The sequence below is a fragment of the Paenibacillus sp. JCM 10914 genome (assembly GCF_001315105.1).
Taxonomy (GTDB): Bacteria; Bacillota; Bacilli; order Paenibacillales; family Paenibacillaceae; genus Paenibacillus_AQ.
The window spans coordinates 57,672-115,342 of sequence record NZ_BAZR01000014.1; the positions used below are offsets into that span (position 1 = coordinate 57,672).

Annotated in this window: 42 protein-coding genes, 1 tRNA gene, 12 pseudogenes and 2 other annotated features (2 of these 57 cut by a window edge); of the genes and pseudogenes, 52 read left to right on the forward strand and 3 right to left on the reverse strand. The window is 49.9% G+C overall.

The features are described 5' to 3' along the window. Both JCM10914_RS16235 and JCM10914_RS16240 read right to left on the reverse strand, forming a co-directional pair. On the reverse strand, nucleotides 1–582 hold the start of the coding sequence (locus JCM10914_RS16235) for an arginine--tRNA ligase (RefSeq protein ID WP_023962914.1). The gene continues 1,287 nt to the left of window position 1, outside the view; only the first 582 of its 1,869 coding nucleotides appear in the window; its start codon is at nucleotides 580–582; its stop codon lies beyond the left edge, outside the window. A gap of 63 nt (nucleotides 583–645) precedes the next feature. Continuing rightward, nucleotides 646–863 (reverse strand) — a binding site (T-box leader). A 55-nt stretch (nucleotides 864–918) separates the two neighbouring features. Then, on the reverse strand, nucleotides 919–1,683 hold the full coding sequence (locus JCM10914_RS16240; protein ID WP_023962916.1) for a trans-aconitate 2-methyltransferase: 765 nt from the start codon (nucleotides 1,681–1,683) through the stop codon (nucleotides 919–921). Between the two features lie 231 nt (nucleotides 1,684–1,914). Here JCM10914_RS16240 and JCM10914_RS16245 point away from each other — a divergent pair, with 231 nt between their 5' ends. Then, the gene (locus JCM10914_RS16245) at nucleotides 1,915–4,656 is read left to right on the forward strand and encodes a DEAD/DEAH box helicase family protein (RefSeq protein ID WP_036718585.1); all 2,742 of its coding nucleotides are present in this window, start codon (nucleotides 1,915–1,917) and stop codon (nucleotides 4,654–4,656) included. A gap of 150 nt (nucleotides 4,657–4,806) precedes the next feature. On the opposite strand, the gene JCM10914_RS16250 is transcribed toward JCM10914_RS16245, so the two are convergent. After that, a tRNA-Arg gene (locus tag JCM10914_RS16250) sits at nucleotides 4,807–4,880 on the reverse strand. 352 nt (nucleotides 4,881–5,232) lie between these two features. On the opposite strand from JCM10914_RS16250, the gene JCM10914_RS16255 reads away from it, so the two are divergent. The 51 genes and pseudogenes from JCM10914_RS16255 to JCM10914_RS16500 form a co-directional block, all read left to right on the forward strand. Further along, nucleotides 5,233–6,075, forward strand: coding sequence for a hypothetical protein (locus JCM10914_RS16255; protein ID WP_036718617.1), 843 nt, complete (start codon nucleotides 5,233–5,235; stop codon nucleotides 6,073–6,075). Between the two features lie 150 nt (nucleotides 6,076–6,225). Beyond that, entirely contained in the window at nucleotides 6,226–7,557 is a 1,332-nt protein-coding gene (tig, locus tag JCM10914_RS16260; protein WP_023962921.1) for a trigger factor, read from the forward strand. 276 nt (nucleotides 7,558–7,833) lie between these two features. Continuing rightward, complete coding sequence (gene clpP / locus JCM10914_RS16265) at nucleotides 7,834–8,424, forward strand: ATP-dependent Clp endopeptidase proteolytic subunit ClpP (protein WP_036718588.1); 591 nt, start codon at nucleotides 7,834–7,836, stop codon at nucleotides 8,422–8,424. A gap of 14 nt (nucleotides 8,425–8,438) precedes the next feature. Further along, on the forward strand, nucleotides 8,439–9,704 hold the full coding sequence (gene clpX, locus JCM10914_RS16270; protein WP_023962923.1) for an ATP-dependent protease ATP-binding subunit ClpX: 1,266 nt from the start codon (nucleotides 8,439–8,441) through the stop codon (nucleotides 9,702–9,704). 112 nt (nucleotides 9,705–9,816) lie between these two features. Further along, a complete protein-coding gene (ispG, locus tag JCM10914_RS16275) occupies nucleotides 9,817–10,926 on the forward strand; it encodes a flavodoxin-dependent (E)-4-hydroxy-3-methylbut-2-enyl-diphosphate synthase (RefSeq protein WP_023962925.1) in 1,110 nt (369 codons plus the stop codon). 489 nt (nucleotides 10,927–11,415) lie between these two features. Beyond that, entirely contained in the window at nucleotides 11,416–13,146 is a 1,731-nt protein-coding gene (gene lonB, locus JCM10914_RS16280) for an ATP-dependent protease LonB (RefSeq protein ID WP_023962928.1), read from the forward strand. 84 nt (nucleotides 13,147–13,230) lie between these two features. Continuing rightward, nucleotides 13,231–15,567 carry an endopeptidase La gene (lon, locus tag JCM10914_RS16285; RefSeq protein WP_023962929.1) on the forward strand — a complete coding sequence of 779 codons (2,337 nt, stop codon included), beginning with the start codon at nucleotides 13,231–13,233 and terminating at the stop codon, nucleotides 15,565–15,567. Nucleotides 15,568–15,583: 16 nt separating this feature from the next. Then, nucleotides 15,584–16,213, forward strand: coding sequence for a ribosome biogenesis GTP-binding protein YihA/YsxC (gene yihA / locus JCM10914_RS16290; RefSeq protein WP_023962931.1), 630 nt, complete (start codon nucleotides 15,584–15,586; stop codon nucleotides 16,211–16,213). A gap of 225 nt (nucleotides 16,214–16,438) precedes the next feature. Further along, on the forward strand, nucleotides 16,439–17,029 hold the full coding sequence (locus tag JCM10914_RS16295) for a hypothetical protein (protein WP_023962933.1): 591 nt from the start codon (nucleotides 16,439–16,441) through the stop codon (nucleotides 17,027–17,029). A gap of 353 nt (nucleotides 17,030–17,382) precedes the next feature. After that, nucleotides 17,383–17,781: an adenosylmethionine decarboxylase gene (speD, locus tag JCM10914_RS16300; protein WP_023962935.1), complete on the forward strand. Its 399-nt coding sequence runs from the start codon at nucleotides 17,383–17,385 to the stop codon at nucleotides 17,779–17,781. Nucleotides 17,782–18,130: 349 nt separating this feature from the next. Then, on the forward strand, nucleotides 18,131–19,546 hold the full coding sequence (gene hemA, locus JCM10914_RS16305; RefSeq protein WP_023962939.1) for a glutamyl-tRNA reductase: 1,416 nt from the start codon (nucleotides 18,131–18,133) through the stop codon (nucleotides 19,544–19,546). A 17-nt stretch (nucleotides 19,547–19,563) separates the two neighbouring features. Next, entirely contained in the window at nucleotides 19,564–20,394 is an 831-nt protein-coding gene (gene ccsA / locus JCM10914_RS16310) for a cytochrome c biogenesis protein CcsA (RefSeq protein WP_036718592.1), read from the forward strand. Between the two features lie 6 nt (nucleotides 20,395–20,400). Beyond that, nucleotides 20,401–21,057 (forward strand): bifunctional precorrin-2 dehydrogenase/sirohydrochlorin ferrochelatase, encoded by a 657-nt coding sequence (locus JCM10914_RS16315; RefSeq protein ID WP_023962943.1) that lies wholly within the window; start codon nucleotides 20,401–20,403, stop codon nucleotides 21,055–21,057. A gap of 6 nt (nucleotides 21,058–21,063) precedes the next feature. Beyond that, on the forward strand, nucleotides 21,064–22,020 hold the full coding sequence (gene hemC / locus JCM10914_RS16320) for a hydroxymethylbilane synthase (RefSeq protein ID WP_023962945.1): 957 nt from the start codon (nucleotides 21,064–21,066) through the stop codon (nucleotides 22,018–22,020). Nucleotides 22,021–22,024: 4 nt separating this feature from the next. Next, nucleotides 22,025–23,580 (forward strand): annotated as a pseudogene (gene cobA / locus JCM10914_RS16325) (uroporphyrinogen-III C-methyltransferase). A gap of 51 nt (nucleotides 23,581–23,631) precedes the next feature. Next, nucleotides 23,632–24,629, forward strand: a pseudogene (gene hemB, locus JCM10914_RS16330) (porphobilinogen synthase). A 45-nt stretch (nucleotides 24,630–24,674) separates the two neighbouring features. Continuing rightward, a pseudogene (gene hemL, locus JCM10914_RS16335) lies at nucleotides 24,675–25,966 on the forward strand (glutamate-1-semialdehyde 2,1-aminomutase). Next, nucleotides 25,963–26,873, forward strand: a pseudogene (locus tag JCM10914_RS16340) (RluA family pseudouridine synthase). Before hemL ends, JCM10914_RS16340 begins: the two co-directional pseudogenes overlap by 4 nt. 164 nt (nucleotides 26,874–27,037) lie before the next feature. Then, entirely contained in the window at nucleotides 27,038–28,372 is a 1,335-nt protein-coding gene (locus JCM10914_RS16345; RefSeq protein WP_023962963.1) for a LysM peptidoglycan-binding domain-containing protein, read from the forward strand. Between the two features lie 173 nt (nucleotides 28,373–28,545). Beyond that, nucleotides 28,546–28,840, forward strand: a binding site (T-box leader). Nucleotides 28,841–28,953: 113 nt separating this feature from the next. Beyond that, nucleotides 28,954–31,628, forward strand: a pseudogene (locus JCM10914_RS16350) (valine--tRNA ligase). 33 nt (nucleotides 31,629–31,661) lie between these two features. After that, a complete protein-coding gene (locus JCM10914_RS16355; RefSeq protein WP_023962968.1) occupies nucleotides 31,662–33,038 on the forward strand; it encodes a folylpolyglutamate synthase/dihydrofolate synthase family protein in 1,377 nt (458 codons plus the stop codon). 6 nt (nucleotides 33,039–33,044) lie between these two features. Further along, a complete protein-coding gene (murC, locus tag JCM10914_RS16360) occupies nucleotides 33,045–34,421 on the forward strand; it encodes a UDP-N-acetylmuramate--L-alanine ligase (RefSeq protein ID WP_023962970.1) in 1,377 nt (458 codons plus the stop codon). A 141-nt stretch (nucleotides 34,422–34,562) separates the two neighbouring features. Continuing rightward, nucleotides 34,563–35,684: an SPOR domain-containing protein gene (locus JCM10914_RS16365; RefSeq protein ID WP_023962972.1), complete on the forward strand. Its 1,122-nt coding sequence runs from the start codon at nucleotides 34,563–34,565 to the stop codon at nucleotides 35,682–35,684. Nucleotides 35,685–35,810: 126 nt separating this feature from the next. Next, nucleotides 35,811–36,053 (forward strand): DUF4321 domain-containing protein, encoded by a 243-nt coding sequence (locus JCM10914_RS16370; RefSeq protein WP_023962974.1) that lies wholly within the window; start codon nucleotides 35,811–35,813, stop codon nucleotides 36,051–36,053. Between the two features lie 3 nt (nucleotides 36,054–36,056). Next, nucleotides 36,057–36,688 (forward strand): annotated as a pseudogene (locus JCM10914_RS16375) (nucleoside triphosphate pyrophosphatase). Nucleotides 36,689–36,715: 27 nt separating this feature from the next. Further along, nucleotides 36,716–37,405, forward strand: coding sequence for a DNA repair protein RadC (radC, locus tag JCM10914_RS16380; RefSeq protein WP_023962980.1), 690 nt, complete (start codon nucleotides 36,716–36,718; stop codon nucleotides 37,403–37,405). Nucleotides 37,406–37,443: 38 nt separating this feature from the next. Next, a pseudogene (locus JCM10914_RS16385) lies at nucleotides 37,444–38,477 on the forward strand (rod shape-determining protein). 60 nt (nucleotides 38,478–38,537) lie between these two features. Further along, nucleotides 38,538–39,411 (forward strand): annotated as a pseudogene (gene mreC, locus JCM10914_RS16390) (rod shape-determining protein MreC). Then, the gene (gene mreD, locus JCM10914_RS16395) at nucleotides 39,412–39,936 is read left to right on the forward strand and encodes a rod shape-determining protein MreD (RefSeq protein WP_023962990.1); all 525 of its coding nucleotides are present in this window, start codon (nucleotides 39,412–39,414) and stop codon (nucleotides 39,934–39,936) included. Nucleotides 39,937–40,021: 85 nt separating this feature from the next. Further along, nucleotides 40,022–40,687 carry a septum site-determining protein MinC gene (locus JCM10914_RS16400; RefSeq protein ID WP_023962992.1) on the forward strand — a complete coding sequence of 222 codons (666 nt, stop codon included), beginning with the start codon at nucleotides 40,022–40,024 and terminating at the stop codon, nucleotides 40,685–40,687. A 3-nt stretch (nucleotides 40,688–40,690) separates the two neighbouring features. Then, on the forward strand, nucleotides 40,691–41,485 hold the full coding sequence (gene minD, locus JCM10914_RS16405; protein WP_023962994.1) for a septum site-determining protein MinD: 795 nt from the start codon (nucleotides 40,691–40,693) through the stop codon (nucleotides 41,483–41,485). 206 nt (nucleotides 41,486–41,691) lie between these two features. Next, nucleotides 41,692–42,606 carry a M23 family metallopeptidase gene (locus tag JCM10914_RS16410; protein ID WP_023962996.1) on the forward strand — a complete coding sequence of 305 codons (915 nt, stop codon included), beginning with the start codon at nucleotides 41,692–41,694 and terminating at the stop codon, nucleotides 42,604–42,606. Next, complete coding sequence (locus JCM10914_RS16415) at nucleotides 42,599–43,462, forward strand: M50 family metallopeptidase (RefSeq protein ID WP_036718598.1); 864 nt, start codon at nucleotides 42,599–42,601, stop codon at nucleotides 43,460–43,462. The genes JCM10914_RS16410 and JCM10914_RS16415 overlap by 8 nt, the downstream gene beginning before the upstream one ends. A 120-nt stretch (nucleotides 43,463–43,582) precedes the next feature. Then, nucleotides 43,583–44,815 carry an Rne/Rng family ribonuclease gene (locus JCM10914_RS16420; protein WP_036718602.1) on the forward strand — a complete coding sequence of 411 codons (1,233 nt, stop codon included), beginning with the start codon at nucleotides 43,583–43,585 and terminating at the stop codon, nucleotides 44,813–44,815. Nucleotides 44,816–44,975: 160 nt separating this feature from the next. Further along, the gene (gene rplU / locus JCM10914_RS16425) at nucleotides 44,976–45,287 is read left to right on the forward strand and encodes a 50S ribosomal protein L21 (protein WP_023963002.1); all 312 of its coding nucleotides are present in this window, start codon (nucleotides 44,976–44,978) and stop codon (nucleotides 45,285–45,287) included. Between the two features lie 13 nt (nucleotides 45,288–45,300). Continuing rightward, entirely contained in the window at nucleotides 45,301–45,633 is a 333-nt protein-coding gene (locus JCM10914_RS16430) for a ribosomal-processing cysteine protease Prp (RefSeq protein WP_023963004.1), read from the forward strand. Between the two features lie 17 nt (nucleotides 45,634–45,650). Beyond that, a complete protein-coding gene (gene rpmA, locus JCM10914_RS16435; protein WP_015734021.1) occupies nucleotides 45,651–45,962 on the forward strand; it encodes a 50S ribosomal protein L27 in 312 nt (103 codons plus the stop codon). 165 nt (nucleotides 45,963–46,127) lie between these two features. Further along, nucleotides 46,128–46,868, forward strand: a complete 741-nt coding sequence (locus tag JCM10914_RS30550; RefSeq protein WP_023963006.1) for a Spo0B domain-containing protein — start codon at nucleotides 46,128–46,130, stop codon at nucleotides 46,866–46,868. Nucleotides 46,869–46,881: 13 nt separating this feature from the next. After that, nucleotides 46,882–48,191, forward strand: a pseudogene (gene obgE, locus JCM10914_RS16445) (GTPase ObgE). Between the two features lie 184 nt (nucleotides 48,192–48,375). Then, nucleotides 48,376–49,602 carry an SPFH domain-containing protein gene (locus tag JCM10914_RS16450; protein WP_023963011.1) on the forward strand — a complete coding sequence of 409 codons (1,227 nt, stop codon included), beginning with the start codon at nucleotides 48,376–48,378 and terminating at the stop codon, nucleotides 49,600–49,602. After that, complete coding sequence (locus JCM10914_RS31900) at nucleotides 49,556–49,681, forward strand: zinc-ribbon domain-containing protein (protein WP_370570262.1); 126 nt, start codon at nucleotides 49,556–49,558, stop codon at nucleotides 49,679–49,681. Before JCM10914_RS16450 ends, JCM10914_RS31900 begins: the two co-directional genes overlap by 47 nt. Before the next feature lie 15 nt (nucleotides 49,682–49,696). Beyond that, entirely contained in the window at nucleotides 49,697–50,458 is a 762-nt protein-coding gene (locus JCM10914_RS16455) for a hypothetical protein (RefSeq protein ID WP_023963013.1), read from the forward strand. Between the two features lie 27 nt (nucleotides 50,459–50,485). Beyond that, on the forward strand, nucleotides 50,486–50,749 hold the full coding sequence (locus JCM10914_RS30555) for a hypothetical protein (protein WP_023963015.1): 264 nt from the start codon (nucleotides 50,486–50,488) through the stop codon (nucleotides 50,747–50,749). Between the two features lie 152 nt (nucleotides 50,750–50,901). Then, entirely contained in the window at nucleotides 50,902–51,222 is a 321-nt protein-coding gene (locus JCM10914_RS30560) for a hypothetical protein (protein ID WP_231638683.1), read from the forward strand. A gap of 435 nt (nucleotides 51,223–51,657) precedes the next feature. Continuing rightward, nucleotides 51,658–52,094: pseudogene (locus JCM10914_RS16470) on the forward strand (ACT domain-containing protein). Between the two features lie 56 nt (nucleotides 52,095–52,150). Beyond that, a pseudogene (locus JCM10914_RS16475) lies at nucleotides 52,151–53,436 on the forward strand (homoserine dehydrogenase). 43 nt (nucleotides 53,437–53,479) lie between these two features. Next, nucleotides 53,480–54,553 carry a threonine synthase gene (gene thrC / locus JCM10914_RS16480; RefSeq protein ID WP_023963027.1) on the forward strand — a complete coding sequence of 358 codons (1,074 nt, stop codon included), beginning with the start codon at nucleotides 53,480–53,482 and terminating at the stop codon, nucleotides 54,551–54,553. After that, the gene (gene thrB, locus JCM10914_RS16485) at nucleotides 54,550–55,518 is read left to right on the forward strand and encodes a homoserine kinase (RefSeq protein WP_023963029.1); all 969 of its coding nucleotides are present in this window, start codon (nucleotides 54,550–54,552) and stop codon (nucleotides 55,516–55,518) included. The genes thrC and thrB overlap by 4 nt, the downstream gene beginning before the upstream one ends. Then, nucleotides 55,515–56,400, forward strand: a pseudogene (gene pheA / locus JCM10914_RS16490) (prephenate dehydratase). Before thrB ends, pheA begins: the two are co-directional and overlap by 4 nt. Continuing rightward, complete coding sequence (ilvE, locus tag JCM10914_RS16495; RefSeq protein WP_023963036.1) at nucleotides 56,401–57,285, forward strand: branched-chain-amino-acid transaminase; 885 nt, start codon at nucleotides 56,401–56,403, stop codon at nucleotides 57,283–57,285. A 164-nt stretch (nucleotides 57,286–57,449) separates the two neighbouring features. Then, nucleotides 57,450–57,671 carry the start of a LysM domain-containing protein gene (locus JCM10914_RS16500; RefSeq protein ID WP_023963037.1) on the forward strand. The gene runs 1,326 nt beyond the window's last position, so the window shows 222 of its 1,548 coding nt (coding positions 1–222); it begins with the start codon at nucleotides 57,450–57,452; its stop codon lies beyond the right edge, outside the window.

Below are 57,671 nucleotides of genomic sequence, written 5' to 3' on the forward strand. Positions count from 1 at the left end.
ATATACATCCCAGCAGTAATCCCCGAAGCGACCATGTTCCGTGGTAGTGGGGGTGTGCAGCAAGCCAACGACCGTATCCGCCAATTGATTACCAAGATCATCGATGTAATTATGGACTTCAACCTCGTGACCCAGCGTTCTCATGAGTCTGACCAGCGTATCCCCAATGCAGGAGTTTCTCAAATGGCCGATATGGGCCGATTTGTTCGGGTTAATCGAGGTATGCTCGATGACTACCTTTTTTCCTGGGGCAGAGGGAAGTGTGAACGTGTGGGTTGCCCAAACGCTCCAGTTGATGCGCAGATTAATAAATCCAGGTGGGACAACCTCAATACTGGATATCAAGCTGACAAATGAAGCATCTTCCGCAAGTTGCCCCTTGATGAGCTCTGCAATCTGAAGGGGGGCTTTGCGAAGGATTTTGGCTAACTGCATGGCGATGTTCGTTGCATAGTCGCCATGTTCCAGACTGGCGGGCTGCTCGATCCGCACGGGAATGGAAGCAGGCAAAGTCGTGTCATAAGAAATACACACGCTATGCACAGCTTTTTCTAGATGATGAATGATCAATTGACTTAACACGGTAAATCCTCCCTTAATCTCTGTTTCATTTACAAAAAAGAATACAAAAAAGCCCCCATCTCATAAAGAGACGAGGACTTGAACTCGCGGTACCACTCTTGTTGCTGAAACTTTGGTTTCAGCCACCTTAACACGATAACGGTGTGAGCCGGGGCTTCCTACGCTGGATTTCGGAAGACCATCTCCTGGGTCCGTTTCACGGCCGACCTTGTACCGGTTCTCACTTGTTCCGGCTCGCTTGGACTAAGGTCTGCAGCTACTCTCCCATTCAAAGAAAATGAACATATCGGTTTTTAACCATTATAATCAACTCACTTAGAAAATCAACCTAAACTTCTAAAGCTTTTCCGCCACGATCCGCAGTCGTTTATAATCAGCGTAATAACTGTCCTCATTCCAGAGCGTGGATTTGGTGATATCGCTGATGCTATTGATGGCATCCTCTTTCTGTTGTTCAGTAAATCCATCGAAGAAATGATCGCCAAAATGCAGCAGCCAAATTCGAATGCCGTCCGCTCCTCCGGATAGCCGGGTCGGACGATCGAAATGATAGGCCATTCTCACTCGAAACCCGTGCGCTTCGAGCAGCGATGCATACTCGCCTATACTGGGATAGTACCATGGATTCCGGGTGGCAGCGTCGATACCATGCGAATCTAAGAGGACCAATCGAATAGCGTGGTAGATACCCTCTACATTTCCTTTACCACCGAATTCAGCAACCAATCGGCCGCCGGGCTTTAAGGCAGCGTGCACCGAGCGTATGACGCCTTCAGCATTCCGCATCCAGTGTAGGGCTGCGTTAGAGAAGACCGCATCATACTGCGTTGCCGTTGTGAAATTTTGTCCATCTTCGGGTATAAACGTTAGGGAGGGATATTTGGCTGCAGCACTTTCGATCATCTCATGGGATGCATCCATTCCGGTTACGCGTGCTCCGGAAGCTGAAATCTCATACGCCAAGTCGCCCGTTCCACATCCAAGGTCAAGTATATGTTCGCCGGGCTTGGGAGCCAGCCATTCGATGAGTCCTTTACCATAACCTGAAACGAAGGATAACTGCTGATCGTAAGCTTGCGGCTTCCATGTTTGTTCTGACAAGTCTGGGAGCACTCCTTTCATACAACAAATATTGGATTTAACGTATGGTTATTGTTACACGGCTTTCTTTATATGTAAAATATATAAATTCTATTAAATTAATAGGAATCACCAATAAGTTCATGCGGAAAACAGCTTCTGATTCCCTTATAATAGATAGTATCGTTACTTTTTTGATTGGGGATAGAAGCTCTACAAAGAAACGAGGTGTCATTCATTTTAGACAAGAAAATGAAATCTTTTCCTGACCATTTATCCTTCCGGTATACTTGGCGTTCTTATCAAAAAAGGATATTGGATGGACTGGACGAGCATTTAAAAAACCGCCATTTGCATCTGGTAGCACCACCAGGCTCCGGCAAAACCGTACTCGGACTTGAGGTCATGCTTCGCATAAACCGACCAACGATTATACTGGCGCCTACCTTGACGATTAAGCAGCAATGGGCGAGCCGGTTTGTAGAACTTTTTTTGCCAGACAGCGAGGATACCCCGGATTGGATTTCGACATCGCTCAAGCAGCCGGCGTTGGTGACGATCACTACGTATCGAGCCTTACATCGCTTGTTAAGCACCGCAGGGGAGAACAATCTGCCTGAAGATGGAGACGGTGCCGATCCCGAACCGACGGAGGAAGCAGGTCAGGGAGATGATTTGGAAGAGATCAACAGCCACACGGAAGCGCTGGAGACCATCCGGCAATGGACGGAAATCGGTGTGCATACCCTTATCTTTGATGAGGCGCATCATTTAAGGGTGTCTTGGTGGCAAAGCGCCATGCAGTTGTGCAGCATGCTCGACCAACCTACCAAAATCGCGCTTACCGCAACACCACCGTACGATGTGAGTCCAAGAGAGTGGCAGCGCTATATTGAACTTTGCGGCCCGATCGATGAAGAGATCAGCGTGCCTGAGTTAGTTCGCCACGGTGAGCTGTGTCCGCATCAGGATTATATAAGCCTCACCACACCGACATCCGATGAAGCGTCAAGAATACGCAAGTTTCGCACAGACGCAGCACAGTTGAAAGACGATATGGTGCAGAATGCGTTTTTGGCAAACTTGCTTGTTCATCATCCATGGATTGCACAGTCGAATACTTACATAGAAGATATCCTATCATCACCGGGGTACTACTCCAGCATGGTCATTTATCTACGTGCTGCCGATCAACCGGAATGGAAAGAAGCGGTGAAACTCCTGGGGATGAAGGAGAAGGAAGTACCTGATTTCACGGAGGAATGGCTCGAGGAGCTGCTGACTGGCGTTCTATATAGGGATCCTCACGTGGACCATGAACAGCCCGAGATCAAGGCTTGGCAGAAGCATATGAGTCGTATGGGTATGATTGAGCGGCGCAGGGTCTATCTCAGGTCGACGCCGGCCTTTGACAAGATGCTGGTACAGAGCGTCTCCAAGCTGCACAGCATCGGACGAATACTTGATTTTGAGCGCTCTGTCCTGGAGGAACGTCTGCGCATGGTTATTTTGACGGATTATATTCGCAAGGACGATCTGCCTAGACACGGAGATGATCTTAACCCGCTCACTCGGTTGGGCGTCGTTCCAATCTTCGAAATGATTCGCAGGCAGCTGCTTGAGGCTGGAAAGCTGAAGCTAGCCGACAGGCTGCCTATTGGCATATTAACAGGTTCTTTTGTTGTGTTACCGGCATCTGCCCTGCCGCTGGCCACGGAGGGTGCGAGTCGGCGCGGGGTTCAGCTGTCGACCAAGCCTTTGGTGCATGATGAGCGTTTCGTCACGGTAGATGTAAGAGATTCCAATCGTTCGACTATCGTAGCGATCGTGACCGAAGTATTTGCGCAAGGAGAGATTGAGATACTGGTGGGGACGGCTGCCTTGTTAGGCGAAGGATGGGATGCGCCGGGAATCAATTCCCTGATCATGGCTTCCTATGTCGGCTCCTTTATGTTATCGAACCAGATGAGAGGAAGGGCCATTCGGACTCAGCGCGGTAATCCGGACAAGACGGGGGCGATATGGCATTTAGCGTGCGTTGATACAAGCGGAATCGATGGTGGGGAGGACCTGGCTTCCTTAGCCCGAAGATTCAGGTCTTTGGTTGGCCTATCGGTTACGTATCAGAAGATTGAATCCGGAATGGATCGTATGGGCCTGGATGTAAGAAAAAGACAGACTGCGCGGAGCATCGATGCTTATAACCAAGATACTCTAAGAAGAGCTAAGGAGCGGCATCTTCTGAAGGAGCGTTGGGACGCCGCAATCGGTCTGCATTCCTCCATGACGGAGGAACTTACGGTTACGAAAGAGAGCATGCCCAGACCGTATATATTTTCCCATACCATCAAGGCTGTATTTATGTTTGGGATATTTTTGGCAATTGGCGCATGGGGGGAGGCGGTCCTCTCGCCGCGGCTGCTGAGTATGGATGCACCAACCTGGTTTAAGATGCTGATCCCGCTCGTTATAGCTCTCCTCGTCTCAAGTCCATGGATCTATAAAGCGATTAAAATGAAAGTGCGTCACCGGTCTCTGGATCGCAGTATCCGCCAGGTCGGACTCGCTGTTTATTCGACTCTTTACCGCATGGAGCTTATGGGGGAGGAGCCGAGCATTCATCGCATCAAGGCGGAAGAGGAAGGCGGTGCGGTTGTTTGCTGGCTTCGGGATGGCAGTACCCAAGAAAAAACGGTCTTTCTTCTTGCTCTGCAGCAGGTGCTGGATCCAATAGAGAACCCCCGTTATCTTCTATATCGTGAATCAAAGAGCTGGTTTGTCACGAAGCGTGACTATCACGCGGTTCCCGAAGAGATCGGACGGCGTAAAGAGAATGCCGAACGATTTGTGGAATCATGGCGCAAGCATGTAGGTCCAGCCGAGCTTGTCTACACGCGTACACCGGAAGGCCGAAAGATGCTGCTCACTGCCAGAACGAAGGCATTATCCTCGATGTTCGTTCATAAATCGGATCGAATTAGTGCGTGGAGATAGGGACGCAATAAAAAGTTCAAGTGGGATACGGCCCTGTCTGGCCGACTGCGAAGCATATCTACTGAAGATTATTCGCAGGCGGGCCCCTACTCGGGGTTCTCATCCCATGGGACGCAAAAAAACACCGTCAATTGACGGTGTTCTTTGTTACGTCCCAGAAGGGATTCGAACCCCTGACCGACGGCTTAGAAGGCCGTTGCTCTATCCAGCTGAGCTACTGGGACATGATTTTTTCAAGCAGGAATTATCTTATCACACGGGGAGGGGAAATTCAATCATAATTTTACCTGGTTCATTTTTTAGGGATTGCAGGATTATTCCGATACCATTCGGGGTTATATTGATAAGATACACGACTTGATCATTAGATCGTTATCGGATGACGGTGACCGTGCTGACGGTACGGAATCCTCGTTTTTTTATCTTGGCTATACATATGCTATAATCTACGATTATGACGAGCAGGATCAGAAAGGAGGTGTCCTTATCAAGGACTCTTACTTCCCAGAACAAGAGGATAAGAACATCATCCTGTTACCGAAGACGCTGGACTACTATCAGATTCAGCTTACGGTTATGCTTGAGAATGAACGGTACGGTGAAGCGATGGGGGTGCTGCGTTTCCTCCTCCAGTGCAGCGGACAGAACGAGCGCAATTACGAAGAGTGGCAATCGCTTCTTGAATGGCTCGAAGCCGCCTTTCCGGAAGCGGCTGTACCCGCCTCCGAAGGTGCTCCTTCCGAGCCTGAAGAGGATGACCCGGACGAAGCGGAAATGACGCGGCAGATGGTTAACCAAAAAGCCGCTCAAGACGCGGGTTATGCCGACAAATTGCTGGCGTCTGTCATGAACGGGCCACTAACGGAGCAGACGATACTGGCGCTTGAGCAGCTTGCCTATCTGGAACGCCCTGAAATTGACGCCGCTCTAACCGATTGGCTGCGTGAGACCCCACTGCATCCCTTGCTGCAATTCCGGGTTCTGCAAACCCTGCGCAGAAGGGGCATGGATGGGGTTGTCAGTCTCACACGCGGGCAGGAAACCGTAGAGATCGAGATTGATGCGGTGCCTTTGTCCCCAGAAGATTTTCCGCTGGCAATGAACAAGATTCTGGAGCGGGTGGCGGATCAAACCGAAATACACGAGCCCACCTTGTATTATTTTGCTCAGGAGCTATGGTCTCAGTTCATTATGGCTATCTACGGTACAACCGATTACTTCTCCATGCAGAACGAAGATGACTCCATGCTGGATATTTGGGCGGCAGCTCTACATGATGTCATTTCTGAGAGCCTGAAGGGATTTCGCAACGAGGAAGAGATTCGCAGATTGTACGGAATCACAGACACGATGCGATTCCGATACGAAGGGGCCTACCGTTCTCTTATGCAATTTGTTTCAGCAGGGGTGGAAGAATAGCAGACTGCTAGCTGGAAATCGTTTACGTTATCATCGCATCCGGGTTCACCCTTGAAAAAGGATTTAATGTTGTTTATACTATAGTGGTTATTCGGTACGTGATAGATTATTGCGCCGACCACGTGAATTATTTTGGAGGGGAAAGCATAAATGAAAGCAACTTGGGAAAAAATAGAGAAGAACCTTGGCGTTCTTGACGTTGAGGTTGATGCGGAGCGCGTTGCGTCCGCCCTCGACAAAGCTTTTAATAAAGTAGCTAAAAAAGCAAATGTACCAGGATTTCGTAAGGGCAAAGTACCTCGTCCGATCTTCGAAGCTCGCTACGGCGTAGAGAGTTTGTACCAGGATGCAATTGACATTCTGCTGCCTGAAGTGTACGGCGAGGCTGTAGAGCAAGCTGATATCTTCCCTGTGGATCGTCCAGAGGTTGATATCGAGCAATTCGCTAAAGGCGAAACTTTTAAATTCAAAGCAAAAGTAACCGTGAAACCTGAAGTTCAACTTGGTGATTACAAGGGAGTCGAAGTAGCAGCGGTTACAGCGGAAGTTTCTGATGAAGAGCTTGCGGAAGAGTTGGAGCGTCTGCAACAGCGCCACGCTGAGCTCAGCGTTATTGACGAAGGTACTGCACAATCCGGCGATACCGTTGTCATTGACTTCGACGGATCCGTTGACGGCGTACCGTTCGAAGGTGGACAAGCAGAGCGTTATTCCCTTGAGATTGGAAGCAACACCTTTATCCCTGGTTTCGAAGATCAAGTTATCGGACTGGGAACTGGCGATTTTAAGGATGTGGAAGTAACCTTCCCTGAGACCTACCATGCCGAGGAACTGGCTAGCAAACAAGCTATATTCAAAGTCAAATTGCACGAAATCAAGCGTAAGCAACTTCCTGAACTGGACGATGAGTTCGCTAAAGATGTAAGCGAATTTGATACACTTGACGAGTACAAAGAAGATTTGAAGAAGCAATTGCTGACTCGCAAAGAGCAAGAAGCTCAAGGCGTTCGTGAGAACGAAGTTGTTGAGAAAGCCGCAGCTAACGCTGAGATCGAAATTCCAGAAGCTATGATTCAATCCGAAGTTCAAAACATGATGCGCGATTTCGACAACCGTCTTCGCCAGCAAGGGATGAACCTTGAGATGTTCCTGAGCTTCTCCGGCCAATCCAACGAGGATCTGGAAGGACAAATGAAGGACGATGCTCAGAAGCGCGTTCGCAACAATCTGGTGCTTGAGCAAATCGCCAAAGAAGAAAAACTTGAGGTATCCGAAGAAGAAATCAACAAAGAGCTCGACAACATGGCAGATACGTACAAGCGCTCTGTTGATGAGATCCGCAGCATCCTGGGTGCTAACGGTTCGCTCGATAGCCTTCGTGAAGAGCTTCTGCTCCGCAAAACCATTGACTTCTTGCTGGAAAACAGCGTAGAGGGCGCACCGGTTGAGCCTAAAGTAGAAGAGCCTGCGACTGAAGAATAATTTAAATAGGCAGCTGCCGAAGCTGCTCTTACATTGGATAAGGCACGTACATTTCATGCGTGCCTTATTTTTACCTAAGAATAGCCAATTTGTTACTAAATATGACACGAATTGGTTGTTGGATTCGACATACATAATGAATGATGGTGGCAGGATATAATTCTTGGCAAGTTCATAGAATGTAAACATGGTTAAAAAATGACATCGTGCTGTGAACATGTTAGAATATCTTGTGTAACGCTGTAGTATATTTTCCAAGGAAAAGAGGTTGGTCGCATGAGTCTTGTACCTATGGTTGTGGAGCAAACCAGTAGAGGCGAAAGATCTTACGATATCTACTCAAGATTACTGAAGGATCGCATTATATTCCTCAGCAGTGCGATCGATGACGATGTCGCTAATCTTGTTATTGCCCAGCTGCTGTTTCTGGCTGCGGAAGATCCAGAAAAAGACATCTCTTTATACATCAATTCTCCTGGCGGTTCGGTTACAGCCGGGATGGGTATATATGATACGATGCAGTTGATTAAACCTGATGTATCAACCATTTGCGTCGGCATGGCCGCCAGCATGGGATCGCTGTTGCTTACGGCAGGAGCGCCAGGCAAACGCTATGCGCTGGAGAACAGTGAAGTCATGATCCATCAGCCGCTTGGCGGTATTCAAGGTCAGGCATCCGATATTCAAATTCATGCAGATTGGATCATCAAGACGAGACATAAATTGAACCAGATCTATGTGGAACGTACGGGTCAGCCCCTTGAAAAAATCGAACGCGATACGGACCGCGACTTTTTTATGAGCGCGGACGAAGCGAAGGCGTACGGTATTATTGATGATGTTCTGTCTTCACCGACCAAATCATAAGGGGGGGTAAACGCATGTTTAAATTTAACGATGACAAAGGGCAGTTGAAATGCTCCTTCTGCGGCAAATCGCAGGAGCAAGTCCGCAAGTTGGTTGCGGGGCCCGGTGTATATATATGTGATGAATGTATCGATCTGTGCTCTGAGATTGTAGAGGAAGAGCTCGGTCATGAGGAAGAGGTAGATCTGAAAGATATTCCGAAACCGCGTGAAATCCGGGATATTCTCGATCAGTACGTCATTGGACAGGACCAGGCGAAGAAGTCTCTTTCGGTTGCCGTATATAACCACTACAAACGAATTAACACGCAGAGCAAGATCGAGGACGTGGAGCTTCAGAAGAGTAATATCTTGATGCTCGGCCCTACAGGCTCCGGTAAGACATTGTTGGCGCAAACGATGGCGAAGATTCTTAATGTTCCGTTTGCCATTGCGGATGCAACTTCACTAACCGAAGCAGGCTATGTTGGTGAAGATGTGGAGAATATTCTCCTCAAGCTGATCCAGGCCGCTGATTACGACGTGGAGAAAGCAGAACGCGGAATCATCTATATTGACGAGATTGATAAAGTGGCTCGTAAATCCGAGAATCCATCCATCACGCGCGACGTGTCCGGTGAAGGCGTGCAGCAAGCCTTGCTGAAGATCCTGGAAGGCACCGTTGCTTCTGTTCCGCCACAAGGCGGGCGCAAGCATCCGCACCAGGAGTTCATCCAGATCGATACGACGAACATTCTGTTCATCTGCGGTGGTGCATTTGACGGGTTGGAGCAATACATTAAACGTCGGATCGGTAAGAAAGTAATCGGTTTTAATGCGTCCGGAGAAGGTCAGAAGGATCTGAAACCGGGTGAATACTTGACGATGGTATTGCCGGAGGATCTGCTTAAGTTCGGTTTGATTCCGGAATTCGTAGGTCGTCTGCCGGTAGTGTCCACACTGGAGCCGCTCGATGAGACTACGTTGGTTCGGATTCTCTCTGAGCCGAAGAACGCTTTGACGAAGCAGTATCAGAAGCTGCTTGAGTTTGATAATGTCAACCTCAAGTTTGAAGCTGGTGCGCTTGAAGCGATTGCTCGTGAGGCGATCAAACGCAATACGGGTGCGCGTGGATTGCGTTCTATCATTGAGGGAATCATGCTGGATGTCATGTATGAAGTGCCATCTCGTGACGACATCAAGGATTGTGTTATCACAGAGCAAGTTGTTAAGGATAAGGTCATTCCAGAATTGCAAAGCAAAGACAGTGAGGACGACAAGAAACAAGAAGAAAGCGCCTGATGCGTTTTAGCGCAACAGGCGTGGAATAAATCTACGCTATTCTCCACTTCCAGTTTTGGCCAGCGGCCGGAACTGAGGTGGAGCTTTGGCGTTGTATGGGAGAGATTGATCCATGTTTTTGAGACAAGACACACGGCCCGTTAAGGTGGGGAATCTCACGATTGGTGGGAAGAACGAAGTCATTATTCAAAGCATGTGTACAACCAAAACAGCGGATGTCGAAGCAACAGTTGCAGAGATTCTTCGCCTCGAAGAGGCCGGGTGCCAGGTTGTCCGGGTAACGGTGAACAACGAGGAAGCCGCTGCGGCCATTAAGGAAATCAAGAAACGCATTCATATTCCGCTCGTCGCGGATATACATTTTAACTATAAGCTTGCGCTGATCGCGATCGAGAACGGAATCGATAAAGTCCGGATTAACCCGGGCAATATCGGTAAGCGGGAAAAGGTCGAGGCTGTCGTCAAAGCATGTAAAGAGAAAGGTATCCCGATTCGAATCGGTGTTAATGCCGGTTCGCTGGAGAACCATCTTCTTGAGAAGTACGGCTATCCGACACCGGAGGCCATGGTGGAAAGCGCGCTGTATCATATCGGTATTTTGGAAGAGCTGGATTTCCATGATATTATCGTTTCGCTGAAAGCGTCTGACGTTCCGATGGCGATTGCAGCGTATTCGAAAGCTGCTGAAGTAATCCCTTATCCGCTTCATCTGGGAATTACCGAAGCTGGCACTCTGTTCTCAGGTACCGTGAAGAGTGCGGCTGGTTTAGGGGCACTTTTGTCCCTTGGTATCGGCAGTACGATGCGGATCTCTTTGAGCGCAGATCCCGTAGAGGAAATCAAAGTTGGGCGGGAGCTTCTCAAATCATTCGGTTTGATTTCGGACGCAGCAACCTTGGTATCTTGCCCGACCTGTGGACGACTGGATATTGATCTATTCTCCATTGCCAATGAAGTAGAGGAGTACATCTCGAAGATTAAAGTTCCGATTAAGGTTTCTGTTCTCGGCTGTGCCGTAAACGGACCTGGCGAGGCGAGAGAGGCCGACATCGGAATTGCTGGCGCACGGGGCGAGGGTCTGCTCTTCCGTTATGGAGAGATGATTCGCAAAGTTCCGGAAGCTACGATGGTTGAGGAACTGAAAAAGGAAATCGATAACATCGTGCGAGTGTATGAGGAGACGGGCGAAATTCCGGGCCGCAAGCACAAAACCACGGTTTAAGCTTGATAACTAACAACTGATTTACTCATATTAACGGCAGTCTCTTTGAAGAGACTGCCGTTTTGTTGCTGCTAATTATGAGTTTCTATTTATTAAGAAGCTCTGCTCTTCCCTCTCCCCGCCCCCATAATATGAGCAGGATGCCAACCGCTGAAGCAGCGAAGCGGACGAATCGATTCCGTAGAAACGCAAGTGGTCGCCTTTGTCCCCGAGTTTCTCCCACGGGAGAATCTTGACTGAAATTTGGGGACAACAGCGATCGAAGGAACGATACGTACACGGAGCGTCTCACCATAACCATACCATCAGCTCTCTTAAGAAGATCAATAATCTAATCTGTTAATATAGTTATCTTACCAGCATCCTGTTCATATCATCCCCTCAGAACAAATTGTTCTGCATATCGCGTTTTACCATGAAACTAATCGGTAATACTACCATGTATTAACGTTTCGATGAAGACATAAGCAGACACAGGAGGAATGACCTATGAATTTAAGTATTGTGATAATGCTGGTGCAGCTGTTCTTTGCAGTCATCATCGGCATTTATTTTTGGAACTTATTACGTGGCCAGAAGACAAGCAAGACGGCAGTGGACCGGGAATCGCGCAAAGAGCTTGATAAGCTGCGCAAGCTTCGCTCTGTATCTTTGACCAAGCCATTGGCTGAGAAGACAAGGCCACAGACGATGGATGATATCGTGGGGCAGAAGGATGGCCTGCGCGCCTTGAAGGCCGCACTGTGCAGTGCGAATCCGCAGCATGTCATCGTCTATGGACCTCCAGGGGTCGGCAAGACAGCAGCAGCGCGCGTAGTCATGGAGGAAGCAAAGAAAAATCCGCAATCACCATTTAAGCATGACGCCAAATTCACCGAAATCGATGCCACGACGGCACGGTTTGACGAACGCGGTATTGCTGATCCGCTGATTGGTTCGGTGCATGATCCGATTTATCAAGGTGCAGGCGCGATGGGAGTTGCCGGGATTCCACAACCGAAGCCAGGTGCGGTTACGAAGGCTCATGGCGGAATTCTGTTTATTGATGAAATTGGGGAATTGCATCCGATTCAGATGAATAAGCTGTTAAAAGTCCTGGAAGACCGCAAGGTACTTCTGGAGAGCGCATATTATAACTCGGAGGATGCGAATACGCCTGCTTATATTCACGATATCTTTCAAAATGGGCTTCCGGCAGACTTCCGTCTCGTCGGAGCAACAACACGTTCACCTGAGGAAGTTGCTCCTGCACTCCGCTCGCGCTGCATGGAGATTTTTTTCCGTCCGCTGCTTCCAGAAGAGATTGGACGAATTGCCGAGGATGCGATCCAAAAGATTGGACTTTCAGCTGCACCCGAAGCCGTAGATGTGGTGAAGCAGTATTGCTCTAACGGCCGGGAAGCCGTTAATATGATTCAATTGGCGGCAGGCCTGGCCTTAACGGAAAAGCGAGACTCGCTTCGCGCAGCCGACGTAGAGTGGGTAGCCAGCAGCAGCCAGCTTCAGCCTCGTCCGGATCGTAAAATACCGGAGAAGCCACAGGTAGGCGTGATCAACGGCTTGGCGGTATATGGTCCGAATATGGGAGCCTTGCTGGAGATCGAGGTATCCGCCGTCCCGGTTGAAAAAGGACGTGGAACCTACAATATCACAGGAGTTGTGGACGAAGAGGAATTTGGCGGTGGATCACGGAAGCTTCGTCGCAAGAGCATGGCGAAGGGTTCCATCGAGAACGTCATTACAGTGTTAGGGTCCATGGGTTTTGCTCCCAAGGACTATGACTTGCATATCAACTTTCCAGGCGGTACGCCGATTGATGGGCCTTCCGCAGGTATTGCGATGGCTACTGCGATTGTATCGGCGATTAAAGGCATCGAAGTCGATAACAAACTTGCTATGACTGGTGAAATGAGTATCCATGGCAAAGTGAAGCCGATTGGCGGCGTGATCGCCAAAGTTGAAGCGGCGTTTCAGGCAGGCGCGACCCGTGTTATTATACCCAAGGACAATTGGCAGACGTTATTTCAGGATTTGACGGGTGGACTGCGAGTGATCCCTGTGGAGTCATTAAGCGAAGTGTTCAGTCAAGTGTTCGGCGGATCGTTTGCACCGGAAGTGATCCAACTGCCTGGTAGCGAGGTTTTTCCGGCTTCGTCTGCTTCATTGCTGCAGGCCACGCCACCGCGAAATAGTAAGGTGACGGACGCCGGGAGCTGTTAAGTATCACATAGTTGGTTTTTTATACGCGGATTTGATAAAATAGGAATAGTGTCAACATTGAGAGCCATTGGAGGTGCGAAAGCGATGGGACCCAGTAAATCCAAAGGTCGTCGTTTTCCTTTACTGCCTTTAAGAGGTCTTCTTGTCTATCCAAGTATGGTGCTTCACTTGGACGTAGGCCGGGAGAAGTCGGTAAAGGCTTTAGAAAAGGCGATGGTTGAAGACAATTTGATTCTCCTATGTTCTCAATCGGAAGTGAACATTGAAGAACCAACGCAGGATGACATCTTTAAGATTGGCACAGTTGCCAATGTACGCCAAATGCTTAAACTTCCTAACGGTACCATACGTGTGCTTGTGGAGGGTATGGAACGTGCGGAAATTATTCAATATACGGATCAAGAAGAATACTACGAGGTCATGGCCCGCGAACTGCCGGAACAAGAAAATCATGACCCCGAAGTATCCGCGTTGATGCGCACCGTACTGTCTCAATTCGAGAACTACATTAACCTGTCGAAGAAGGTTACGCCTGAGACGCTGGCTGCCGTATCGGATATTGATGAGCCTGGCCGGCTGGCGGATGTAATTACAAGCCATTTGTCGCTCAAGATTAAAGATAAACAGGCGATTCTCGAGACGATTGATGTTCGTAAACGACTGGAATCCTTGCTCGATATCTTGAACAATGAGCGTGAGGTGCTGGAGCTTGAGCGCAAGATTAACCAACGGGTCAAGAAGCAGATGGAGAAGACCCAGAAGGAATATTATTTGCGCGAGCAGATGAAAGCCATCCAGAAAGAACTTGGTGATAAGGAAGGCCGTACATCCGAGGTGGAGGAACTGCGAGGTCAACTTCAGGAACTGGAGCTGCCTGAGCGGGTAGAGGAAAAGGTAGAGAAGGAAATTGATCGCCTTGAGAAGATGCCGGCAAGTTCCGCTGAAGGCGGAGTCATTCGCAATTATGTTGACTGGCTCCTAGCACTGCCGTGGTCCAAGAAGACCGAGGATGATCTGGACATCATCAAAGCCGAACAGGTGCTGGATGAGGATCATTACGGGCTGGAAAAACCGAAGGAACGCGTACTCGAATATCTGGCGGTTCAGAAGTTGGTGAAGAAGATGAAGGGGCCGATCCTTTGTCTTGTCGGACCTCCGGGTGTCGGCAAAACTTCGCTCGCTCGTTCCATCGCCCGTTCGCTTGAACGGAAATTCGTTCGCGTATCGCTCGGGGGCGTGCGGGACGAGGCCGAGATTCGCGGTCACAGACGTACGTATGTCGGTGCGATGCCGGGCCGGATCATTCAGGGAATGAAGACGGCCGGATCGATGAACCCGGTCTTCCTGCTGGATGAGATCGATAAGATGGCCTCCGATTTCCGCGGGGATCCGTCCTCAGCCTTGCTGGAAGTGTTAGATCCTGAGCAGAACAATACGTTCAGCGATCACTTCGTCGAAATTCCGTTTGACCTGTCCAACGTAATGTTTGTTACGACCGCCAATGTACTGCATAACATTCCGAGACCGCTGCTGGATCGTATGGAAATATTGAATATTCCGGGTTATACGGAGCTTGAGAAGCTCCAGATTGCCAAGCGCTACCTGCTGCCAAAGCAAAAAGCCGAGCACGGTCTGGAGCCGGAACAGCTTATTCTGGAAGAGGAAGCACTCATGAAGGTGATCCGGGAGTACACCCGGGAATCCGGTGTGCGGAATCTGGAGCAGCAAGTCGCGGCTTTGTGTCGTAAAGCAGCGAAACAGATCGTGACCCATGAATCGGCATCGATTGAAATTAAGGCAGATGATATCAAGGACTATCTTGGTATTGCCAAATTCCGATATGGTATGGCGGAGCTTGAAGATCAGATTGGAACGGTTACGGGATTGGCATGGACCGAAGTGGGCGGAGAGACGCTGACGATCGAGGTAACGGTGGTTCCTGGTACCGGTAAGCTGACCTTGACGGGTAAACTGGGGGATGTGATGAAGGAATCAGCTCAAGCCGCATTTAGTTTTACCCGCTCGAAGGCGGTGGAACTGGGGATAGAGCCTGACTTCCATGAGAAGCTTGACGTTCATATCCATATCCCGGAAGGAGCCATTCCGAAGGACGGACCTTCCGCTGGTATTACGATAGCCACGGCTCTTATATCATCATTAACGAAACGTCATGTAGCCCGCGACGTGGCCATGACTGGAGAAATCACACTTCGCGGACGTGTGCTGCCGATCGGTGGTTTAAAGGAGAAATCCTTGGCGGCCCATCGGGCAGGCTACAAAAAAATATTGCTCCCTAAGGATAACGAACGTGATTTGCGCGATATACCTGACAGCGTAAAGAATGACGTTGAATTCGTTCCAGTTTCACATATGGATCAAGTTCTCGAGCATGCGCTCGTAGAACAGGCGGGAGTGCATTAGAGAGGAATTCTGTCTTATGAAAGTGACGAAAGCCGAATTTATTATCAGTGCTGTCGTACCTGCCCAATATCCTGAAGACGCCTTGCCGGAGATTGCTCTGGCAGGGCGTTCGAATGTGGGCAAGTCATCATTGATCAATCGTTTAATATCTAGGAAAAACCTGGCCCGTACAAGTGCAACTCCGGGCAAGACTCAGCAGCTTAATTATTACAAGGTGAATGACGAGTTGTATCTCGTTGATTTTCCCGGATATGGGTACGCCAAGGTATCGAAGACCCAGCGTGCTGCATTCGGTGAAATGATTGAGAAGTATTTGTTGAGTCGCGATGAGTTGAAGCTGGTGCTTCTCGTCATCGATTTGCGACATCCGCCTTCGAAGGATGATATCAGCATGTATGAGTGGCTGCAATATTACAACAGGCCAGTGTGTGTGGTTGCAACCAAAGCGGACAAGATTCCGAAGACCAGACGCCATAAACATGTAAAGATCGTGAAGGATACGTTAAACTTCCAGCCACATCATTCTTTTGTAATGTTCTCCTCCGAGCTTGGACTAGGCAAGGACGAGTTGTGGGCCATTATGCAGTCTCATATGGGTACAATGGATCCCGAAGAACCGTTAGAAGAAGGTTTGCCAGCAGAGTAGGGGAACGGAAATCCCCTTCCTGGTTACAGTATTTTTTCGAGTGTAATATAGGGAAACGGTGCATTCTTAACAGGAAAGTGAGCATCTTGCGGGAAATGTCAGTCTGATTCCGGTTAATTCCGTTTTTTTATGAAATTTGCTGGATATTCTCATTTAGACGGCAGGAAAGACCGCTTGGGTCTGCTGTATAATGGTAGTAAGTTAAAAGAATTGAGGGAGATTTGTATGGCTCAGCGGTTAGCCACAGAATATGTTAATGCCACAATGCAAATGACGGATGTTCAAATGGATCAATTTCTGCAATATACCCAAGCTTTCCGGGTTACAAACCGGGTCAAAGTCATGGATAGCGGAGAGCAGGAGTTTGTGCTCGAAGATGAAAGCGGGGAAGAAGTTCATTTGCCCTTTGAACGCAAGAATGGCTTGTACGTCTGTGAGCTGTCGTGCCGATTGGTTACCCCACGCCTAACAAATGCCGTACGCAAATTGTTTGCGGCTTTTAAGGGAACCGGAAAAGTGAATCGGATTTATCGCGGTTTTACGATGAGCTACGACTATCACGTCGGAACGGTGCATAGAATTACGCAGATTGCCGGTAACGACAGCATTGTTATCTACGAATACAAGAATACCGCAGGCGAGCTGCAGCGCCTATTCAACAGCAATGAAGCAGAGCGGGAGATTGTATCCATTCAGCACCATATTAATATGCTTCTGGACCAACGAAATGCAGCAGGACATGACCATCATACGATACGTACGATAGATGAACGGCTGAGACGTTTTAATCAGAGGCTGTTTGTGCTTGAAGCTTAGAAGAGTCGCCCAGAGGGCGGCTTTTTTTGCGTTGAAGGGCCTTGTTATTTGCTGTGAAACGAGGCGAGTATGGCGGTCTGAACAGTCATATTTGTTATCAAGGCACTTCGGCACCATTCTGCTCAGGCTTACATATATTGAGCTGTAAATTATTTAGGGTTAATTTACAAAAAGGTGTTGCAATTGATCGTCATAGATGTTATTTTTAATCTCGTTGAAAAGAATATAGGAACCAGGATTCACTCAGGACATGTAATGTTGCGAGAGATTATTCCCTCGGGAAGTGAATGACGTAGGTCCTAGCGGATGAAATTTTTCAAACATTTTATTCCTAGGAAGGGGGAAACCGGAAGATGGAATACTCAACTTTCGGAAGACACGTTGCTGTTGATACTTGGGGAGTCGATTTTGAACGATTGAACAGTGCTGAATATTTACAGGCACAAATGGTGGAAGCCGCTGAAGCTTGTGGAGCAACGGTATTATCCGTCCAGTCCAAGCAGTTCGAACCACAAGGTGCGACTGTGCTTGTGTTGCTGTCGGAAAGCCATCTCTCGATTCATACGTACCCTGAGAGAGGTTTTGCTGCGATTGACTGTTACACCTGCGGTGATACGGTAGATCCGCAATTGGCAATTGACTATCTGGTATCCGCTTTGAAACCTGAAAAATGCTACGCTAAGAAACTCGTGCGCGGGCTCGGCGAAATGACCGTGGAGACGCCCGAGATGAAACAGGCTGAACTCGTTTAAGAAGGTCGTCTAAACCATATGCATATTGATAACCATGGGAATTTCCATGGTTATTTTATTTTGACCGCATGCGGCAAGTCGATGATCCTTCCCGATTTATGGACAAATGGTCTATCGATGAAATTCATACGTATATCTCTAGTGAATGATATCCACAATAGTAAGGTGTGGTCATTAGATGCAAATGTTTCATTTATGGAATGAATGAGTGCATGAAGAACGATGTGGATTTCATAAACATTTCATAAAATAGACAGGGCATCAAGGCATACTGTGATATAATGAACAAAGTCAAGGCAGGCCGTTACGACGGCAACACTACTCGTAGAAATAGGCAGGTGAACTTGCAATGCACATCGTCGTTGTTGGATTGAACTATCGCACGGCGCCTGTGGAAGTCAGAGAACGCTTTACCTTTGCGGAGAAAGACATGCCAGCGGCGTTGCAACAGCTAAATTCGACCAAGAGCGTATTGGAGGGCGTCATTGTTGCTACCTGCAACCGTACCGAGATTTATGTTGTGGTAGACCGTCTTCATATGTGCGGCTACTTTATCCGCAGTTTTATGGAACAGTGGTTCGGCATTAACAGGGAAGAGTTTACGCAGCATCTATATATATATGAAGACGAACAAGCGATTTCTCATTTGTTCAAAGTAACATGCGGTTTGGACTCGATGGTCATTGGGGAGACGCAGATACTGGGACAGGTTAAGAACGCTTTCCTGACATCCCAACAGCATCAAGCTACCGGCACGTGGTTCAATATGCTATTCAAACAAGCGGTGACACTCGGTAAACGTGCGCATTCGGAAACATCGATTGGCGAAAGTGCGGTATCCGTAAGTTACGCCGCCGTTGAATTAGGCAAACGGATCTTCGGCACGTTTCATAATAAAAAAGTCATGATTCTTGGTGCAGGCAAGATGAGCGAGCTTACCGTGAAGCATCTGTATGCCAACGGGGCGGCTGAGGTGATGGTCGCGAACCGTACCTTGGGCCGGGCGGAGGAACTGGCTCGTAAGTTCCAAGGCGCTCCATTCACGATCGATCAGGCGATGCAGCGAATTCAAGAGGTGGACATCATCATCAGCTCGACAGGATCGAACGAGTATGTGCTCAATGCGGATCGTGTGCTTGAGAGCATGAAGCGGCGTCAATCGCGTCCGCTGTTCATGATTGACATTGCCGTACCGCGGGATATTGATCCGGCCATCGGCGATTTATCGAATGTATTCTTGTACGATATCGATGATCTGGAGGGAATTGTGGAGACGAACATGGAGATGCGTCGCGCGGAAGCCGCCAAGATCGAAGTGATGATTCAAGAAGAAATGGATGCTTTTCATACCTGGTTGAAGACGCTTGGGATCAGACCAGCTATCCGGGCACTGCAGGAGAAATCGAATGCGATTCATGAAGAAACGCTGGAGAGCCTCTTCAACAAGCTGCCAGAACTGGATGAGCGTCAGCAGAAGGTCATCCGTCGCTTAACCAAGAGCATCGTGAATCAGATGATGCATGATCCGATTAACCGGATCAAAGAGATGACAGGTGATAAACAGGGCGGGGAAGCGCTGGATTATTTCACACAAATATTTGCGCTGGAAAGCCTGATTCAGGAGAACGAGCAGGAGAACCGCAGTCATAGTCATACCAAGAACGTCATAGCCAGCCCGCAATTTGAGCGGAAGACGATTGCTCCAGCAGAGGAGCTGGCTGAGGAGAAACCGCGCAAGGTATCCCTGGCTCCAGCCACCCTTTAAGAAGGGGAGTGGATCCCATGCTGTTAAACCTAATTTATATCACCGGCATTTGCACCTATGCCCTGAGCCTTCTGTTTTATATCTCGGATTGTATTTCACGCAATCCGGTGGCGAAGCGGATAGGCACAGGGCTTCTTGCTATTACTGCGTTGTTTCAATTCGCGGGCATCGGGATTCGAGCGATGGAAGGAGGGCATTTTCACCTTCCGGTATTCACATTATTTGATTTTTTATTTTTGCTTACCTTCTTTATAACGCTCACCTCAATCGTCCTTACGTATATTAAGCGTTCGGAATTCGTAGCCCTGCTGGTGAATTTGATCGGCTTTACGATTATGCTGGTCAACCGCCTGTGGTTTACGACAAGCGATAACGCTCTATACAGCTGGGAGACTGAGCATCGATTGCTGCTGGTTCATATTGCGCTTGCGAGCATAAGCTTCGCCGCCCTCACACTCGGGGCGGTTCTGGCAGCGATTTATATGTTTTTGCATTGGAAACTCAAAACGAAGCGATGGAATGATACGGTCAGGCGGCTGCCAAGCCTGGAGAAGCTGGACCTCTATTCATATAAAGCCTTGATCACAGGCACGTCGATTCTGGTCACTTCGCTCCTTATGGCAGGGTTGTCGGTTGCAGTCGCCGGACGTTGGTCGTTGTTTCTGGATATAAAGGTATTATCGACCTTGGTCGCTTTGGCGATGTATATCATCTACTTCGTGAAACGGCGAATCCGAAAGGGTACTGGACGAGAAGCGGCGGCGTGGGCGCTGATCGGATACGGATTTATCATCTTGAATTTTTTTCTGAATTCATGGTCGGCGTTTCATAGTTGGTCGGGAGTGTGATGACAGGTGGCATATGACAATAATATACCTATTCTGCTGAATTGCAGAAACCGCCGCTGTTTGATCATTGGCGGCGGCAGGGTCGCTGCACGTAAAGCATCAACTTTGCTGGATGTCGGGGCGAATGTACATATTGTAAGCCCGGTAATAAAAAGTGAAAGTTTGCAACAACAAGTGGATCGCGGCCAGCTCCGCTGGGATCAGAGGACGTATGGTGCTGATGTAATCCAGGGGGCTTTTCTGGTACATGCGGCAACGAACGATGCCAAGCTCAATCTGATTATTGCGGAGGATGCTGAACGCCTGGGCATCTTGGTGAACGTATCAAGTGATGGAGGACGCGGTTCTTTTACGAACCCAACCGTGATGAGACGCGGACGGCTGATACTTGCGGTGTCCACATCCGGCGCGGGGCCGATCGCCTCGATGCGCATTCGCGATCAGTTGGAAGAGCAGTTCGGCGAAGCGTATGAGTCATATTTGGATGTACTCTACCGAATTAGGGCTACCATTAAGAGCGTAGTAAGCGACGAGGAGATTCGGAGAAGATTGCTGGACCAAGCCTATCGTTTGGATATACTCGGAGAGATTGAACGCGGGAATGATGAGCCGTGGAGTACGGACAGAATCAAGCTATGGATTGAGAACAATCAGGAGGAATGAACAAGCATGCGCACAATTGTGGTTGGAAGCAGACAAAGTGCTTTGGCACTCACACAGACAGGACAAGTTATTGATGATCTACAGCGAATAGCGAGAGCGAATGGGTTGGATTTCAATTTCGAAGTCAAAAAAATCGTGACCAAGGGAGATCGCATACTTGATGTCACGTTATCAAAGGTCGGCGGTAAAGGTCTATTCGTCAAGGAGATTGAACAAGCCATGTTGGATGGGGAGATTGATATGGCTGTGCACAGCATGAAGGATATGCCGTCCGTTCTGCCAGATGGTCTCGTATCCGGTGCAGTGCCTGCGCGAAAGGACCCACGGGACTGTCTATTGTCCAAGGTGGGTACAACGCTTGACGATCTGCCGCAAGGTGCGAAGGTAGGGACAAGCAGCTTGCGCCGCTCCAGTCAGTTGAAGGCATACCGACCGGATCTTCAAATCGACTGGATTCGGGGGAATATCGATTCACGCATTCGCAAGATGGAGGATGGTGAATTCCATGCGATCATTCTAGCGACGGCAGGTATGCAGCGTATGGGCTGGGAGGATCGCATTACATCCCGCTTGCCGATTGACATTAGTCTACCTGCGGTGGGTCAAGGCGCACTCGGTATCGAATGCCGTGAGAATGACACTGAATTGCTAAATCTATTGTCTCTTTATAATGATGAACATACCGCACTTACTGTAGCGGCTGAGCGTAAATTCCTGAGCGAATTGAACGGTGGTTGCCAAGTTCCGATTGGCGCCCATGCGGTGCTAAAGAATATAGGCGCAGGTGATTCCCGCGGAGAACAAAACGTTATACAATTAACGGGTATGGTAGGCTCTCCGGACGGTGAAATCGTATTGAAGGAAAGCGCTGAGGGAACGAATCCAGAGGTGCTTGGAGTGGAAGTAGCCGAGAAGCTGAAAGCTAAAGGAGCGGAGAAGATTCTGGCACAAGTAAGGGGATGAAGGGATGGCAGGTAAGGTTTACCTCGTCGGTGCAGGTCCGGGCGATGCGCGGCTGATTACGATAAAGGGCAAGGAATGTATAGAGAAGGCAGATGCCGTCGTTTATGATCGTTTGGCTAGCCCTCGCCTGCTGCGGTGGATGAAGCCGGGGGCGAAGAAAGTCTATGTAGGCAAGCTTCCTGACCGTCATACCATGAAGCAGGATGAAATCAACCAGCTGCTGGTGGATTTGGCGCTTGAAGGCAAGGTTGTTGTTCGATTAAAGGGCGGTGACCCGACTATTTTCGGAAGAGTAGGCGAGGAAGCCGAGTTGCTGTATCGCAACGGGATTCCTTACGAAATCGTGCCGGGGATTACGTCAGCGATCAGCGTACCGGCATATGCCGGCATTCCGGTAACGCATCGGGAGCACGCATCTTCCTTGTCGATTATTACGGGACACGAGAGCCCGGAGAAGCTGGATCGCATGATTCAGTGGGACAAGGTTACCAATGCTACGGGGACACTAATATTTATGATGGGTGTCGCCAAGATTGGTTATATTAGCCGGCAACTGATCAAGCACGGCAGGCCACCAGAAACACCAGTTGCGCTTATACGATGGGGAACACGGGCTGAACAGGATACGCTGACAGCTACCCTTGCAGATATCGAAGAGAAGGTAAGGAAGGCGGATTTCCAGCCGCCCGCAGTTATCGTAGTTGGACAAGTAGTACTTCAGCGCGAACATCTGAAGTGGGCGGAGCGCCTGCCATTGTTCGGCACGCGTATCCTGGTTACGCGGGCTCGCAGCCAGGCGAGTACTTTGGTATCCCAGATTGAGGATCTTGGGGGAGAACCTTATGAATTTCCGGTGATCGATACGATCATGCCATCCTCAGAGCATTCGCGACTGGAAGTTCAGCAGGCGCTGGGTAAGCTGAATATCTATCACTGGGTGTTCTTTACCAGCGTGAACGGAGTGGAGTTCTTCTTCCGTCATTTGAAGGAGCAGGGCAAGGATATCCGTTCGTTGGCGTCAGCAGAGTAGTTGCCGTTGGTCCAGCTACAGCAGAAGCGCTAAGACACTATGGGATTGCCGCCGAAGTTCTCTCCGAACGGTTCCAGGCGGAAGGGCTTGTCGACAGATATAGCTCGGAGCTTGTCCCCGGTCAGAACGTACTGCTGCCGCGCGGCGATCTTGCCCGCAAGTGGCTACCTGAGCAGCTCACGGAGATGGGACTCCATGTAACGGATGTCACCACCTATGAGAATGTGCTCTGCGGAGAAGACGATGATGAGCTGTTGAAGCTGCTAGAGGAAGGTAAAATCCATGCCGTTACGTTTACGAGCTCATCAACCGTAAATAATCTGTTCAAGGTACTTAAGAACATGGGCGTAGACGAGCCAGCCCGGCTTCTGAAATCTGCCGCTATCGCTTGCATCGGACCGTTGACAGCCAAGACTGCTGAAGAAGCGGGATTAGAGGTGTCGATATTGGCCGAGGAAGCGACTGTCGATAGCCTGGTGCAAGCCCTGTGTCAGTGGAATGAGGATAATCCAAGACGCATGATGTCATAATCGATATTTCATATTTTTCATTTATAAAGATACAACTGGAGGTAGTTCGTCATGAGTTTTCCAATCGTACGTCATCGCCGGCTTCGTCAAAACGCCGGCATTCGCAGCATGGTGCGCGAGACTGTGCTGCAGCCGGAAGATCTCGTTCAGCCCATTTTTGTCGCCTTTGGCAGTGGCATTAAATCCGAAATTTCTTCGATGCCCGGCGTCTATCATTTTTCGCTCGATACGTTGAAAGAAGAAGTCGATGAGATCGTTGATCTGGGGATTCCAGCCGTACTATTATTTGGTATTCCCGAGACAAAGACAGTGTTGGATCATCGGGCTTTGCCGAGGACGGAATTGTGCAGGAAGCGACGCGATTGATCAAATCGTGGTATCCGGACCTGCTGGTTATCGCGGACACCTGTCTGTGCGAATTCACGGACCATGGCCATTGTGGCATGGTGCATACATTCGAGCGTGACGGCCACGTCTGCGGTGATGTTCTGAACGACCAATCACTGGAGCTCCTTGCACGTACCGCAGTGTCTCAAGCCAAGGCGGGGGCAGACATTATTGCACCTTCCAATATGATGGATGGTTTTGTGCAGGCGATTCGCAGCGGACTCGATGAAGCCGGATTTGAGCATGTTCCGATTATGTCATATTCGGTGAAATATGCATCCGCCTTTTATGGACCGTTCCGCGAAGCCGCGGATTCCGCGCCGCAATTCGGTGATCGCAAAACCTATCAGATGGACCCGGCGAACGTCAGGGAAGCGCTCCGTGAGGCAGAATCAGACGTGCTTGAAGGGGCTGACATGTTGATGGTGAAGCCGGCCATGGCTTATCTGGATGTGGTCCGGTTGCTTCGCGATCAATTCGACCTGCCGATTGTAGCTTACAACGTAAGCGGAGAATATTCGATGATCAAAGCAGCTGCCCAGCAGGGGTGGATCAATGAGCAGGCGATTGTTCTGGAGCTGTTAACCGCAATGAAACGCGCGGGTGCGGACATTATCATCACGTATTTTTCCAAGGATGCCGTGCGCTGGATGAGCAAGTAAACGATAATCGAAGCTACGTAATTACGTTTGTTAGGAGTGTGGATGATGAGTCAAGGTTTGCGAAAAGAGGGTCTTTCCCGTTCAGCCTTTGAAGAGGCAAAGCAGTATATTCCCGGAGGTTAACAGTCCGGTGCGCGCGTTCAAGTCCGTGGGACTGACACCGATCTATATGGAGCGTGGTGAAGGCAGCCGGGTATTTGATATCGATGGCAATACCTTTATCGATTATGTGGGCTCCTGGGGACCGCTGATTATGGGGCACGCTCATCCCGAGGTGGTAGAAGCGCTGCAGGAGACCGTGGTGAAAGGCACGAGCTTTGGGGCCAACGCTGCTCGAGACGGAAATGGCCAAACTGGTGTGCGAACGTGTACCGTCGATCGAGGTTGTAAGAATGGTTAACTCGGGCACGGAGGCGACGATGAGCGCGATCCGACTTGCTCGTGGATATACAGGTCGTAATAAAATCATTAAATTCGAGGGTTCTTACCACGGACATGCTGACAGCTTGTTGATCAAAGCAGGTTCGGGCATCGCTACACTCGGTCTGCCGGATAGCCCGGGCGTCCCGAAGAGTGTTGCCACCAATACGATTGCAGTCCCATACAATGATCTGGCGTCGGTTCAGCTCGCATTCGAACGGTTCGGCGAAGAGATTGCGGCTGTGATCGTTGAGCCGGTTGCAGGCAACATGGGCGTCGTTGCCCCGAATCCTGGGTTCCTGGAAGGTCTGCGCCAAGTAACCACGGAGTATGGTAGCGTGTTGATTTTTGATGAGGTGATGACCGGGTTCCGGGTTGATCTGAACTGTGCGCAAGGCCGTTACGGTGTTACGCCTGACTTGACTTGCCTCGGCAAGGTTATTGGCGGCGGTCTGCCGGTCGGGGCCTATGGTGGCAGACGAGAGCTTATGGATCAGATTGCACCGGCTGGCCCGATCTATCAGGCAGGGACGCTCAGTGGGAATCCGCTGGCCATGGCTGCGGGCTACACGACGCTCAAGCTGCTGACGCCGGAGGTTTATGCCCAACTGGAAGAGCGCGGTGCCCAGCTGCAAGCCGGCTTAGAGCGCAACGCACAGGAATTTGGCATACCGTTGACCATTAATCGCGTAGGCTCGATGGTCTGTCCGTTTTTTACCAACACACCGGTTGTTAATTTTGACACGGCCAAGTCGAGTGACTTGGATTTGTTCAGTCGTTACTTTGCCGCGATGGTTCAAGAAGGAATCAGTGTGCCGCCTTCGCAGTTTGAAGGCATGTTCATATCCGGAGTCCATAGCTCCGAAGATATTGAGAAGACGATCGAGGCTAACTATAACGCCTTCAAGAGCCTATGACGTATCAGGGTGCTTGGAGCAAACGCGGCGAGTGGCTTGAATTAATGCCGGGTAAATGGCTGCTTAATCAACCCGATCGTGATGAAGCCACAGCTAGCTGGCTATTGGAGACGATGGGAATGCCGGCTAAGCTGTATCGCAAGCTGCGCCATGAGCAGGGGATACAATGGAGAGGGGATCGGCTGCGGCTGATCCTTTTTCCATTGCGCGATTATGGCATTGAGCAAGGTGGCAGGACCTGCACGTGTTGTACGAGGATGATTTTTGCCTCGTTGTCCAAAAACCTGCCGGTATGGCCGTGCATCCTGATCAACAATCGCAGGAGACCACGCTGAATCATGTCGTTGCTTCGTATTATGAATCGACTGGTGTTCAGACCGCCGTAAGACATATCCATCGACTCGACAAGGATACAACCGGCCCCGTGCTGTATGCAAAGAATGAATATGCGCAATTGAAGCTGGACGAAGCGATGCGAGAGAAGAAGATCGTCCGGATCTACGCCGCAATCGTTCAAGGACGGGTTGATCCTGGACTTAAGGTAATCGATCTGCCGATAGGCAAGGACCGCAATCATGGGAGTCGGCGCAGGGTCTCTTTAACGGGACAGGCCGCTGTAACCCATGTTATGTCTTCCGAAGTGTATCGTGCACACAGCCTGCTTCACCTTCGGTTAGAGACAGGTCGAACGCATCAGATTCGGGTCCATCTAAGCCATATGGGGCATCCACTTGCAGGTGATTCTCTTTATGGAGGAAGTGCAGTCACTTTTAAACGTCAGGCACTGCACGGGGAGCGCCTCTGGTTCCAGCATCCTCTGACAGGTGAAGAGGTGGAAGTGTTTGCTCCCTGGCCGGAAGATATGAGCAAATTACAAGAGTGGATAAGAACCTCATCCTCTCGTTAGATTTTAGATAAGACCATGGATTCATTCTGAAACTTTCAAACACAATCCGTAAAAAAGTCATGCTCCCCCTTGTTGACGCATACAGATAAATGGAGTGGCAAAACTTAGGCTGATGCCGTGACCACCGTTCACGGATAGTATATGCCAAAAAGGAGGACATTCCCGTGTTTGACCAATCCTACGGATTGCGGTTTGATATCTATGAGCGAATTAATCTGACGGAAGATTTGCCGGGAATTGATGAATTGGAAGAGGCGGAATTGATTCCACATATTCAGGTAATCAGTCAGCAGGACCAGGCTGCACTTCGTGGTCATTTACTTCTGGCAGGCCTGTATAAAGGCGATACCGAAACCGGAGAAAGCGAGCCTTTGGAGCATTGGATCCCGGTGGAAATCACCGTCCCTTTGAACCGTGTCGCTTCTCTTGAGGACATCGCGGTGGAAATTGAGAATTTTGACGTTGATTTGTTGTCCAAGCGAAGCCTGAACATTACGGGTGTGCTGTCTCTTAAGGGGATTCAGGGCGCGGCACCGGGGCACCGTGATCAAGAATGGGGTAATGAGGAATTCACAGTGGTACATGCTCCTGAAGCACCGGGTGTTTTCTCCACCGGAGCGCAGCAACCGGATCATCAGGCTTATGAACCGTACCAGGCGGATGCAACTGAAGAAGCTACCGCACCGTCGCCTGCGTATTTTGAAGCTCAGCGAAGAGAAGAGCCGAATGGGGATGAACGTACTCAGCAATATCTCGCCTCTTGGGCGGCATTCGAGAATCAGACGGATGATGCCGGGCAAGCGCGTGATTATGATGCAGAACAACTAACGAAGCAGACCCATGATACTGTCGAATATGCCATACATAATGAGGCGCAGTCACCAAGACGGTCAGAAGAACCACTTGCGCCAAGTATTTGGCAATTCGAGCGAAATACGGGACAGGAAACGGTTGAAGAAGAAACCTCATTCCCGGGCGTTGTTGAACGCAAGCGTGAAGAAGAAGTGGATGAGGTACCGGTGCTCGAGGCTGCGGATACAACGTCTTCGGCTGTTCAAGAGGAAGATGAGGCGTTGGTTGAACCTACACAAGAAATCATTGCTAAGGACGAGGAAGTGCCGAGCAAGCCCGAATTGAAAGTCGCATTCTCCTCCAAGGATGGTACGACCACCCCTTCCTCCGGTGTAGGGTTTTCGTCCTTGCTGCAATCCAGTCGAACGGTGCAAGAACAGGAGCACGCAGCACGCGAAGAGGAGGAAGCTACGGAAGAACTGGTGCAGACCGCTTCAGCGGAAGATGTGGAGTGGAAGAGCTTATTCCTTGGCAATCGACATGAGGAAACGCCATTCCGTAGGGTGCGGATGTGTATCGTCCAGCGTGAAGAGACGCTGGATCTGATTGCTGAACGCTATCAGTTGACCCCGCGCGAATTGCTGCTCTACAATCGCATGTCCGAGCAGAACGTGGAGGAAGGGCAAGTGCTGTACATTCCGCAGTAACGATCCATTCTTATCTGGAATAAGCTGTAGGCAGGCTCAATTTGAGCTCTTGCTTGCGGCTTTTTTATTTTGGTCGTATGTTGAAGGGTCGAGTCGGATATACTCGAAATATTGACTATATGCAACATCCACGTTATATTTGAATAGAATGTACACACGTATTTTTATATAACAGAACAACCTTGAACGGGAAGAGTAGGAAGGTATGACCTTCAGAGAGCGGAATTGCATCATGCGCTGAGAGATTCCGCAGGAACCAGCCAACCGAAGTCGCCCCGGAGTTGCGAACTTGAGCCAGTGATACCGCGTTTTTGGTATGGTTAGGGTTTGCCGGCAGCAGCCGTTATTTTGCGTAAAGTGTCGCACTTGACCTTCTCTGTTCAACATCGAAATAGAAGGGCGGTTGATGAGCAGCCGCAAGTGTGAAACAAAGGTGGTACCGCGAGAGAACAGTCTTTCGTCCTTTGAGGACGAGGGGCTTTTTTTGTTTCATGCCAAGTCGTAAATACCCGGCCCTATATTAGGAGGCTTAAATATTTCTGGTTGGCAAAACTGACTAACAGTAACGGAGGTACGTTAATATGGAACAGGAACAGAAACAAACGCAATCCCTACAAATGCCAACAACCTATGATCCCAAGGCGGCAGAGCAAAAATGGTATCCGTATTGGAAGGAAGGCGGTTTTTTGAAGCAGGCAAAAGGCCGGATGCGGAGCCTTATACAATCGTAATCCCTCCTCCGAACGTTACCGGGATGCTGCACATTGGCCATGCCCTTGACTTTACCCTGCAAGATATTCTGATTCGTGTAAAACGGATGCAGGGATACGACGCGTTATGGCTTCCGGGTTCGGATCATGCGGGAATCGCAACCCAGACCAAGGTTGAACAGAAGCTGCGTGAAGAAGGGGTTACCCGTTACGATCTGGGAAGGGAAAAGTTCCTGGAGAAAGTATGGGAGTGGAAGGACCTCTACGCCGGCACGATTCGCGACCAATGGTCCAAAATCGGGCTTTCCCTCGATTATTCCAAAGAGCGCTTTACGCTGGATGAAGGATTGTCGGAAGCCGTTCGCGAGGTGTTCGTTAAGTTGTATGATAAAGGCCTCATTTATCGGGGCAAACGCATCATTAACTGGGACCCTGCCGCACGCACGGCCTTGTCCGATATAGAGGTTGAGTATAAGGAAGTGAACGGTCATCTGTATCATCTGCAGTATCCGCTGAAGGATGGCAGCGGCTTTATCACCGTAGCAACCACGCGTCCGGAGACGATGCTAGGCGATACCGCCGTAGCCGTTCATCCGGAAGACGAACGTTATAAGGACATGATTGGCAAGACGTTGGTTCTACCGATCGTCGGGCGCGAAATACCGGTGATTGCCGATGAGTACGTGGAGAAGGAGTTCGGAAGCGGCGCGGTAAAAATCACCCCTGCACATGATCCGAACGATTTCGAGATGGGTCAGCGTCATCAGTTGCCGCAAATCATCGTCATGGATGAGTCCGGCACGATGAACGGGTTTGCCGGCAAATACGAAGGTATGGACCGCAGCGAATGCCGCAAGCAAATCGTGTTGGACATGAAAGAGTCTGGCGTGCTGCTGCGGATTGAGGATCATGTGCACCAGGTTGGACATAGCGAGAGATCCGGCGCTGTCGTCGAGCCGTATCTGTCCACGCAATGGTTCGTTAAAATGCAGCCGCTGGCGGATGCAGCGGTTGACGCGCAGAAGTCAGGCAAAGGCGTTCATTTTGTACCGGACCGCTTCGAACGATCCTATCTGCAATGGATGGAGAACGTGCGCGATTGGTGTATTTCGCGTCAACTGTGGTGGGGGCATCGGATTCCGGCCTGGTATTCAGAATCCACCGGCGAAGTTGTCGTTGCTATGAGTGAAGAGGAAGCACGTGCGAAGCTAGGCAAGGATGATCTCAGGCAAGATGAGGATGTACTCGATACGTGGTTCAGCTCTGCCCTCTGGCCGTTCTCGACGATGGGCTGGCCGAATGAGGAAAGTGCAGATTTCAAGCGTTATTATCCGACAAGCGTGCTTGTAACCGGGTATGATATCATACCGTTCTGGGTATCGCGCATGATATTCCAGGGGCTTGAGTTTACGGGCCAAATGCCGTTTAAAGATACCTTGATCCATGGTTTGGTACGAGACAGCGAGGGCCGCAAGATGTCCAAATCGCTTGGCAACGGTATTGATCCGCTCGAGGTGATTGAGCAGTATGGTGCCGATGCAATGCGCTATATGATTTCGACGGGCAGCACGCCTGGTCAAGATCTTCGCTTCCGCTGGGAGCGCGTGGAACAGGCACGCAATTTTGCGAACAAGATATGGAACGCCTCGCGGTTTGCGCTAATGAATCTGGAGGGCTTCAGTGCTGCCGATATCGACATTTCGGGAGAACTCGGAACGGCGGATCGCTGGATTTTGCACCGTCTGAACGAAACTTCCCGTGATATTACGCGTCTAATTGATGCCTACGAATTTGGCGAAACCGGTCGCTTGCTCTACAATTTCATCTGGGATGATCTTTGTGACTGGTATATCGAATTTGCCAAGCTGTCTCTCTACGGCGAGGATCAGGTATCAAAGAGAAAGACACAGTCCGTATTGGCTTATGTATTGGATCGGACGATGCGTCTGATTCATCCGTTCATGCCGTTTATCTCGGAAGAGATATGGCAGCATCTGCCGCATGAAGAAGGGGAGACCGTGATGCTGGCATCATGGCCTGTATATGATTCCGCGTTTGAGAATCCGGAAGCCGTTGCCGAGATGAATTCACTGATGGATATCATCCGTGCGGTTCGTAACATCCGGGCCGAAGTCAATGTACCGATGAGTAAGAAGGTTGAATTGCAGTTAAAACCGGTGAACGCCCAGATGGCAAGTATCATTGATCGTAATGCAGACTATATCCGCCGCTTCTGTAACACCTCCGAATACGTCGCTTCACTGGAACTCGTGGCACCGGATAAGGCGATGACCGCTGTCGTTACAGGGGTAGAATTGTACTTGCCGCTCGCCGGGTTGATTGATATCGCCCAAGAGATCACCCGTCTGGAGAAGGAAATCCAGCACTTGAACAGCGAGGTAGAGCGTGTAGAGAAGAAGCTGAACAATCCGGGGTTTGTCGCGAAGGCACCTGAGAAGGTGATTGAGGAAGAGCGCGCCAAGATGGCTGATTATTCAGATAAACGCAGCATCGTTATTACACGCTTGGAAGAATTGAGAGGTTAGTGGAAGATGAACCAAGACCAGAAGGTGAGAGAGATGGGCGACAGACTAGTGAATGAAACGGACACTCCATTTCAGACGTATGATGACGCGGTGGCTTGGATCAATGGCCTGGTAGCGTTCGGCATCCGTCCTGGCATGGAGCGCATTCAGCGATTGATGGAGATGCTTGGCCATCCGGAGCGGCGATTGAAATTTATTCACGTGGCAGGAACCAATGGAAAAGGGTCCACGTGTGCGTTTATAACAAAGGTATTGCTGCAAGGGGGATTTTCCGTAGGTACCTATACTTCCCCCTACATCACGAAGTTTACAAATCGGTTTCAATTTAACGGTGAAGATATTCCGGAGGAGACGCTGCGAACACTTGCCAATCGTCTTCAACCTTTAGTGGCGGAGATAACAGAATCCGGACTTGGTTCTCCGACGATGTTCGAGGTTTCCACTGCGCTTGCGATTCTGTATTATGCCGAAGAAGCCTATCCTGATGTTGTTGTCTGGGAGACGGGACTTGGCGGCCGCCTGGATGTAACCAATATTGTCCACCCGATTCTGTCAGTCATTACGAATATCGGAATGGATCATACGGACGTATTGGGCGAGACGATTCAGGAGATCGCGGCGGAGAAGGCCGGGATCATTAAACCAGGTGTGCCGGTCGTCAGTACGGTTACTCAACCGGAAGCGATTGAGATCTTGAAGGAAGCCGTTCAGCGTAACCGTACTTCGTTATATCTGGTTCATGAACAGTTCGGTTACGAACGGCTGCGCGGAGATGAGAGCGGACAGACGTTCCGATTCAATGGACCGTTCAGGGACATGGATCTTGATATTTCGATGCAGGGAGACCATCAATGCGCCAATGCGGCGCTGGCCATGATGTCGCTGGAAGTCCTCCGTCAGTACATGGCGTTTATTGTTGACGATGCAGAACTGCAGGCTGGGTTTAAAGATACCTTCTGGGCGGGAAGACTGGAACAAGTACAGTCTGCTCCGCGCATCGTTGTCGATGGCGCCCATAATCCGGAAGGGGCCGAATCTTTAGCCGCAAGCTTGCCCAAGATATACACATACCGGAAATTGAACTTGATGATGGGAATGCTGGCAAATAAGCATCATGAAGCATATTTGCAGCATATACTGCCAATAGTGGATACACTTATCCTGACTGAACCGGATTTTCGGAAAAGAATGGACGCCAAGGCGCTAGGAGACATCGTAGAGCAGATCAAGGAGAAGTACGCAAAACCTACACTGCAAATCATCATAGAACCAAATTGGCAACATGCGCTTGAAGTGTTGAAGTCACGGACGGAAGAGGAGGATCTTGGGGTGGTGTCGGGCACGTTGTACCTGATTGCCGACGTGCGTTCCAATCTCCTGGGCCTTTCCGATTCTGAAAAAGGTTGGTGATATCTGTTGAATACATCGGAACATGTTCATTTTATCGGAATTGGCGGTTATGGTATGAGCGCCATCGCGCGAGTCATGCTGGAAATGGGTTACAAGGTCACGGGTTCTGACGTGGCTGCACAAGAATTGACAGAGAAACTGGCAGCCAAAGGCGCCAAAATATATATCGGTCATACCGCTGAGCAAGTGCAAGGCGCAGACCTTGTGGTCTACTCCACAGCGCTTTCCAAGGATAATGTAGAGCGGGTTGAAGCTGAGAAGCGGAACATCCCCGTTCTGCACCGGGCTCAAATGCTGGCCCGTTTATTAAACGAACGCAAGGGTGTTGCGGTGGCGGGTGCGCATGGCAAGACGACAACGTCTTCGATGATTGCACTCGTGATGGAGGAATGCGGTGTCGATCCGACCTTTATCATCGGCGGAGAAATCATGAACGTAGGAACTAATGCGAAAGCTGGCGAAGGCGAGCATGTTGTCGCCGAAGCGGATGAGAGCGATGGTTCCTTCCTGCAATATCATCCGTGGATTGGTGTTGTTCTGAATATTGAAGCGGATCATCTGGAGAATTACGAAGGGGATTTCAATCGTTTGAAATCTGCATATGTCCAGTTCCTTAGTCAGATTAAAGAGGATGGGACGGCTGTGGTTTGCGCGGACGATTCGAATATCCAATCCATATTGCCGGATCTTAAATGCGATATTACGACATATGGCATCGATGGCGAGGCAGAGTACACGGCGACCAATCTCGTACTCGGTGACCGCCAAGTCAGCTTTACGATGCTCCATAACGGGCAGCAGCTCGGAAACCTGGAACTGTCCGTCCCGGGAAGACATAATGTATACAACGCCATGGCGACCGTGATCTGCTGCATGAAAGCCGGCATCTCGTTCGAAGCGATTGCTGCCGCTATCGTTAAGTTTAATGGCGCCAAGCGTCGCTTCCAGGTGCTCGGCGAGGCTGATGGCATTCTGGTTATCGATGACTACGCTCATCATCCGACGGAGATCGAAGCTACGATCAGTGCCGCTAAGGCCACAGGCAAGCGGATTATTGCCGTGTTCCAGCCGCAGCGATATTCGCGGACCTTCTTCTTGCTGGATGCGTTTAGCCGGGCATTTAGCGAAGCCGATGAAGTGATCATTACGGATATATACGCTCCGGCTGGAGAGAAGCAGATCGAGGGCATCAGTTCTGGACGACTGGTCGATTTGATCGTGCAGAACAGCAATGCCGGAGCTCGTTACCTTCCATCCAAAGAGGATGTGCTGAGCGATCTTAAGGATCGGGTAAAGGAAGGCGATCTTGTGCTTACCATGGGTGCAGGGGACATATGGAAGGTGGGGGCTGCGTTGGCGGATTCCATCAAAGGCAGAGGATAACTCTTACCGTGTTGTAGGCGGGCCGATCAAGTTGAATGCTTGATCGGCCGCCTTGCTTTATTCTCATGCACTCACTCATAAGTTGCCAAGCTTGATCATATAGCTAGGTGTAATAGAAGGACAAGTGAGGTGTGTGGATATATGAATAAAGCACGGATGACGATTCGATTTGATCATAATCCTCCTAAAGCTATTAATAAAAGCCTTCCTCGGGAGAGTGGATATGATGTTGAAGAACCCGAGCCAGTTCCTGCGTATCCGATACTCGAGGACAACTTATATGATTCGCATGAAGCATGGATTGCGGAACGGGATCGTGATGACCAGGTCATCACGAACGGGGAGGAGATGTGGTATTCGTATGCCGAACCGGTTCAACCGGTTGCTTATGATTCCTCTGTTCATGAGTATGAGTATTACCGAACCCGAAGGCCGACCGTATTTTGGAAAATAGCGCTCTCTGTGACGGCCGCCGTGGTGACGGGTGTATTGTTCGGCTACATGGTGCTATCCATGTTCAATGGGGGTGGCGAGGAACAGCAGGCCGCTTCCCAGATCGAAGGTAGTCAGGGCAGTGTTCCTGCTCCTGGACTTCCGGAGAGAACAGGCAAAGCGGCAGCTCCAGATACAGATACTGCGCAGACCCCTGCCGGCATTCCTGCACAAACTTTCTATATGCTGCAATACGGTGTTTTCAGTTCCTCGGAGCGAGCCGAGCAGGCCAAAGGGGAATTACTGCAATCCGGTATTGCTGCCGGGAGGGATCTGGATGATGAGAACCGCGTGTACGCGGGCGTGTCATCTGACCGGGAGCAGGCCAAGCTGCTGAGTAATCAGTTGAAGGCTGAGGGCGTGGAACTGTATGTAAGGGAAATCTCGCTTCCGCCACTGGAACCAGTAGTTATGGTCGGTCAGGAAGCGGCGTTTGCCGATTATTTTACCATAAGCGGACAGTTGGTCTCGGAACTCAGTACGTTGTCTGCTACGCTGCTCGGGAAGCAGGAAGCGGCTGCAGCGGCGACTGAGCATATGAGCAGCATCACGAATCTCCATCAGCAGTGGATGGAGAGCATGAACTTACTTGCCTCGGGATTGGGTCCGGAGGCGGAGGCCATGCTGCCTGTCCTGAGGCAAGCGATGAATAGTTCGGTCACCGCGCTAGCCGAATACAACAAAAATCAATCCAAGGGGCATTTGTGGGAGATCCAAACAGGCATGATGAACTATGTGCTGGGCCAAAAGAAACTACTGGAAGACCTATAATTTCAATTATCGTGAAATCCGGCCGGGAACTGGAAATAGTTCCCCCTGCCGGATTTCTGTTTGTATTGCATATCAATTCACCGTATAATAATTAGGGTGTCAAAATATGGCGAGGGAAGAGGATGCATGAAGAAAAGCAAAGGAATGCTCATCTTGTTTTTGCTGCTAGGGTGGCTTCTGGGAACATGGCTCGCCAAAGCTTTGGAGCCGATCAAAGCGCTGTCCTTTTTAACGGCACAGGCACCGATCCGTTGGTCGCCTCGGGCTGATTTTGACATTATAAGCTATGATATTAACCTTGAACTTAAAGTCTGCTTGCTGGGATTGCTCGGCATCGTCGCCGCGATCTGGCTGTATCGCCGATTTTAAGACATGACAAAGGAGATTATCCCCTTGAAAGAGAAGAGACATCGCCGTATTGTACTGGCCTCTACCTCTCCTCGGCGTCAGGAACTCATTGCCTCCCTTCGTATTCCTTTTACGGTTATCCCAAGTGAAGCAGACGAAACAACACCTCCCGGATGGTCACCGGATCAGATCGTGGAGTCTTTGGCATTGCGCAAAGCAGAAGCAGTTCTGCGAAGCTTGCGGCAGATGACGAAGGCAGTGTGATTGTGGGAAGCGACACGATCGTTGTGGTGGATGACCATGTACTTGGCAAACCGAAGGATCAAGCGGACGCAGCACGGATGCTATCCATGCTTCAGGGGCGTTCTCATCTTGTATACACCGGTGTGGCTTGTGTGGATTCGTTAACTGGAAGCCATCTTGTTGCACACCGTAAAACTATTGTGAAGATGAAATCGTTAAGTGAAGAGATGGTATGGGCATACGTGCAGAGTGGCGAGCCTGCGGACAAAGCAGGGTCCTATGCCATTCAAGGTTTGGGAGCAACGATTGTTGACGGGATCGAGGGAGACTATTTCAACGTGGTCGGCCTTCCGCTATCCCTGTTGGCGGACATGCTGCCAGAGCTAGGAATGAATGTTTTGATTGCTGACTGATTTAAATCTTAGAAAAGAGGGGAATATATGGAGTCGCCAACTTTGTTGCTGCGCGACATCCCCCATGATGAACGACCAAGAGAACGCATGATGCAGTATGGGGCAAGCGCTTTGAGCCATGCAGAATTGCTGGCGATATTGCTTCGGACCGGGACGCGCCAGGAATCCGCCGTACATATAGCCCAGCGGCTGCTCAAGGAAGCCGGTGGCATCCGGCAGCTCGTAGATATTAGCATCGAGGAAATCACGCAAATTAAAGGAATTGGAACAGCTAAAGCTGTTCAGTTGAAAGCCGGCATCGAGCTTGGAAGACGCCTGGCTGCATCGAGACACGTAGAGCCGGTTATCATCAGGAGCCCGCATGATGCAGCAGAGCTGCTTAGCGAGCAGATGCGCTATTTACAGAAAGAACATTTTGTATGTGTATTTTTAAATACGAAAAATCATGTCATTGCCCAGGAAACGTTATCGATGGGAAGCTTGAATGCATCCATCGTACATCCCCGTGAAGTATTCAGAGCTGCAATCAAGTGCAGCAGCGCATCGCTCGTATGCGCACATAATCATCCGAGCGGAGATCCGACGCCCAGCCCGGAGGACATCTCACTGACCGCCCGACTTGTGGAGGCTGGAGCGATTGTCGGGATTGAAGTGCTGGATCACGTCATTATCGGGGATGGATCGTTTGTAAGTTTGAAGGAACGGGGCCTGATGTAATATAATAGTGCAGATTGAGAAAGAAAGGGAGATACATCATGTTAGGTGGTTTTACGAAAGATTTGGGAATCGATTTGGGGACGGCGAATACGCTGGTCTATGTCCGTGGAAAAGGAATTGTTGTCAGAGAGCCGTCGGTGGTTGCTCTGCGTACAGATACGAAGAGCATTGAAGCCGTAGGTGAATCAGCCAAGAAGATGATTGGACGTACACCGGGCAATATTCAAGCGATCCGTCCGATGAAGGATGGCGTTATCGCTGATTTTGATACGACTGCTACGATGATTAAATACTTCATTCGTCAGGCGCAGAAGCAGCGCTCGATCTTCCCGCGTCATCCGAATGTGATGGTGTGCGTACCGTCTGGCATTACAGCTGTGGAGCAGCGCGCGGTTGAAGACGCCACGAAGCAGGCAGGCGCACGTGAGCTTATACGATTGAAGAGCCGTTTGCGGCAGCCATTGGCGCCGATCTACCGGTATGGGAGCCGACAGGCAGCATGGTGGTAGATATCGGTGGAGGTACAACCGAAGTTGCGGTCATCTCGCTCGGCGGCATCGTGACAAGCCGTTCGGTCCGTGTAGCAGGCGACGAGATGGACGACTCTATTATCTCGTATATCAAGCGCCAGTATAATCTCATGATCGGTGAACGTACGGCGGAGCAGCTTAAGATGGAAGTAGGCTCAGCGATGCCGCTGGAGACCGTGGAGACCATGGAAATCCGCGGACGCGATCTGGTAACAGGACTTCCTAAGACGATTACGATTACTTCGGACGAGATCAGCGAAGCGCTGGCGGATACGATCAATGCGATTGTTGAAGCGGTGAAGGTTACGCTTGAGAAGTGTCCGCCGGAATTGGCAGCTGACATCATGGATCGCGGGATCGTGCTGACAGGGGGAGGCGCACTGCTGCGCAACTTGGATAAGCTGCTTGCGGAAGAGACCGGCATGCCGGTCATCGTGGCCGAAAATCCGCTGGATTGCGTAGCGATCGGTACGGGCAAGGCGCTAGATAACATTCACTTATTCAAATCCCGCAGCAGTTCGGCGATCCGTTCCAGACGATAGAATCTAAAAAAGCCAATGTAAACCCCTAATGTCGGGAAGAAATACAAGTAAGGTTAGAGGGTGTTGCAACTGTTTAAGCTGCTAGGCAACAAGCGCTTATTTATCATGCTCATCGGACTGGTGGCGTTTATCGCATTATGGGATTCACGCTCGGTCCGAGAGCTTCTTTATCTTGGCCCGAGAAGTTTGTCAAGGATACGGTCGGTTTTGTGCAAAATGTTTTTTATAAGCCCGCTGCCTATATAGCGGGTTTCTTTGAAGACGTACGGAATATGCGCGCTATCTATGAAGAGAACGAAGAGCTTCGCAAAGCGGTGGTGCAATATTCGAGGGAAAGCGCCGATTACAACAATATGAAGGCGAATAATGATAAGCTCAAAGAATACCTTGGTTTTACCCAGAACCAGAAGAACCGCGATAAGTACGAGTATCGCACGGCCCAGGTACTTAGCGTGAATTCGGATCCGAATAATCGGACGCTGGTTATTGATTTAGGCGAGCGTGACGGGGTAAGAGTGAATATGTCGGTAACCACCGTGGATGGCATGGTGGGCATTATCAGCAATGTCAGTAACTTCACCTCTACGGTGAAATTGCTGACGACGATGGATGCGCAGGATCCGAATCCGCAGCCCATCTCCGTGACGGCTATCGGGAAAGAGGACAAAACCTTCGGCATCATTGAGAGTTATGATGAGAAGACGAAGACCTTGCTGATGACCCGCATTCCCGAGGATGATCCGATTAAAGCGGGTGACAAGATTATTTCATCCGGCTCTGGCGGCGTGATCCCGCAGGCTTGATCATCGGCGAAGTTGCTAGCGTCCAAGTGAGTCAATACGGCCAGAGCAAGACTGCAACGATTACGCCTGCGGCTAAGTTCGAGGACTGGAAGTATCTCGTGGTTGTGTTTACGCCTGAGGAGCCTGAATAGATGGCACGTAAACAGATTCTTATCTTGTTGCTGTTTCTCTTATTCATTCTCCAGGGGACGGTATTCTTCTGGCTTACACCAAGCTCGCTGCAGCTTCAGATTTATCCGAACTTTGTACTCGTCATGTTATTTTTCGTATCGATATATTATCACCGACATACCGCTCTGGTCCTCGGACTGGTGTTCGGCATGCTGCATGACATCGTGTATTACGGCGAGATGATCGGCATGTATTCATTCGCTATGGGGTTGTCCGCGTATCTCATGGGACTCGTATTCAAGTCCCCGCGGGCTCCCTTGCCGATGATGATGACCATTGTCATCCTGGGAAGCTTGCTCTTTGACAGCACACTCTTTGGGGTCTACAAAGTGTTTAGATTGAGTTCATCCTCTTACAATTGGGCGCTGCTTCATCATATGCTTCCTAATATCCTTGTTCATTTTGCCTTTGCCCTGGCCGTATACGTGCCTGTTCGCAAGCAGATCGAGCTCGTAATGAAGAACCAGAGACGGAAGGCCACTTAAAATCCTCCATAACGACATTTTACGATGACTAGCAGGAACTTGAAGGTTTAAGCGCGAAATGTATAAGGATGGGAGGGACAGGCTTATGACTGTAAAATCCAATCATGTGACGATTAAGGGCATCAAAGATGGCCTGGTATTCCTGCTTGACGATCAATGCGAGTTAGAAGAGCTGCTTGGAGAGCTTCGATATAAGCTTGAACACAGCCATCAAAATATTTTAACAGGACCGATCATTCACGTGGACGTGAAGCTCGGTTCACGGCAAGTATCCGAAGACGAGAAGCAATCCATTCTGGATATCTTGAAACAAAAAGGGAACCTGCTGATACGCAACGTGGAGGCACCTCCGCCGCCGGAATCGGAAGCAGCTGCCGGCCAACCGTATTCATTAATGACAGGAATGGTTCGCTCCGGGCAAATTCTGCATCATGATGGAGATCTCTTGTTCCTTGGCGATGTCAATCCCGGGGGCACGATCATGTGCACCGGCGATATATACATATTGGGTGCTCTGCGCGGCAGCGCACATGCCGGCATCGACGGCAACGAGAATGCGATTATTGCCGCATCGTATTTTGCCCCTACCCAGCTTCGGATTTCCGAGTTGATTAGCAGACCACCTGATGAGTGGGAGACGCGGGAGACGGTCATGGAGTTTGCCTACTTGAAGGAAGGCAGCATGGAGATCGATAAGATCAGTAACATCTCGCGTTTGGGTAGGGATTTTAATGTGTTTAAAGGGGTGTAGAATATGGGAGAGGCAATCGTCGTAACCTCAGGTAAGGGCGGCGTCGGTAAAACGACGACATCGGCGAACATCGGCACAGCTTTGGCACTGCTTGGCAAGAAGGTCTGTTTGGTAGATACGGATATTGGCCTGCGTAATTTGGATGTCGTGATGGGGCTGGAGAATCGAATCATCTATGACTTGTGCGACGTTGCAGAAGGGCGATGCAGGCTGAATCAGGCGCTCATCAAGGATAAGCGCTTTGACGAGTTGTATATGCTGCCGGCTGCTCAGACCAAAGACAAGAACGCCATTTCGCCGGATCAGGTAAAAGATATCGTTCTGGAATTGAAGAAGGAATTCGAATACGTCATTATCGATTGCCCCGCCGGGATTGAACAAGGGTTCAAGAACGCGATTGCCGGTGCAGATAAAGCGATTGTGGTTACGACACCTGAGAATGCGGCGGTACGGGACGCGGACCGAATTATCGGCCTGCTGGAGAGCTCGCAGATTGAATCACCGAAGCTGGTTGTAAACCGCATTCGACCTAATATGGTCAAATCGGGCGACATGCTGGAGATAGAGGATGTACTGCAAGTGTTGAATATCGATCTGATCGGGATTGTACCTGACGATGAGAAGGTCATTAAAGCGGCCAACATGGGAGAGCCAACGGTTATGAACCCGGATTCCCAAGCAGCTATCGCTTACCGCAACATCGCTCGGCGTATTCTGGGCGACACCGTACCTCTGATGCAAATTCATCAGAAAAAAGGGATGTTTACGAAATTCAAAAAGTTTTTTGGAATGGGTTAATTTATAACGACGAACTTATACCGTACATGACCGGTGCCATATGGCACCGGTCATTTTTTATGCTAGGAGAAGATCGCGGCAAGGCCTAATTTTTATGAGTGCTTTTCCAGGAGTTTAACCCCCTTGGATCTTCAAGGAGGCTTGTTCTAAATTACTTTCCCTGCTTCATAAGATAGAATAAAACAAGCCCCAAGGGGGAAAGTGCAATGAACATTAAAGCTTCAGTTAAACACCGGCGGGAAGCCCGGATTAAAGAGCTGCTTGAGGGGAAACAGCAAGGCTCTTCTTCCGAGGGGACAGTCTGGCCTGCCCTGCCGGATAGATCATCCACTGTTCCATCTAACACAAGCTCCGATCTGAGATACTCGCGCACGAACGTTCCACTGTCGGGCACCAATCGATCAGACAACCCCGAGCCTGATCCTGAGCGGATGTGGAAGGAGGGGCACCGGGGCTGGTACGATTCGTTGACCCCAGGCGGTCCCGAGGAGCCGCCGAAGAGAGCTTTGTTTCTCTCCGGCCTGATCCGCCGGGTGGGCGTGAGCGCTGTTGTATTCGGGTTAGTCTGGGGCGTATTTGCTTTCCAGCACCCCTGGGCAATTCGAACCCAGGCGTTCGTGGTTCAAAGTCTGAGCCACGAAATGGATTTTCAGGCTGCCCAGGTCTGGTATGAGGAGCACTTTGGGAGCGCACCATCCTTTATACCGATATTCGGGCAAACCGACGACCCGTCTACGAAGGTAAATGCTTCGCGCTCATTGGTGTCACCTATTGAAGGTAAGTTGGTTCAATCCTTTGCTGTCGATCTGAAAGGGATCGTATTGGAGCCCTCAGGAGGTTCTTTATCCGATAGAGCGGTTAAAAGTATAGAGACCGGACGTGTGCTGGAGGTAAGCCAGCATGCTGACGGAATTACCCTGCTTATACAGCATACAGGGGAAAGAACGGCGGTCTACAGCCGGCTTGCCGAGACTACATTGAAGGTGAATGATTGGGTACAGGGCGGTGACATCATCGGCTCGTTGCCGCCGTCAAGCAATGGGAGTACGTCTTCCCTTTACTTTGAACTGAAAGAAGGGAATCGCGAGGTTGATCCTGTGGACGTGATCCCGTTTGATTAAATTTAAAGGCACCATGTTGTCGCTGCACCCGCTATTTGTCATTGTGATGATGGCCTCCGTCGTTACGGGGCGGTTTTTGGAGCTGCTGACACTATTCATCATCGTATTTATCCATGAATTAGGACATGCCGCCGCGGCAGCGGCGATGGGATACAAGGTGAGAGCGATCCAAATGCTGCCCTTCGGCGGAGTTGCAGTTATTGATGATGACGGGCGGATGACGGCATGGCGGGAAATCATCATAGCGCTTGCCGGTCCTTTGCAAAATGTGATCATGATCGGAATCGCTTTATCCTGCCAATGGGCGGGTTGGGGAGACGCGGGCATGTTATCCTACTTAATCCAGGGCAACTTGATCATTGCCGCATTCAATCTCCTTCCGATTCTGCCCTTGGACGGTGGCAAAGTGCTGCAGGCGTTGGTAAGTCTGATTGCTCCGTATCATGCGACCCTCCTCTGGGCCTCCAGAGCGGGATTATTGTGTAGTTTGGTTATGATCGCATATGGCCTGCAACCGTTATTCAATGGAGAGGGTATCCGTCTTAATGTGCTTATGATTGGTCTGTTCCTCGCCTATTCCAACTTTGAAGACTACCGGAACGTGCATTACCGTTTCCTACGATTTCTCGTGAACCGAAGTGAGAGTTATGAGCGCAATATGGAAGGACTCGGGAATGCCCAGCCGATCGTTGCAGATTCTTCGAAACCTTTGGGCGATATCATGCGTCTATTTAAACGAGAGAGGTATCATTTAATTTATGTTATGAGCGGACCAGGCAACCTGCTTGCCGTCGTGCCCGAGCAACATGTGATTTCTTCTTATTTCTCATCGAACGGTCCACCCTGGTATGCGTAGCGTAAATCGTAAACACCAAGAGGAAGACGCAGGGTGGATTTTTTATCTTTATCCGTAGGTGCAAACTGGAATTATGTTAGGATAAAATAGAGTATCGTCTTCCATTTTAGGGGTGAAGCCATGAGGCAAATGATAGTTCATTGTGAGCAAGAGACGATTTCTATGGCCCTCATCGAAGATGGGAGGCTAGTTGAGTATGCGGTTGAGCGGAGCCAGGAGCAAGGGATCGTCGGAAGTTTTTATAAAGGTAAAGTGGTCAACGTGTTGCCAGGCATGCAGGCGGCATTTGTGGATATCGGTCTGAAGAAGAACGCATTCCTGTATATTGATGACGTGCTCCATCCGCATCTAGAGAAACAGCCGAAATTGAAGCCCTCGATCTCGGAGCTGTTGTTCGTTGGCGAGGAATTGATCGTTCAAGTGATGAAAGAACCGAGAGGTGGCAAGGGGGCCAGGGTCACGACGCATTTTTCTCTTCCAGGAAGATGTATGGTATATATGCCAACAGCCGATTATGTCGCCGTGTCCAAGAAAATCGGGCGTGATACAGAAAGAGCCCGTCTCAAAGGGATTGGCGAACAGATTCGTACGGACGAGGAAGGGCTTATTATTCGGACGGTATCTGAGGACGAACCGCTGGATTCCATCCGCGGAGATCTCGATTTCCTGCGGAAAGAATGGGCCCGCATTCTGGATAAGGCCCCACCTGCTGCTGCACCGGCGCTGCTGCACCGGGATCTGGGCTTGCTTCAGCGCTTCATTAGAGATTCCTTTGATCCGGTGCATGACGAGCTTATCATGGATAACAGGACGAAGGCAGAGGAAATAAGAGGCTACTTAACGGAAATCATGCCCGGGATGTATCCGAAGGTTACATACTATACGGACGGGACACCGATCTTTCAGGCGTATGGACTCGACGAGCAGATGAAAACCAGCTTCGCCAGGAAGATTACCTTGCCTGAAGGGGTTAATATCGTAGTGGATCAGACGGAGGCCATGACGATCATTGATGTGAATTCCGCCAAATATATCGGCGGGGATAACTTCGAAGAGACGGTTCTCAAGACGAATCTGCTAGCTGCAGAGGAAATTGCGAGAATTTTGCGACTATGGGATATCGGCGGCATCATTATCATTGATTTCATCGATATGGATCGCGAAGAGCATCGCCATCAGGTAGTAGCCGTTATCGAATCTGTAATGCGTAAGGATCGTACCAAGAGCTTCGTGGTCGGCTGGACCAGGTTGGGCTTACTTGAAATGACGCGCAAGAAAGCGAAGGAAAGCACGGCACTGCCCTATGCCAAGCCCTGCGACAACTGTGGGGGCAGGGGTCTTGTGATCAAGTAATGATATTGACGGTGATCGGGAATTATGATATTATCATTGGGTATGTGTCTAGTAATGAACTGCTGCACATGCTGTAACCGCTCCGGTTGGGTTGACAAGGACGTTCCACAGAACGGACACCTTTGCCAGGCGAGTCTGAGACATAGGGAGGTGCAAGCAAATGTACGCTATTATCGAAACTGGTGGCAAGCAATACAAAGTTCAAGAGGGCGATGTATTGTTCATCGAGAAGCTGACTGCAGGTGACGGCGAAAGCGTGACTTTCGACCGTGTACTGGCCGTTTCCAAAGAGGACGGGTTGGTAGCAGGTACGCCGGTCGTTTCCGGTGCAACTGTAACTGCGAAGGTAGAGAAGCACGGTAAAGGTCGTAAGATCGTTGTATATAAATACAAGCCGAAGAAGAACTACCACAAGAAGCAAGGTCATCGTCAACCTTACACTAAAGTAACCATCGAGAAAATCCAAGCGTAAGAAGGTGCGGTAATTGATTACTGTACAGGTAAGGCGCAGGGAAAATGGATCCATTCATAGCTTTCAGGTGACGGGGCATGCGGGATATGCCGATCCAGGTGAAGATATTGTCTGCGCGGGAGTTTCCAGCGTGACCGTAGGAACGGTGAATTCCGTCGAAGCGTTAACCGGTACAGTTATGGAGGCCCGGATGGAGGGTGGCTTTCTAAGCGCCAATCTGCCGCAAGCGGTGGATGAATCGATCTCGGATCAAGTCCAGTTACTTCTCGAATCCATGGTTGTTATGTTACAGGGAATTGCCGATTCATACGGCAAGTATATACAAATTCAAGAATTGACTACTTGAAGAAGGAGGTAGACAACATGTTGAAATTGGATCTTCAGTTATTCGCATCGAAAAAAGGTGTAGGTTCCACAAAGAACGGTCGCGATAGCGAATCGAAACGTCTTGGTGTGAAGCGTGCAGACGGTCAAGCAGTGACCGGCGGCAGCATCTTGGTTCGTCAACGCGGAACAAAAATTCATCCAGGAACGAACGTGGGTATCGGTAAAGACGATACTTTGTTTGCGAAAGTGGACGGCGTTGTGAAATTTGAACGTTGGGGTCGTGATCGCAAGAAAGTGAGCGTCTACCCGGTTGATGTCGCTCCAGTAGCGGCTGCAGTAGAAGCTTAATTCATTAAGCTGCATACAGAAGAAGCCTTTCGGCATCGTTGCCGGGGCTTCTTTTTTTGTAAATTGTGAAGATTGCTGATTCAGGGGATGAACCGTTTCGAAACTCTATGATATACTGGGATTTGGTGAATGAAACCAATTGCTGTTGAAAGACGAGGAGAAGCGATGAAATCCTGGAAATGGATAGCGGCTGGGGCGGGATTAACCTCAGTTATACCGGTAGCATGGATGGTATGGAAACCTACGTGGATTGCAGGGGCTGTGTTGATATTATGGTCTGTTGCCGCTTCAGTCTGCGGGGCATGGCTTGTTCAAAGATCGGCGAAGAACAGACAGCAGGTGGTCATTCAGGAATTAGAACAGACGGCGATCCAGACGCTGAATCATCATCGTCATGATTGGATGAATGAGCTGCAGATTTTATACGGCTACATTCAGTTGGGAAAGCTTGATAAATCCGTGGCATGTGTGGAAAGAATAAAGGAGCAGATGGCAACGGAGAGTCGAATCTCCAAGCTGGGTATTCCTTCATTAGTGTTCTACTTGCATTCCTATCGTACACTCGGCACCAATTTGCAGTTAGAAGTTGAGATCGTGGACCAGGTTCAGCTGGAACAGAAGGTAACGCCGTCTGCAGCGGAGTCTTTTACCGATGCCATCATACAAATGGTAAGAGCCTTCCAGTTAAGTGGGGAAGCGACATGGGGAGAGGCCCGGCAGTTAACACTGACATTGATGGAGCAGGAGCAAGAGTTGATCGTATGGGTTCAAGGCGATGGAGCCTTTGGAGATCCGGATCAGTTGAAGCTTCAGATTGAACAAAGCATACAAGGTGAAGGCATTCGGGTGGAGCAGACGGAGCCGGGGGAAACCTCCTATCGCGTGTATCTGCCGTTTGTGACTTGAGGAAGGTGATTACATGTTTGTAGATAAGGCTAAGGTATATGTAAAAGGCGGCGACGGGGGCGATGGACTCATTGCCTTCCGGCGTGAGAAGTATGTGCCGGAAGGCGGACCAGGCGGCGGCGATGGCGGCAAGGGCGGGGATGTCATATTCCGTGTAGATGAGGGACTTCGTACCTTGATGGATTTCCGTTATCAGAAGCATTTTAAGGCCAAGCGCGGGGAAAAAGGCAGAAATAAAAGTCAGCACGGCGCTAATGCCGACAGTATGGTGGTGCGTATTCCCCCTGGCACAATTCTCTTGGATGACGATACCGGTGAAGTCATCGGTGATTTGACTCGGCATGGCCAGCAGGTCGTTGTGGCTCGCGGCGGTCGTGGCGGCCGCGGGAATATCCGATTCGCGACGCCCAACAATCCGGCGCCTGAGCTAGCCGAGAACGGCGAGGAGGGGGAAGAACGCTATGTAACCCTTGAGCTTAAGGTCATGGCCGATGTAGGTCTGGTCGGCTTCCCAAGCGTTGGGAAATCGACGTTGCTATCCGTTGTATCCGCAGCCCAGCCGAAGATCGGTGCTTATCACTTCACGACGATCACGCCTAATCTCGGTATGGTCGAAGTTGGCGATGGGAGAAACTTTGTTATGGCGGACCTGCCTGGTTGATTGAAGGCGCGCATGAAGGCGTTGGTCTGGGTCATGAATTTCTGCGGCATGTGGAACGCACACGCGTTATCATACACGTGGTGGACATGGCGGGAACCGAAGGACGCGATCCTTTTGAAGACTGGCAAAAGATTAATGATGAGATCCGTTTATATAATCCTGCGCTGATCGATCGTCCGCAGATCGTAGCGGCGAACAAGATGGACATGCCTGGAGCCGAGGAATACCTGGCCTCCTTTAAAGAGCAAGTGAAGCGGGTACGTCCGGATATTGAGATTATGCCAATCTCCTCCTTAACCCGTCAAGGAATACAAGAACTGCTCTACCGGACGGTGGATGTGTTGGAGCAGATTCCGGATGAGCCGGCCATCGAAGAGGTTGCTGAGGTTTCTGAACGGAAGGTGTATAAGTTCAAGGCACAGAATGATAACTCGTTCACGATCACGCGCGACAATGAGATGTATGTCGTTCACAGCGAACGGATCGAACGAATGCTGAAGCGTCTGCAGATGAATTCGCACGATGCCATCCTCAAGCTCGCCCGCACGATGCGTCATATGGGCATCGACGAGGAGCTGCGTAAGCGTGGGGCAGTGGAAGGTACGATCGTCCGTATCGGCGATTTTGAGTTCGAGTTTGTTGAAGGAAGCAGCTACTATTAATAAATAATGCATCGTATATATGAAGTATCGCAGCGTCTGTATTGGAGACAGTCGTTGCGGTGCTTTTTTTCTTTCCAATATTTGCATCCATTTTTACGGGAAATCGTATACAATGGTAGTACATTAGTACCTTTTACTATAGACCATAAGATGGAATGGAACATGCATAAAGGAGAGCGGAACGATGGCCATTATTGAGGTTGTAAAATACGAGGGACCCCCGGGTGTGTTCGCCTGGCGTTACCCGAATCAGGAACTGGGGACATGGACCCAGCTTATCGTACACGAGACACAGGAAGCGATTCTGTTTAAGGGCGGCCAGGCCCTGGACTCTTTTGCGGCTGGACGGCATACGTTAAGCACCGCGAACATTCCGATCTTATCCAATGTCATTAACTTGCCATTCGGCGGCAAATCGCCATTCACCGCCGAAGTTTGGTTCGTGAACAAACTGAGTTCTTTGGATGTGAAGTGGGGAACGAGCTCGCCGATACAGCTGCAGGATCCGAAATACAATATTATCGTCTCGGTTCGTGCCTTTGGTCAGTTCGGGGTGCAAATTAAAGACCCACGCAAATTTCTATCTAAATTGGTCGGGACGCTCCCGACGTTCGACCAGAACACATTGATCAAATATTACCGCGGGGTATTAATGTCCAACATTAATGACATCGTGTCCTCTTATATCATTCATAAAAAAATAAGTGTTGTTGAAATCAATGCATACGCTGCTGAAATATCCAAGCACATGATGGAGACGATCGCACCGTCATTTGAAGAAATGGGCATCGAGCTGTTGAATTTCTATGTGGATTCCATCAATATTCCGGAGAATGATCCGGCTGCTATGCGAATTAAGGAAGCGCTGGCCAAAAAAGCGGAGATGGATATTATCGGTTATACCTATCATCAGGAACGAACGTATAACACGATGGAGGGTGCAGCCAACAATCCGGGCAATCCGGCCGCCGTTATCGGGACTGGACTTGGAATGGGCATGGGGATGGTGGCCCCGATGTATGAGACTATCGGCAGTGTGCTCCACAGCGCTAAGGTTCAAGACGCCCGGGATGTTCAAGTTAAACAGAAAGCTTGTTCCGCATGCGGAACGCTGAATGGGGAAGATTACAAATATTGTTCAGGCTGCGGTCAATCCATCCACAAGGGGAGTACGAATGAGAGCGGCACAACCATTCGATGCAGTGATTGCGGTCATCCGATTCCTCCTCAAGCCAAATTCTGTCATCACTGCGGCGATCCTTATCACGCCTGCCCCGCATGTGGTCACGACCATTCAGTCGGCGATGAGACATGCGGGCATTGCGGAGCTTCCTTGCCACAGCTGCCGGGATTGTGGAGAGTTCGTGCAGCCGGACGCCAAATTCTGTTCAGGCTGCGGCGCAAGCAGTAAGCTTGCGTGCACGAACTGTCATCATGAAATTAAGCAGGGCCAGAAATTCTGTATGGAATGCGGCCATAAATTGACGTAGGGAAGCGGGTGAACCATGTTGAATACACGATTCAACACTCGAGGCGTGCTGTGGATCGGGATATTTGTGCTCCCGGTCGCGACGATATTCCTGTTTGGGCTTATCGGCGGTTTCACTCGTTTAGATACATGGATTTCCGGCATTGCTGTTGGACTTGCCGAACTGGCTATCCTATCATTTGTGTTGTTTCTTCTACATCGACGGAGAACGCCTGGAGCGGGGGCACCCTTTTATATCGCGCTCGGGGCGGTTATAGGGATATACTCTTTGTTTGTATTGTTGGAGGTTATTCTGCTTGGATATTTATATAGGCTGGAGGAAGGAGCATATTTCTTAATCCAACTCATGACGCTGATAGGATTTGTTGTTGTCATGGGCTTGGTGATGTTGGCAGCGAATTATGCCGGTCATCAGAGTCGGAAGGAAAGCAAGGGCATCGCTAACCAACAGGAGATGCTGCAGAGGATCATCAGCACTCGGAGACAATTGAACCTAATTTCTAGTGAAGCCGTTCCGCCGGTGGATCAGCGCATGGCAGAATTAGAAGATGTGATTCGTTATAGCGATCCGATATCGCATGGCTTCATCTACGAGGCCGAACATGTGATCCAGCAGCATCTGTCTCTGCTTGAAGATCAGATCACCTTGTTTAAACAATCTAAACCTGATTTACATACAGCACTGGCCGAACAAAGCCTATCGATCATTGATCATATGATCGGTGCGGTGCAAGATCGTAATTCGCAGCTGCTTAAAGCAAAGACAGGTTGTAGTTAATTAAGACATTGGAGGGGAACAGCAGGTATGGGGGGCGTGCCGCATAGCTTTCGATCGAAATTTGAAAGATTCGATCAATTTATCATCTTTATCGCTTTTATTTTTTTTCCGCTGGCTATCGTATTGGCTGCGATTCGAGTACTTGCCACGCAGAGGCATAACCACTGCAGAGGGAGAAACAACCGGTTGTTCGGATGGGTGCTGGCCATTGCATTTGCGATTCTAGAGCTGCTGATGATGATTGGTTCCATGGAGGACCTGACGGGCTGCTTGAAGCCTCAGTGGTACTAGGCATTTTATTGTTGACGCCCGCATTCATCCTATTTGCGATTGCCAGGCGAGAGGATAGGAAATTCACCACATTACTTCATCTTTATGCCGATGCAATCTTGCGCAAGAAGATGTTTCTTATTAATCAAATTGCGCATGAAGTCCGGCAATCTGTGGCAGACGCAGCGCGAGATGTGAGCTTTATGTTCCAGGAACGGATGCTCCCTTACGGCAGTTTACAGCAGGATCGGGTTCATATTCCTTCCCTCATCGATGCCCCGCTGGATGAAGGCGAGGTCAGAGGGCGACGCGCCGACAGATTAAATGATACAGCGAATCGTTATGCTGCTTCGGCGGTGCCGGCAAGCGCTCCCGCTCAGCAGCAGGATAAAGCTCCGCAATCGGTAGAGTGCCCGGGATGCGGAGCGCGGTCAGTAGTTATTTCATATGAGAAGAAGGAATGTGAATACTGCGGCACGATTATCGTGGCATAATTCGATGAACGACGGATAGGGATCGACCTTGTTATGAATGATTTCATTAGGAAACGAGGGATCTGAATTTTATGCTGGAGCAGCGGTAGCAAGTGCTGATGGATACGAGAAGAAGAAAGCAGTGGAAGGCTCCGGTTGTGGTTCATAAACTGCGGTGAGTTCGGATGAGAGCAGGGAATATGAGTATTGCGGTAGTTAGATCACTTACAACTAAGTATTGGTATGCAGCAGCTTCCTAGGAGGCTGCTTTTTTGATCGTTCATTACAACTTTATCGTAATAATCAATGAGTTCTTATGAAGATTGCGATATAGTATAGCAATAGAGTGGATACATATATCTAAAAAAAGTAGGCACTTTAAGTATTGCTCTTACGTGGCGTATCCAGTATAATGTCCACTATATGAATACAGTAGTCTTTGAGGAGAGGACGTTTGTGAAGGAACGTTACTATTTGGTCCGGGAAGACATCCTTCCCGAAGCTGTAGTGAAAACGATGCAGGTCAAGAAGCTGCTGGCTTCCGGTGATGTGAGAACGGTACATGAGGCCGTTGAGCAGGTTGGGCTCAGCCGGAGCGCTTTTTATAAGTATAAAGACGGCATTCATCCCATCAACAGCTGGAACGGGACGAAATTGTCACGATTTCCATCGATATGGAGCATCGTTCGGGTATGTTATCCGAGGTGCTCGGGCTCGTGGCAGGCGAAGGCGGAAACGTGTTGACGATTCATCAGAGCATTCCTCTGCAAGGGATTGCCAATGTCGTCATTTCCGTCGAGGTTTCGCGATTGAACGAGGAACTGGACGATTTATTGGACGGACTCCGCCGAATTAGCGGGGTTAGAAGAGTCCAAATGATAGGCCAGGGATAACACAAGTGCCATTATAAAAAGATTATTGCGATAGGGATATAGGAGGTAGAGCATTCATGAAACCGGTAAAGGTAGGACTATTAGGATTGGGTACCGTCGGTACAGGCGTTGTCCGTATCGTGGAAGGGCATCAGGAGGATTTGAGCAGTCAGGTCGGCTCTCCGATCTCGATCGAGCGCATTGCGGTTAAGGATCGGGAGAAATACCGCAACATCCATGTGGATCAGAACAAGCTGACAGAAGACCCTTGGGAGGTCATTCGTGATCCCGAGATCGATGTCATCGTGGAAGTTATGGGTGGAATTGAACAGACGAAGTCCTATATTCTTGAGGCGCTGGAGCGGGGCAAGCATATCGTGACTGCCAATAAAGACCTGATGGCGCTGCACGGTGCGGAGATTCTGGCCAAAGCGCAGGAGAAGCAGTGCGACGTATTTTATGAAGCGAGCGTAGCGGGCGGCATCCCGATCATCCGGACGTTGATCGAAGGTTTCTCTTCCGACCGAATTATGAAGATCATGGGAATCGTGAACGGGACGACGAACTTTATTTTGACGAAAATGAGTCAGGAAGGCGCATCCTACGAGGATGTCCTGGCCGAAGCGCAGCAGCTCGGATACGCTGAGGCAGATCCAACCTCCGATGTGGAAGGCTGGACGCCGCGCGCAAGATGGCTATTCTCGGAACGCTTGGCTTCAGAACCAATGTAGAGCTGCATGATGTATCAGTGAAAGGTATTTCGCAAGTGACGAAGGAAGATATCTCTTACGCCAAGCGATTGGGTTATGAGATGAAGCTGCTTGGCATAGCTGATCGTCAGGATGACGAGTTTAGCATTAGCGTGCAGCCAACCATGGTTCGCAAAGGTCACCCGATTGCTTCGGTTAATGGCGTGTACAACGCGGTATATGTATATGGTGAAGCGGTTGGCGAGACGATGTTTTACGGGGCGGGTGCAGGCGAGATGCCTACGGCGACTTCAGTTGTAGCGGATCTTGTAGCGATCATCAAAAATCTGAAGCTCGGCGTGAACGGTCTCAAAGCAATTGTTCCTTACAAACCGAAGAAGCTGAAGACCGACGACCAGATTATGTGCAAGAACTTCATTCTGCTGCATGTCGATGATAAGGCCGGGGTGCTTGCGCAGATCACGCAAGTGTTCGCTCAATACGACGTGAGTCTGGAATCGGTTGTCCAGCAGCCGAATGAGTCCAATCCGGACGCGGAGATCATTATCGTTACGCATCATGCAAGCAAGGCGAATATGGATGCAGTGCTGAACCACTTCGAGGGACTGGAAGTCATTCGCCGAATCAAGAGCATTTATCGTGTTGAAGGATAAGCGAGAGATATCATTTTTCATTATGAAAAGGAGATCAAGAGAGATGCCATACGAGGGATTAATTCAAACGTACAAAGACTATTTACCGGTGAATGAGCGGACACCGCTGCTGACGCTTAAAGAAGGGAATACCCCTTTGATCAGAGCCGTTAATCTATCAGAAGAACTTGGAATCGACTTGCATTTTAAATTTGAAGGGCTGAATCCAACAGGTTCCTTTAAAGATCGCGGCATGGTGATGGCGGTTGCCAAGGCTGTGGAGGAAGGAAGCCGTACTGTCATGTGTGCCTCAACGGGCAATACGTCAGCAGCTGCCGCAGCTTATGCGGCCCGTGCAGGTCTGAACTGTATCGTCATTATACCGAACAATAACATTGCGCTCGGGAAGCTTGCTCAGGCCATGATCTATGGTGCCAAGGTGATTGCGATTGACGGCAACTTTGACCGTGCGCTGGAGATCGTTCGCGAGATTACGGCGAAGCACCCAATTACGCTGGTGAACTCGGTTAACCCTTATCGAATTGAAGGCCAGAAGACGGCTGCTTTCGAAGTCGTGGATCAGTTGGGCAAGGCACCTGATATTTTGGCGATTCCGGTAGGCAACGCTGGGAATATCTCGGCTTATTGGAAAGGCTTCAAGGAGTATCATGCAGTGGGCCAATCATCTTCACTGCCCAGAATGCTCGGGTTCGAGGCTGAGGGGGCGATGGCGATCGTGAAGGGTGAACCTATCGCGAATCCGGAAACGGTAGCAACGGCCATTCGTATCGGCAATCCTGCGAGCTGGAAGACGGCTGTTGCTGCAGCAGAAGAATCCGGCGGTCAGATTAACTATGTGACGGACGAAGAGATTTTGGAAGCCTATCGCAAAATCGCTTCGAAAGAAGGGATCTTCGCGGAGCCAGGCTCAGCCGCTTCCATTGCCGGCGTATATAAAATGAAGCGCGAGGGATATTTCAAAGGCGGCGAATCCGTTGTCTGCGTATTGACGGGCCATGGTTTGAAAGATCCTAACATCGCAATTTCAACGGTGAATGCCGAACCGCTTGTCGTCTCCGACACCGAGTCTGCGGTAATGGATGCGATCGCCCAGCTCGAGGGAGCGGCGCAGGTATGAGTTCATCCCAAGGCGTCCGGGTCAAGGTTCCAGCGAGTACAGCGAATCTAGGCCCCGGATTTGATACACTTGGTATGGCATTGTCGCGTTATTCCTGGCTGGAGCTGAAAGAAGCAGACCATACCGCTTTTCACTTGATCGGCGATGAAATGAAGGGTTTGCCTACGGATAAGAGTAATCTGATTTATCAAGTATCGCAAATGGTGTTTGCGGAGGCTGGCAAGACATTGCCTGAGTTGGAGATTTCCATGTACTCCGATATTCCGCTCACGCGCGGACTTGGCAGCAGCGCTTCCGCTATTGTCGGTGCACTAGCAGCTGCCAACGCTTTAATAGGTTCACCATTACCTGATTCAAAGCTGTTTGATATGGCAACGAATCTCGAGAAGCACCCGGATAATGTTGGGGCTTCTTTGTTCGGCGGCATCATTGCAGCATCTTGGGACGGGACACACGCTGATTATGTCCGAATCGAGCCGCCGGCTAATTTAGGAACATTGGTGGTCATCCCCGACTTTCAGTTGTCGACCTCCAAAGCAAGAGAAGCACTGCCCGCCCAGGTCAGTTTGGCGGATGCTGTATATAATATTAGTCGATCCTCTTTATTAACCGCGGCACTCTTCGCAGGCAGACTCGATCTGATTCGGGCCGCGATGCAAGACCGGATTCATCAGCCTTATCGTGCGCCGCTTGTGCCAGGTATGTCCAGAATTCTGGCGGAGGCGCCTGACCGAGGGGCGCTCGGGATTGCACTGAGCGGCGCGGGGCCGACGTTGATTGCGTTATTGGATTTAAATGAATCGGGCGTGGATGAGCTCCGCCATTACTTGCTGGATACCATGCAGGCGGAAGGCATTTCAGCCTCCTGTTACCAGTTACATCCGGTTGCTGAGGGTGTGCAGTTGTTGGATGATATAAAAAACAAAACATTTTTGGATATGATTAGAGGGGAAGTTACCGCATGAAAAAAATCGCCTTGTTGCCCTCCGGATCGGTATCTCATGAAGCGTTACGATATCTTCTTAACGGGGAACCAGTGGAATATGTCCACTATAAACTGATTTCAGATGTATTTATGTCGACGGTCGAGGGCAAGACCGATTACAGTGTAATTCCGATTGAGAATACGATCGAAGGATCGGTCAGCTTGCATATGGATTGGCTTGTTAACGAAATCGATATGCCGATGCAAGTGGAATGGGTATACCCATCCATTCAGAATCTGATCGGTAACGCGGCAGAGTTGGCAGGTCCGGATGGCGCTGTAGATTACAGTAAAATTACCAAGATCTGGTCCCACCAGGTCGCTACCGCGCAGTGTCGCCAATTTCTTGCGGCAGCAGCACCTCAAGCTGAGTTGGAGCAGGTCGGCAGCACTTCCGAAGGAGTTAAGATTGTGAAGGATAACCCCGGCAAGCTGGGCTGCCATCGGCACATCGCTTGGTGCCGCAGCACACGGACTCGACCTGCTTGTCGAGCGCATTACGGATCATGATAACAACTATACCCGGTTCGTGTTAATCGGTCGTGATCCGCTACAGGTCAACCGGTCGCCGGAGCATATTAAGACCAGCATTCTCGTTACACTGCCTGAAGACGTACCGGGAGCTCTGCACCAAGTGTTGTCTGCTTTTGCTTGGCGTCGCTTGAACCTTTCCAGGATTGAGTCCAGACCGACCAAGAAGAAGCTGGGCAACTATTATTTCTACATCGATGTCATGGCGGCAGCCGATTCCGTTCTGCTCATAGCCGCGATGGGCGAGATTGAAGCACTCGGATGTTTAGTTCGCGTATTAGGAAGTTATCCGGGTTATGCGTATGAAAGTGCGAAATTGGAGGTGAAGTAAATGTCAGAGCAATGGATCTACTTAGACGGGGAAATCGTTACGAAAGAGAATGCTAAAATATCCGTGTTCGATCACGGGTTTCTATACGGAGATGGCATATTCGAAGGGATTCGAATATATAATGGCAACATTTTCAAATTCAAAGAGCACTTGAATCGACTTTATGATTCCGCTAAATCCATTGATATGGTAATACCGCTTGAATATGATGAACTATTGGAGGCCATGGCAGAGACGATCCGCCGCAACGATATGCGTAATGGCTACATTCGACTTGTGGTCTCCAGGGGCGTGGGGGACTTGGGGCTCGATCCTCGCCGTTGCCCGAAACCGACGGTGTTGATCATTGTGGAGCAGCTTACCATTTACTCCGACGAAGCATATCTGAACGGTTTGAAAGCCGTATCTGTTGCCCAGCGACGTAATATTCCGGATGCATTGAACCCCAAAATCAAATCGCTGAACTATCTCAATAATATTCTGGTCAAAATTCAGTCGAACTTCGCGGGTGCGGATGAGGCCATCATGATGAATGCCCAAGGTTATGTGACGGAAGGCTCGGGGGATAACATTTTCATTGTCAAAAATGGAGTGGTAACCACCCCCCCTTGCTATTTGGGTGCGCTTGAAGGAATTACGCGTCAGGCGATCATTGATCTTTGCGCAAAGCTTGACATTAAACTTAAGGAAGAGCCCTTTAGTATGCATGACGTATACATCGCCGACGAGGTGTTTTTCACGGGAACGGCTGCTGAAGTCATTGCTGCTCGCGAGATTGACGGCCGAATTATCGGCAAGGGTCAAGCCGGTCCGGTCACACTTCAATTGCTGGAGGAATTCCGCAAGATCGTAGATCAAGACGGGTACAAGGTCTGGGAATCATAATCGAATACCGCTGACCTCATTAGGTGTCATTATCCATCCTTTCATGTCGATGAAAGGATTTTTTTTGTATTCAGGGATGTCAATCGCCCAGTTCCTGCATAGGATGTAGTAACGAATGCAGGCGAATTATATGAGCCTAGAAGAGTGTAGGAGGTTTTAGCGGCGTGAAGATACACATCGTCAAGGAAGGCGACACCCTATATGAGCTGTCCAAAAAATATGGAGTAACCTTAGCGAAAATCATCGATGCCAATCCACAGCTTGTCGACCCGAATCAACTGCAAGTGGGCACGAAAATCAAAGTACCGACAGAGCCGGTATCGGTTCCTGGAGGCAGTCAGCCTATTATCCATAAGCATACCGTCAAGCAGGGAGATTCATTGTGG

Bases quoted from the DNA above. Each gene is read 5' to 3' on its own strand.
- JCM10914_RS16245 (WP_036718585.1), top strand. From the start codon at position 1,915: ATGAAATCTTTTCCTGACCATTTATCCTTCCGGTATACTTGGCGTTCT.
- JCM10914_RS16255 (WP_036718617.1), top strand. From the start codon at position 5,233: ATGCTTGAGAATGAACGGTACGGTGAAGCGATGGGGGTGCTGCGTTTC.
- tig (WP_023962921.1), top strand. From the start codon at position 6,226: ATGAAAGCAACTTGGGAAAAAATAGAGAAGAACCTTGGCGTTCTTGAC.
- clpP (WP_036718588.1), top strand. From the start codon at position 7,834: ATGAGTCTTGTACCTATGGTTGTGGAGCAAACCAGTAGAGGCGAAAGA.
- clpX (WP_023962923.1), top strand. From the start codon at position 8,439: ATGTTTAAATTTAACGATGACAAAGGGCAGTTGAAATGCTCCTTCTGC.
- ispG (WP_023962925.1), top strand. From the start codon at position 9,817: ATGTTTTTGAGACAAGACACACGGCCCGTTAAGGTGGGGAATCTCACG.
- lonB (WP_023962928.1), top strand. From the start codon at position 11,416: ATGAATTTAAGTATTGTGATAATGCTGGTGCAGCTGTTCTTTGCAGTC.
- lon (WP_023962929.1), top strand. From the start codon at position 13,231: ATGGGACCCAGTAAATCCAAAGGTCGTCGTTTTCCTTTACTGCCTTTA.
- yihA (WP_023962931.1), top strand. From the start codon at position 15,584: ATGAAAGTGACGAAAGCCGAATTTATTATCAGTGCTGTCGTACCTGCC.
- JCM10914_RS16295 (WP_023962933.1), top strand. From the start codon at position 16,439: ATGGCTCAGCGGTTAGCCACAGAATATGTTAATGCCACAATGCAAATG.
- speD (WP_023962935.1), top strand. From the start codon at position 17,383: ATGGAATACTCAACTTTCGGAAGACACGTTGCTGTTGATACTTGGGGA.
- hemA (WP_023962939.1), top strand. From the start codon at position 18,131: ATGCACATCGTCGTTGTTGGATTGAACTATCGCACGGCGCCTGTGGAA.
- ccsA (WP_036718592.1), top strand. From the start codon at position 19,564: ATGCTGTTAAACCTAATTTATATCACCGGCATTTGCACCTATGCCCTG.
- hemC (WP_023962945.1), top strand. From the start codon at position 21,064: ATGCGCACAATTGTGGTTGGAAGCAGACAAAGTGCTTTGGCACTCACA.
- JCM10914_RS16355 (WP_023962968.1), top strand. From the start codon at position 31,662: ATGGGCGACAGACTAGTGAATGAAACGGACACTCCATTTCAGACGTAT.
- JCM10914_RS16365 (WP_023962972.1), top strand. From the start codon at position 34,563: ATGAATAAAGCACGGATGACGATTCGATTTGATCATAATCCTCCTAAA.
- JCM10914_RS16370 (WP_023962974.1), top strand. From the start codon at position 35,811: ATGAAGAAAAGCAAAGGAATGCTCATCTTGTTTTTGCTGCTAGGGTGG.
- radC (WP_023962980.1), top strand. From the start codon at position 36,716: ATGGAGTCGCCAACTTTGTTGCTGCGCGACATCCCCCATGATGAACGA.
- mreD (WP_023962990.1), top strand. From the start codon at position 39,412: ATGGCACGTAAACAGATTCTTATCTTGTTGCTGTTTCTCTTATTCATT.
- JCM10914_RS16400 (WP_023962992.1), top strand. From the start codon at position 40,022: ATGACTGTAAAATCCAATCATGTGACGATTAAGGGCATCAAAGATGGC.
- minD (WP_023962994.1), top strand. From the start codon at position 40,691: ATGGGAGAGGCAATCGTCGTAACCTCAGGTAAGGGCGGCGTCGGTAAA.
- JCM10914_RS16410 (WP_023962996.1), top strand. From the start codon at position 41,692: ATGAACATTAAAGCTTCAGTTAAACACCGGCGGGAAGCCCGGATTAAA.
- JCM10914_RS16420 (WP_036718602.1), top strand. From the start codon at position 43,583: ATGAGGCAAATGATAGTTCATTGTGAGCAAGAGACGATTTCTATGGCC.
- rplU (WP_023963002.1), top strand. From the start codon at position 44,976: ATGTACGCTATTATCGAAACTGGTGGCAAGCAATACAAAGTTCAAGAG.
- rpmA (WP_015734021.1), top strand. From the start codon at position 45,651: ATGTTGAAATTGGATCTTCAGTTATTCGCATCGAAAAAAGGTGTAGGT.
- JCM10914_RS30550 (WP_023963006.1), top strand. From the start codon at position 46,128: ATGAAATCCTGGAAATGGATAGCGGCTGGGGCGGGATTAACCTCAGTT.
- JCM10914_RS16450 (WP_023963011.1), top strand. From the start codon at position 48,376: ATGGCCATTATTGAGGTTGTAAAATACGAGGGACCCCCGGGTGTGTTC.
- JCM10914_RS16455 (WP_023963013.1), top strand. From the start codon at position 49,697: ATGTTGAATACACGATTCAACACTCGAGGCGTGCTGTGGATCGGGATA.
- JCM10914_RS30555 (WP_023963015.1), top strand. From the start codon at position 50,486: ATGGGGGGCGTGCCGCATAGCTTTCGATCGAAATTTGAAAGATTCGAT.
- thrC (WP_023963027.1), top strand. From the start codon at position 53,480: ATGCCATACGAGGGATTAATTCAAACGTACAAAGACTATTTACCGGTG.
- thrB (WP_023963029.1), top strand. From the start codon at position 54,550: ATGAGTTCATCCCAAGGCGTCCGGGTCAAGGTTCCAGCGAGTACAGCG.
- ilvE (WP_023963036.1), top strand. From the start codon at position 56,401: ATGTCAGAGCAATGGATCTACTTAGACGGGGAAATCGTTACGAAAGAG.